Origin of the sequence: Pseudovibrio sp. Ad13 (genome assembly GCF_001623225.1) — a bacterium.
In the GTDB taxonomy this organism is placed as follows: Bacteria; Pseudomonadota; Alphaproteobacteria; order Rhizobiales; family Stappiaceae; genus Pseudovibrio.
In genome coordinates, this window is the sequence record NZ_LMCC01000018.1 from 230686 (window position 1) to 287257 (window position 56572).

The 56572-nt window shown below is 52.4% G+C and carries 61 protein-coding genes (1 of these 61 cut by a window edge); 30 read left to right on the top strand and 31 right to left on the bottom strand.

Annotated elements, in window-relative coordinates; translation table 11 throughout:
• The first annotated feature begins 60 nt into the window (after window positions 1–60).
• The 4 genes from pgsA (at window position 61) to PsAD13_RS22605 (ending at window position 2885) form a co-directional block, all read left to right on the top strand.
• On the top strand, window positions 61–633 hold the full coding sequence (gene pgsA / locus PsAD13_RS22590) for a CDP-diacylglycerol--glycerol-3-phosphate 3-phosphatidyltransferase (protein ID WP_057463579.1): 573 nt from the start codon (window positions 61–63) through the stop codon (window positions 631–633).
• A gap of 60 nt (window positions 634–693) precedes the next feature.
• On the top strand, window positions 694–945 hold the full coding sequence (moaD, locus tag PsAD13_RS22595) for a molybdopterin converting factor subunit 1 (RefSeq protein ID WP_063319533.1): 252 nt from the start codon (window positions 694–696) through the stop codon (window positions 943–945).
• A 42-nt stretch (window positions 946–987) separates the two neighbouring features.
• Window positions 988–1476 carry a molybdenum cofactor biosynthesis protein MoaE gene (locus PsAD13_RS22600; protein ID WP_063301225.1) on the top strand — a complete coding sequence of 163 codons (489 nt, stop codon included), beginning with the start codon at window positions 988–990 and terminating at the stop codon, window positions 1474–1476.
• Window positions 1477–1628: 152 nt separating this feature from the next.
• Window positions 1629–2885 (top strand): multidrug effflux MFS transporter, encoded by a 1257-nt coding sequence (locus tag PsAD13_RS22605; RefSeq protein WP_063319534.1) that lies wholly within the window; start codon window positions 1629–1631, stop codon window positions 2883–2885.
• A gap of 61 nt (window positions 2886–2946) precedes the next feature.
• Here the strand turns inward: PsAD13_RS22605 and PsAD13_RS22610 are convergent, their stop codons facing one another.
• On the bottom strand, window positions 2947–3846 hold the full coding sequence (locus PsAD13_RS22610; protein ID WP_063319535.1) for a branched-chain amino acid aminotransferase: 900 nt from the start codon (window positions 3844–3846) through the stop codon (window positions 2947–2949).
• A 319-nt stretch (window positions 3847–4165) separates the two neighbouring features.
• Between PsAD13_RS22610 and PsAD13_RS22615 the strand changes: the two genes are divergently transcribed.
• From PsAD13_RS22615 to PsAD13_RS22625, 3 genes are read left to right on the top strand one after another with little or no spacing between them, the layout of a single operon-like run.
• Window positions 4166–4642 (top strand): MarR family transcriptional regulator, encoded by a 477-nt coding sequence (locus PsAD13_RS22615; RefSeq protein WP_057463584.1) that lies wholly within the window; start codon window positions 4166–4168, stop codon window positions 4640–4642.
• A 9-nt stretch (window positions 4643–4651) separates the two neighbouring features.
• Entirely contained in the window at window positions 4652–5353 is a 702-nt protein-coding gene (locus tag PsAD13_RS22620; protein ID WP_057463585.1) for a response regulator transcription factor, read from the top strand.
• Between the two features lie 44 nt (window positions 5354–5397).
• Window positions 5398–6780: an ATP-binding protein gene (locus PsAD13_RS22625; RefSeq protein WP_063319536.1), complete on the top strand. Its 1383-nt coding sequence runs from the start codon at window positions 5398–5400 to the stop codon at window positions 6778–6780.
• A gap of 567 nt (window positions 6781–7347) precedes the next feature.
• On the opposite strand, the gene PsAD13_RS22630 is transcribed toward PsAD13_RS22625, so the two are convergent.
• From PsAD13_RS22630 to PsAD13_RS22650, 5 genes are all read right to left on the bottom strand, one after another.
• Window positions 7348–7704, bottom strand: coding sequence for a tRNA-binding protein (locus tag PsAD13_RS22630; protein ID WP_057463587.1), 357 nt, complete (start codon window positions 7702–7704; stop codon window positions 7348–7350).
• Between the two features lie 121 nt (window positions 7705–7825).
• On the bottom strand, window positions 7826–8518 hold the full coding sequence (locus PsAD13_RS22635; protein ID WP_063308052.1) for a hypothetical protein: 693 nt from the start codon (window positions 8516–8518) through the stop codon (window positions 7826–7828).
• 341 nt (window positions 8519–8859) lie between these two features.
• Window positions 8860–9681 (bottom strand): pyrroline-5-carboxylate reductase, encoded by an 822-nt coding sequence (proC, locus tag PsAD13_RS22640; protein WP_063319537.1) that lies wholly within the window; start codon window positions 9679–9681, stop codon window positions 8860–8862.
• On the bottom strand, window positions 9678–10178 hold the full coding sequence (locus PsAD13_RS22645; protein WP_014286739.1) for a YbjN domain-containing protein: 501 nt from the start codon (window positions 10176–10178) through the stop codon (window positions 9678–9680). Before PsAD13_RS22645 ends, proC begins: the two co-directional genes overlap by 4 nt.
• Window positions 10179–10459: 281 nt before the next feature.
• Window positions 10460–10744: an accessory factor UbiK family protein gene (locus PsAD13_RS22650; protein ID WP_057463662.1), complete on the bottom strand. Its 285-nt coding sequence runs from the start codon at window positions 10742–10744 to the stop codon at window positions 10460–10462.
• Between the two features lie 307 nt (window positions 10745–11051).
• On the opposite strand from PsAD13_RS22650, the gene lgt reads away from it, so the two are divergent.
• The 9 genes from lgt (at window position 11052) to ychF (ending at window position 19471) form a co-directional block, all read left to right on the top strand.
• On the top strand, window positions 11052–11885 hold the full coding sequence (lgt, locus tag PsAD13_RS22655) for a prolipoprotein diacylglyceryl transferase (protein WP_063319538.1): 834 nt from the start codon (window positions 11052–11054) through the stop codon (window positions 11883–11885).
• Complete coding sequence (locus PsAD13_RS22660) at window positions 11882–12973, top strand: class I SAM-dependent methyltransferase (RefSeq protein ID WP_063319539.1); 1092 nt, start codon at window positions 11882–11884, stop codon at window positions 12971–12973. The genes lgt and PsAD13_RS22660 overlap by 4 nt, the downstream gene beginning before the upstream one ends.
• 24 nt (window positions 12974–12997) lie before the next feature.
• A complete protein-coding gene (pgeF, locus tag PsAD13_RS22665) occupies window positions 12998–13765 on the top strand; it encodes a peptidoglycan editing factor PgeF (protein ID WP_063319540.1) in 768 nt (255 codons plus the stop codon).
• A 71-nt stretch (window positions 13766–13836) separates the two neighbouring features.
• Entirely contained in the window at window positions 13837–14997 is a 1161-nt protein-coding gene (locus tag PsAD13_RS22670) for a Xaa-Pro peptidase family protein (RefSeq protein ID WP_193777086.1), read from the top strand.
• 76 nt (window positions 14998–15073) lie between these two features.
• Window positions 15074–15577, top strand: a complete 504-nt coding sequence (locus PsAD13_RS22675) for a hypothetical protein (RefSeq protein ID WP_057463593.1) — start codon at window positions 15074–15076, stop codon at window positions 15575–15577.
• A 234-nt stretch (window positions 15578–15811) separates the two neighbouring features.
• Window positions 15812–16747, top strand: a complete 936-nt coding sequence (locus PsAD13_RS22680; protein WP_057463594.1) for a ribose-phosphate pyrophosphokinase — start codon at window positions 15812–15814, stop codon at window positions 16745–16747.
• 214 nt (window positions 16748–16961) lie between these two features.
• Entirely contained in the window at window positions 16962–17576 is a 615-nt protein-coding gene (locus PsAD13_RS22685) for a 50S ribosomal protein L25/general stress protein Ctc (protein ID WP_063290037.1), read from the top strand.
• 29 nt (window positions 17577–17605) lie between these two features.
• Entirely contained in the window at window positions 17606–18370 is a 765-nt protein-coding gene (pth, locus tag PsAD13_RS22690; protein ID WP_063293986.1) for an aminoacyl-tRNA hydrolase, read from the top strand.
• The gene (ychF, locus tag PsAD13_RS22695) at window positions 18371–19471 is read left to right on the top strand and encodes a redox-regulated ATPase YchF (RefSeq protein ID WP_063290039.1); all 1101 of its coding nucleotides are present in this window, start codon (window positions 18371–18373) and stop codon (window positions 19469–19471) included.
• A 77-nt stretch (window positions 19472–19548) separates the two neighbouring features.
• Here the strand turns inward: ychF and PsAD13_RS22700 are convergent, their stop codons facing one another.
• The 11 genes from PsAD13_RS22700 to PsAD13_RS22750 form a co-directional block, all read right to left on the bottom strand.
• A complete protein-coding gene (locus PsAD13_RS22700) occupies window positions 19549–20358 on the bottom strand; it encodes a DeoR/GlpR family DNA-binding transcription regulator (protein ID WP_208986880.1) in 810 nt (269 codons plus the stop codon).
• 75 nt (window positions 20359–20433) lie between these two features.
• Window positions 20434–21228 carry a DeoR/GlpR family DNA-binding transcription regulator gene (locus PsAD13_RS22705; protein WP_063319542.1) on the bottom strand — a complete coding sequence of 265 codons (795 nt, stop codon included), beginning with the start codon at window positions 21226–21228 and terminating at the stop codon, window positions 20434–20436.
• Between the two features lie 69 nt (window positions 21229–21297).
• Window positions 21298–21792: a GNAT family N-acetyltransferase gene (locus tag PsAD13_RS22710; protein ID WP_063319543.1), complete on the bottom strand. Its 495-nt coding sequence runs from the start codon at window positions 21790–21792 to the stop codon at window positions 21298–21300.
• Complete coding sequence (bluB, locus tag PsAD13_RS22715) at window positions 21777–22487, bottom strand: 5,6-dimethylbenzimidazole synthase (protein ID WP_057463599.1); 711 nt, start codon at window positions 22485–22487, stop codon at window positions 21777–21779. The genes PsAD13_RS22710 and bluB overlap by 16 nt, the downstream gene beginning before the upstream one ends.
• On the bottom strand, window positions 22484–23029 hold the full coding sequence (locus PsAD13_RS22720) for an adenine phosphoribosyltransferase (RefSeq protein WP_193757764.1): 546 nt from the start codon (window positions 23027–23029) through the stop codon (window positions 22484–22486). Before PsAD13_RS22720 ends, bluB begins: the two co-directional genes overlap by 4 nt.
• Window positions 23030–23115: 86 nt before the next feature.
• Window positions 23116–23988 carry an S-methyl-5'-thioadenosine phosphorylase gene (locus tag PsAD13_RS22725; protein WP_063319544.1) on the bottom strand — a complete coding sequence of 291 codons (873 nt, stop codon included), beginning with the start codon at window positions 23986–23988 and terminating at the stop codon, window positions 23116–23118.
• A 144-nt stretch (window positions 23989–24132) separates the two neighbouring features.
• A complete protein-coding gene (locus tag PsAD13_RS22730) occupies window positions 24133–24975 on the bottom strand; it encodes a cytochrome c1 (protein ID WP_057463602.1) in 843 nt (280 codons plus the stop codon).
• Between the two features lie 18 nt (window positions 24976–24993).
• Window positions 24994–26250: a cytochrome b/b6 gene (locus PsAD13_RS22735; protein ID WP_063312579.1), complete on the bottom strand. Its 1257-nt coding sequence runs from the start codon at window positions 26248–26250 to the stop codon at window positions 24994–24996.
• A gap of 23 nt (window positions 26251–26273) precedes the next feature.
• The gene (gene petA, locus PsAD13_RS22740) at window positions 26274–26834 is read right to left on the bottom strand and encodes a ubiquinol-cytochrome c reductase iron-sulfur subunit (RefSeq protein WP_057463604.1); all 561 of its coding nucleotides are present in this window, start codon (window positions 26832–26834) and stop codon (window positions 26274–26276) included.
• Window positions 26835–27200: 366 nt separating this feature from the next.
• Complete coding sequence (locus PsAD13_RS22745) at window positions 27201–29039, bottom strand: ABC transporter ATP-binding protein (RefSeq protein WP_063319545.1); 1839 nt, start codon at window positions 29037–29039, stop codon at window positions 27201–27203.
• 73 nt (window positions 29040–29112) lie between these two features.
• Window positions 29113–29502, bottom strand: a complete 390-nt coding sequence (locus PsAD13_RS22750; protein WP_057463607.1) for a hypothetical protein — start codon at window positions 29500–29502, stop codon at window positions 29113–29115.
• Between the two features lie 567 nt (window positions 29503–30069).
• Between PsAD13_RS22750 and PsAD13_RS22755 the strand changes: the two genes are divergently transcribed.
• From PsAD13_RS22755 to hemF, 4 genes are all read left to right on the top strand, one after another.
• Entirely contained in the window at window positions 30070–30525 is a 456-nt protein-coding gene (locus PsAD13_RS22755) for a tRNA (cytidine(34)-2'-O)-methyltransferase (protein WP_063298329.1), read from the top strand.
• Window positions 30526–30593: 68 nt separating this feature from the next.
• Window positions 30594–31172 (top strand): DUF1176 domain-containing protein, encoded by a 579-nt coding sequence (locus PsAD13_RS22760; protein ID WP_063319546.1) that lies wholly within the window; start codon window positions 30594–30596, stop codon window positions 31170–31172.
• A gap of 242 nt (window positions 31173–31414) precedes the next feature.
• On the top strand, window positions 31415–31990 hold the full coding sequence (locus PsAD13_RS22765) for a DUF1176 domain-containing protein (RefSeq protein ID WP_208986881.1): 576 nt from the start codon (window positions 31415–31417) through the stop codon (window positions 31988–31990).
• An 89-nt stretch (window positions 31991–32079) separates the two neighbouring features.
• The gene (gene hemF / locus PsAD13_RS22770) at window positions 32080–32991 is read left to right on the top strand and encodes an oxygen-dependent coproporphyrinogen oxidase (protein WP_063319547.1); all 912 of its coding nucleotides are present in this window, start codon (window positions 32080–32082) and stop codon (window positions 32989–32991) included.
• Between the two features lie 74 nt (window positions 32992–33065).
• On the opposite strand, the gene PsAD13_RS22775 is transcribed toward hemF, so the two are convergent.
• Window positions 33066–33656, bottom strand: a complete 591-nt coding sequence (locus tag PsAD13_RS22775) for a DUF2087 domain-containing protein (RefSeq protein WP_208986882.1) — start codon at window positions 33654–33656, stop codon at window positions 33066–33068.
• A 215-nt stretch (window positions 33657–33871) separates the two neighbouring features.
• Complete coding sequence (locus PsAD13_RS22780) at window positions 33872–34279, bottom strand: hypothetical protein (protein ID WP_063319548.1); 408 nt, start codon at window positions 34277–34279, stop codon at window positions 33872–33874.
• Window positions 34280–34365: 86 nt separating this feature from the next.
• Here PsAD13_RS22780 and PsAD13_RS22785 point away from each other — a divergent pair, with 86 nt between their 5' ends.
• Window positions 34366–34938 carry a TetR/AcrR family transcriptional regulator gene (locus PsAD13_RS22785; protein WP_063319549.1) on the top strand — a complete coding sequence of 191 codons (573 nt, stop codon included), beginning with the start codon at window positions 34366–34368 and terminating at the stop codon, window positions 34936–34938.
• Here the strand turns inward: PsAD13_RS22785 and fumC are convergent.
• Window positions 34925–36331, bottom strand: coding sequence for a class II fumarate hydratase (fumC, locus tag PsAD13_RS22790; protein ID WP_063319550.1), 1407 nt, complete (start codon window positions 36329–36331; stop codon window positions 34925–34927). The genes PsAD13_RS22785 and fumC overlap by 14 nt on opposite strands.
• A 242-nt stretch (window positions 36332–36573) precedes the next feature.
• Between fumC and PsAD13_RS22795 the strand changes: the two genes are divergently transcribed.
• The 3 genes from PsAD13_RS22795 (at window position 36574) to PsAD13_RS22805 (ending at window position 39238) form a co-directional block, all read left to right on the top strand.
• On the top strand, window positions 36574–37698 hold the full coding sequence (locus PsAD13_RS22795) for an AAA family ATPase (protein WP_057463613.1): 1125 nt from the start codon (window positions 36574–36576) through the stop codon (window positions 37696–37698).
• Window positions 37699–37700: 2 nt separating this feature from the next.
• Window positions 37701–38684, top strand: coding sequence for an EamA family transporter (locus PsAD13_RS22800; protein ID WP_063290050.1), 984 nt, complete (start codon window positions 37701–37703; stop codon window positions 38682–38684).
• A gap of 80 nt (window positions 38685–38764) precedes the next feature.
• On the top strand, window positions 38765–39238 hold the full coding sequence (locus PsAD13_RS22805; protein WP_063293997.1) for a PAS domain-containing protein: 474 nt from the start codon (window positions 38765–38767) through the stop codon (window positions 39236–39238).
• Window positions 39239–39241: 3 nt separating this feature from the next.
• Here the strand turns inward: PsAD13_RS22805 and PsAD13_RS22810 are convergent, their stop codons facing one another.
• Window positions 39242–39712 carry a MarR family transcriptional regulator gene (locus PsAD13_RS22810; RefSeq protein WP_208986883.1) on the bottom strand — a complete coding sequence of 157 codons (471 nt, stop codon included), beginning with the start codon at window positions 39710–39712 and terminating at the stop codon, window positions 39242–39244.
• 181 nt (window positions 39713–39893) lie between these two features.
• Between PsAD13_RS22810 and PsAD13_RS22815 the strand changes: the two genes are divergently transcribed.
• Window positions 39894–40325, top strand: a complete 432-nt coding sequence (locus tag PsAD13_RS22815; protein WP_057463616.1) for an organic hydroperoxide resistance protein — start codon at window positions 39894–39896, stop codon at window positions 40323–40325.
• A 178-nt stretch (window positions 40326–40503) separates the two neighbouring features.
• On the opposite strand, the gene PsAD13_RS22820 is transcribed toward PsAD13_RS22815, so the two are convergent.
• The 6 genes from PsAD13_RS22820 to PsAD13_RS22845 form a co-directional block, all read right to left on the bottom strand.
• The gene (locus PsAD13_RS22820; RefSeq protein WP_063319552.1) at window positions 40504–41556 is read right to left on the bottom strand and encodes a Tim44 domain-containing protein; all 1053 of its coding nucleotides are present in this window, start codon (window positions 41554–41556) and stop codon (window positions 40504–40506) included.
• Window positions 41557–41729: 173 nt separating this feature from the next.
• Window positions 41730–42167 (bottom strand): DUF1284 domain-containing protein, encoded by a 438-nt coding sequence (locus PsAD13_RS22825; protein WP_063319553.1) that lies wholly within the window; start codon window positions 42165–42167, stop codon window positions 41730–41732.
• Between the two features lie 2 nt (window positions 42168–42169).
• Entirely contained in the window at window positions 42170–43390 is a 1221-nt protein-coding gene (locus PsAD13_RS22830) for a CCA tRNA nucleotidyltransferase (RefSeq protein WP_063319554.1), read from the bottom strand.
• Window positions 43387–43659 (bottom strand): DUF6111 family protein, encoded by a 273-nt coding sequence (locus PsAD13_RS22835; protein ID WP_208860182.1) that lies wholly within the window; start codon window positions 43657–43659, stop codon window positions 43387–43389. The genes PsAD13_RS22830 and PsAD13_RS22835 overlap by 4 nt, the downstream gene beginning before the upstream one ends.
• Entirely contained in the window at window positions 43659–44279 is a 621-nt protein-coding gene (locus PsAD13_RS22840) for a CoA pyrophosphatase (protein WP_082596903.1), read from the bottom strand. The genes PsAD13_RS22835 and PsAD13_RS22840 overlap by 1 nt, the downstream gene beginning before the upstream one ends.
• Window positions 44280–44306: 27 nt before the next feature.
• Window positions 44307–44876: a DUF1285 domain-containing protein gene (locus PsAD13_RS22845; RefSeq protein WP_244271787.1), complete on the bottom strand. Its 570-nt coding sequence runs from the start codon at window positions 44874–44876 to the stop codon at window positions 44307–44309.
• 505 nt (window positions 44877–45381) lie between these two features.
• Here PsAD13_RS22845 and PsAD13_RS22850 point away from each other — a divergent pair.
• The 4 genes from PsAD13_RS22850 to PsAD13_RS22865 are packed head-to-tail and all read left to right on the top strand — an operon-like array spanning window position 45382 to window position 52273.
• A complete protein-coding gene (locus PsAD13_RS22850) occupies window positions 45382–46395 on the top strand; it encodes a MoxR family ATPase (protein WP_057463622.1) in 1014 nt (337 codons plus the stop codon).
• 22 nt (window positions 46396–46417) lie between these two features.
• Window positions 46418–47344 (top strand): DUF58 domain-containing protein, encoded by a 927-nt coding sequence (locus PsAD13_RS22855; RefSeq protein WP_063319555.1) that lies wholly within the window; start codon window positions 46418–46420, stop codon window positions 47342–47344.
• On the top strand, window positions 47341–50151 hold the full coding sequence (locus tag PsAD13_RS22860) for a DUF4159 domain-containing protein (protein WP_208986884.1): 2811 nt from the start codon (window positions 47341–47343) through the stop codon (window positions 50149–50151). Before PsAD13_RS22855 ends, PsAD13_RS22860 begins: the two co-directional genes overlap by 4 nt.
• A gap of 37 nt (window positions 50152–50188) precedes the next feature.
• Window positions 50189–52273, top strand: a complete 2085-nt coding sequence (locus PsAD13_RS22865) for a hypothetical protein (protein ID WP_063319556.1) — start codon at window positions 50189–50191, stop codon at window positions 52271–52273.
• A 59-nt stretch (window positions 52274–52332) separates the two neighbouring features.
• Here PsAD13_RS22865 and PsAD13_RS22870 read toward each other — a convergent pair whose 3' ends face one another.
• Together PsAD13_RS22870 and PsAD13_RS22875 are read right to left on the bottom strand one after the other, a co-directional pair.
• Entirely contained in the window at window positions 52333–52908 is a 576-nt protein-coding gene (locus PsAD13_RS22870) for an N-acetyltransferase (RefSeq protein WP_063319557.1), read from the bottom strand.
• A 323-nt stretch (window positions 52909–53231) separates the two neighbouring features.
• Complete coding sequence (locus PsAD13_RS22875; protein WP_063319628.1) at window positions 53232–53636, bottom strand: NUDIX domain-containing protein; 405 nt, start codon at window positions 53634–53636, stop codon at window positions 53232–53234.
• 526 nt (window positions 53637–54162) lie between these two features.
• Between PsAD13_RS22875 and PsAD13_RS22880 the strand changes: the two genes are divergently transcribed.
• Window positions 54163–55098, top strand: coding sequence for a metallophosphoesterase (locus PsAD13_RS22880; RefSeq protein ID WP_084404799.1), 936 nt, complete (start codon window positions 54163–54165; stop codon window positions 55096–55098).
• Window positions 55099–55177: 79 nt separating this feature from the next.
• Here the strand turns inward: PsAD13_RS22880 and PsAD13_RS22885 are convergent, their stop codons facing one another.
• On the bottom strand, window positions 55178–55807 hold the full coding sequence (locus PsAD13_RS22885) for a hypothetical protein (protein WP_063298348.1): 630 nt from the start codon (window positions 55805–55807) through the stop codon (window positions 55178–55180).
• A 312-nt stretch (window positions 55808–56119) separates the two neighbouring features.
• A protein-coding gene (locus tag PsAD13_RS22890; RefSeq protein WP_063319558.1) for a GNAT family N-acetyltransferase crosses the window boundary here: on the bottom strand, window positions 56120–56572 show its 3' portion. Its footprint extends 156 nt past the window's final position; the window shows 453 of its 609 coding nt (coding positions 157–609); the start codon falls outside the window, past its right edge; its stop codon occupies window positions 56120–56122.

The window sequence follows — 56572 nt, forward strand, 5'->3', positions numbered from 1 at the left end:
ACTTGGATGTGCACACCCTGCGTATGAGCGCTTGTTAGCCGCGTAAACTTGAAGGTTCATATGTCCCGTAAGCTTATATTTTCGCTTCCAAATATTCTTACTTACGGCCGTATTGCTGCTGTGCCAGCTCTGGCTGTGTGTTTCTATTTCCCAACCCACACCGCCCGTTGGATTGCATTGAGTATCTTCTTCATAGCTGCAATCACAGATTTCTTTGACGGCTACCTCGCCAGAATTTGGCAGCAACAGTCCGCTCTTGGTCGCATGCTGGACCCAATTGCCGACAAACTTCTTGTTTCTGTTTGTCTCCTAATATTGGCATGGGATCAGACAATCGGAAACTGGTCCATCTTTGCTGCCATCATCATTCTTTGCCGAGAAATTCTTGTTTCTGGCCTGCGTGAGTTCCTTGCTGAGCTTCGAGTTTCAGTCCCTGTTACCAAACTGGCTAAATGGAAAACCACTGTCCAGCTCGTTGCCTTGGGCTTTTTGCTCGCAGGTGATGCTGGAGATGTTGTTTTCCCCTACACCACATCAACTGGTATAGTGCTACTTTGGGTCGCAGCGATTTTAACCCTATATACGGGGTATGACTACTTCCGCGCCGGAATTGGCCATCTGATTGAAGACTAATTCCTGTAAAAGACAAGGCTTCCACAAAAAGGAAGCCATACAATACCGGGGCTCAATCTCATGAAAATTCGTTACTTCGCTTGGCTGCGTGAGCGCACTGGAACCTCTGAGGAAACCATTAAGCTTCCAGAAACTGTTAAAACCGCAGGCGAATTGATGAGTTGGCTCGCAGCTCGTGATGAAGGTTATGCATTTGCCTTCGAACAACCAGAAACCATTCGCATTGCAGTCAATCAGGAACACGTGGAAGAAGATCACGTTTTGTCTGGAACTGAAGAAGTTGCGTTCTTCCCGCCTATGACAGGCGGTTGAGGAACACCTTCCCTCCAGCATATCTCAAAGTCTGCGAGTACCATGTCAAACAGCACCACCACAGAATTTACAGTTCGCGTTCAGGCTGAAGATTTCGACGTTTTAGCGGAAACCGAAATCCTCACCAAAGGCCGCAAGGATGTCGGAGCTATCGTTACCTTCACCGGTCTTTGCCGCGATGAAGGCGGTACGCTTGAAGCTCTAGAGCTAGAACATTACCCAGGCATGGCCGAAGCTCAGATCTCAAAGTTTGCGCAGCAAGCCGTTGAACGTTGGCCTCTGACAGGCCTCACGATCATTCATCGTTTTGGCAAAATTCCTCCAGGCGACAACATTGTTTTGGTCATAGCAACCAGCTCTCATCGTCGAGCCGCCTTCGAAGCTTCTGACTTTCTAATGGACTTCCTAAAAACGCAGGCGCCATTTTGGAAGAAAGAGCATCTCAAAGAGGCATCCGAGGGAACTTGGGTCGAGGCTAAAGCAATTGATGATGCCGATGCAGCACGCTGGGACGAGCAGAAAACCAAATAGCTCCAGCATTCCATAAACATGCAGCACGCAACAATGAACTGGCACTTGCCTTGACATAGCCATGTTTGCCAGTTCAAATAGAAGCTAATTTGAGTTTATTAGGTCGCAATCGCGACCTCTTACCTTTTTTGCACCCAACAAACAGGTCTCTGATGTCTGCAGTTTCTGATCTGCAGCATGAGCGAGCACCTCATCCTGGGCTTTCCTTATGGGAAATTGTCAGCCTTGTTGCAGCGCTTATGGCGCTGAACGCGGTTGCGACGTCAATGATGCTCCCGGCTCTTCCAGCTATGAGCGCTGCATTATCTGTCGCCGACAATGATCGCCAATTGGTGATCACAGCCTACATGCTTGGTCTCGCTTTTGCTTCTCTCTTTTTCGGTCCGCTTTCGGATACGATTGGTCGTCGAACCACGTTGCTGATCGGCCTCAGCCTGTACATCATTGGCGGAGTGTATTCGACATTCGCTGTAAGCTATGAGCACATGCTCGCAGCTCGAGCCCTCCAGGGTATCGGAGCTGCAGCGCCGCGCGTCGCATCCATTTCAATGATCCGAGACTGGTACAGCGGTCGTCAAATGGGCAAGGTGATGTCCTTGGTCATGGTGGCTTTCCAGATTGCCCCCGTGATTGCTCCATTTCTCGGACAGATCGTCCTGTGGGTCGCTCCATGGCAAGGCGTGTTCGCTGCCCTAACTCTGTTTGGAGTGCTCTTATTTGTCTGGTGTTCGATGCGCCTTCCTGAAAGCCTCGACCCTATAAACCAGCGCCCACTGGAATTACGTTCTGTCCTCAGTGCATATCGGTTAGCCCTCACCACTCGTGTGACTGTTGGCTACATGATGGCCATGACATTCATCTTTGCCTGCCTGTTCGCATTCATCAATTCTGCGCAGCAAGTCTTCATGGAACGCTTTGCGCTCGCTGACCTGTTCCCAATCGTGTTTGCAGCAATCTCAATCGCGATGGCCCTTTCCTCCTACCTGAACTCTCAAATGGTGGAGAAATATGGCCTCAGAAGAATGTCGCATATGGCATTGCTTGGCTTTACCGCAACTTCTGTTTTGACAGCAGCAATTGCCTACAGTGGTAATCTGACCATCGTGTCATTCATAGCAATTCAATCACTGGCAATGTTCTTCTTCGGCTTCATCGGCCCGAACTTCAACACCATGGCAATGGAACCATTGGGGCGCGTTGCAGGCGCTGGCTCGGCAATGATAGGCTTCATCACCACATTGATCGGAGCCCTGCTTGGTGCTGGCATTGGCAAGCTGTACAATGGGACCGAACTGCCCCTCGTCTACGGTGTCGCCTTGTTCTCTATCCTTGGCTTGATCTGCGTGCTGATCACAGAGAACGGTAAGCTTTTCAAGCCGCAGCACGAACAACAGCTCGCAACCGAATAAAACGAGAAAGCCCGCCACTCAGTCAGAGCAGCGGGCTTTGAATTTTCATGCAACGAAGAGATCAGCTTGCAACAAGCAACTCTTCTTTCGCAGGCTGTACAGCATCCATGTAATCCTCGATCATCAGCTTCGTAATATCGCCCGGAACAAAACTGTGCGGCCCGATTTCAGAAACCGGTGTCACTTCAGCAGCAGATCCAGTCAGGAAGCACTGTTCAAAGCCTTCCATCTCTTCAGGCATGATACGACGCTCAATCACTTCGATACCACGAGCGCGTGCCAGATCAATCACAGTGCGACGCGTAATGCCATCAAGGAAACAGTCTGCAATCGGAGTGTGGATTGCCCCGTCTTTGATGAAGAAGACGTTGGCACCAGTTGCTTCAGCAACACGGCCCTGCCAGTCCAGCATCAAAGCATCGGAATAACCTTTTGCTTCAGCAGCATGCTTGGAGATTGTGCAGATCATGTACAGACCAGCTGCCTTCGACTTGAACGGTGCAGTCTTTGGATCAGGGCGACGGTATTCCGCCAGATCCAGACGAATACCCTTCAAACGCTCTTCTGGAGAGAAGTAGCTTGGCCACTCCCAGGCAGCAATCGCCAGATGGATGGTGTTGGACTGAGCGGAAATGCCCATCATCTCACTGCCGCGCCAGGCAACCGGACGCAGGTAAGCGTCTGTCAGGTTGTTCTCAATCAGCATCTGTTTACACGCACCGTTAATCTGCTCTTCACTCCACGGAATAGTGAAGCCCAGAACCTCTGCAGAAGCATGCAAACGCTGGGTGTGTTCTTCCAGCTTGAAGATCTCGCCGCCATAGGCGCGTTGACCTTCGAACACACTGCTTCCGTAGTGCAAACCGTGCGTGAGCACGTGCACCTTGGCCTCTGACCACGGAACAATTTTTCCATCCAACCAGATTGAGCCTTCTAGTTGATCAAAGGGTATACCCGCCATTTCTCTTCTCCATATGGCGAACAATTCACGGTGCAGGCAAGGCAAGGACTTGCCAGTCAAGGTGTGTTCTAGCTAAATCAATGAGTTTATAAAGGACAGGTATACAGAGCAGCCGTATTACAACTACAGATGATCAATACCTACCCACGACGTAAAACCGATGAAGAAACTAATTTTTCAACTATTGCGCACATGCGACATGTTGAGTTCTTTCCTTTCTTCAGCGATGAGTAACTTGTAACTATCATTCTGAAATAAGTCAACATGACTGACGTATTTTTTATGAGATTAAAAAATAGGCAGTTATCCGGGACAGGAAATGAATAAAAAAGACAGCGATTCACCACGGTTTGACCTTATTGAACTGTTTTTCTTCGCTTATCGCGATTTTACGGGTGATCCGGATGTGCTTCTCGATGAGCTGGGTTTTGGTCGTGCCCATCACCGTGTTCTTCATTTTGTGCACAGAAACCCCGGAATCAGAGTCTCTGACCTGCTCGACATTTTAAAAATCACGAAGCAAAGTTTAGGACGTGTTTTGAAACAGTTGGTGGATGATGACTTCATTTGTCAGGAACCAGGAGCGTTGGACCGCCGTCAGCGCCTGCTATATACCACTGAAAAAGGTACAGAATTTTGTGCCCGACTATCCAAACTCCAGTCCCAACGTATTAATAAGGCGATCTCCATGATGCCAGATGGCAGTGATGAGATTGTCCGCCAGTTTTTATATCTTATGATTGATGAGAATGATCGCAGCGAAGTTGCCCGTCTCATCACCAAACAAACAGATTGAGGAATTACCGTGGCCCGCTCTGCTCTTCTGGAAGATGATGCACCTCACATTCTCCTGATTGATGATGACAGCCGTATCCGCGACCTGCTCCAAAGGTTTCTCGGAGAAAGCGGCTTTCGGGTAACCGTCGCAAGAGACGCAGTAGAAGCCCGCCGCAGATTATCCGGCCTGGAGTTCGACCTACTCATTCTGGACGTCATGATGCCGGGCGAAAGCGGAATTGAGCTCGCAAAAGACCTGCGCCGTTCCAAAGCTGTCCCCATCCTCATGCTTACAGCCCGCTCCGATATTGAAGATCGGATTGAAGGACTGGAAGCTGGCGTCGACGATTATGTCTCAAAACCGTTTGAACCACGCGAATTACTCCTTAGAATTTCCGCCATCCTCCGCAGAGGTGGCCCAAAGCCAAAAATGAAACTCGAAGTGTTGGCGTTCGGCCCGTTTCAATACAATGCAGAACGCGGTGAACTAAAACGCAATGACGAACATGTCCGCCTGACTGATCGCGAAAAACAAATCCTCAACATCTTCGCGGAAAAGCCTGGTCAAACTGTAGCACGAACTGATCTGGTGGGAGCAGATGCTGCACTTGGCGAGCGCACAATCGACGTTCAGGTGAACCGCTTGAGAAGAAAGATTGAGGAAGACCCCGGCAATCCCCTATACCTGCAGACCGTGCGTGGGATAGGTTATCGGCTTATTACCAACTAGCTGCCATTATAGCAGCCAGCGCACAGGCGAGCAGCGAGAGGACAATGGGCTTATCAGACCGGTTCACACTTCCACAATGGATCAGAACGCTTTTAAAGCCCTACTTCGCGGTGACCAGCTGGCTGCATTATCGGCTTCCGAAGGGCCTTTATGTCCGTGCTCTGCTGATCATCGTTATCCCCTTCCTGATCCTGCAATCAGTCCTCGCTTTCGTTTTCATGGAACGCCACTACGATCTGGTAACACGCCGCCTGTCTGAGGCAGTGGTGCGGGAAATCGCTGCTGTCGTCGATATGACTGAAACCTATGCTCATGACGATAACTACGCCACGCTTAAAAGGATCAGTGCAGGTGCATTAGGTCTGTCCGTGTCAGTCCTTCCCAAAGAGCCACTTCCAGCAGCAAAGCCTAAACCACTCTTCGATTTAGTCGACCGATATATGACCAGAGAGATCGCGGCTCGTATTGGAAGGCCATTCTGGATTGATACAGTGGGTGCAGCCCGGTTCGTCGAAATCCGCATCCAGCTTGAGGACAAGACGCTCCGCATCATTGCCCGTCGCAGTCAGACATATGCGTCGAACTCCCATATCTTCATCGTCTGGATGGTCGCCACCTCGCTGGTTTTGATCATTATCGCGGTCTTGTTCCTCAGAAACCAAATCCGGCCAATCGAGCAACTGGCAGACGCTGCTGAGGAATTCGGCAAGGGCCGACAAGTCTCCAACTTCCGCCCACATGGGGCTCGTGAAGTCCGCCGTGCCGCTCTCGCCTTCGTTGACATGCGCCGCAGAATTGAGCGCCATGTTGATCAGCGCACGACCATGCTTGCAGGCGTCAGCCATGACCTGCGAACCATCCTCACGCGGTTCCGTCTTGAGCTTGCTCTTCTTCCTCAATCTCCTGAGGCAGATGCTCTGCGTAAAGACGTCGACGAAATGAACCGCATGCTGGAGGACTACCTTTCCTTCTCCAAAGGCTATGGTGACGAGCCGCCTGCCCCAGTCGATATCTCGCTCATGCTGGAGGATCTGGAGGTCGAGGCAGAGGTTGTTGGCGCTGATGTTGCATCCTCCTTCGATGGAGATCCACTCGTCATTGTCAAAGGCCGGGCCTTCCGGCGCTGCCTTTTGAACGTGATTTCCAATGCGGCACGCTATGGCAAGACGTTGCGCATCAAGGGCAATCGAACACCTGACTGGCTGATTATCACAGTTGATGATGACGGTCCGGGTATCCCTCGTGAAGAGCGGGAGAACGTCTTCCGTCCCTTCCACAGACTTGATACGGCCCGCAATCAGGACAGCGGTGGCTCAGGCCTCGGCCTGGCAATTGCAAGGGATATTGTGAGAAGTCATGGGGGGGAAATCTTCTTGCGCCAGTCTCCACTGGGCGGCCTGCGCGTTCGCATTCGCATTCCGATCTAGCTCACAGTGTGCACAAACACCAACAGCACCGCATGGCCTTCCATGCAGTGTTGAACCAGAGTTCCCGAAAGTCGGGATGAGCAAGGCGGCAGGCAATACCTGCGCTATTTGTTAGTAATGAGTCTTCGGCATCAGCTACACGCCTTGCCCGGGCTTTTTATAATGAACAACGTCGCCTCTTTTGCCTATAAGGCACGATAGCCGGTTTCCCGGAAAGAAAGTGGCTTATCCAGACACGTTTCCATGCCCAAACAGTTCCTCCGTCTTTGACTGACACCTTCGCAAAAGCAAGTCTACCTGCCGGTGCTCTTGTATCCGTCGCCGCGTGATACCCTATAGTCCTGGGCCCTTCCCCTCAAACCATGCGGTCACGTTTGAAGTTCGGTTCACCGGACCACTGAAAGGTGCGTTACGTCTTCCAGAAGCCCCGCCCAACCTACGACAAACTGACGGTCGCTCCGCCAGCAGCCCGTTACGTAGGCATAGGTTCAGAGTATGGGAGGAATTCAGGAGGGGAATAAGTTTTTCCCCTCACGTCATAAAGGTCCGGCAAACTTGGAGCGAACTCTAATGCATCCGTCCACCGTTAGGCACCTTGCTGTCGGGATGGAGCAAAACGATATCTCCATTCTCATCCGCTAGCCCAAGTGTCAAAACCTCAGACATAAATGGTCCGATCTGGCGCGGTGGGAAGTTCACGACAGCAATCACCTGACGGCCAACAAGTGCCTCAGGCGTATAGTGAGCAGTGATCTGAGCAGACGTTCTCTTCACGCCAATATCATCACCAAAATCAATCTTCAGTTTGTAGGCAGGTTTACGCGCCTCGGGAAAATCAACAGCTTCAACAACAGTGCCAACACGCACATCCACATTCAAAAAATCATCAATACCGATGGTTTTTGTATCTTCTTTTTGGTCCATATTCTTCTCAATAACTCAAATTACAGCGTATCTCCGAAAAGTGGAAACCGGTCTTCGGATAAAGATACGCAAAAACAAAGGCTAAAGCAGTTCTTGTGTTTCAACTTGAATGCAAACTGGTTTAGGGGCTGGCTTCAGCCCCACCATTCGCAGCTTCAGGTGGAGGTGTGCTTTTACCTGTTGGGCGTGAAGGTCTCTGGCACAAACGTCCCAGCCCTTCAATAAAGGGAGCTGCCACTTTCTCAACGCGGCAAGCGCGGCCCATCCATTTTTCACCGTTCGCCAGCATGTCGTCAACGGCAACCATAACCTTCGGGTGTCCCGGCGCGTCATCCTCAAGCCAAACCCGAACCAACCGCTCAAAACCCAAAGCCAAAGCATTGGACATACCGACACTGCGCAAACCAAATTCCTCAATGCCTGCTGCCACCAGCATCCACTTCATCGAGCGTGTCACGAGCTTGTGCATATGCATGGCCAAAGCCGGGTCCTTCACCACTGTCTTACGGAGGTTACGGATCGCCTCTCTATGCGGTTCCATGATATCAAGCCGACACATGAGGACGTCAAACAGCCGATCACGCCGTGTTTCATCCATAAGGTCAGGATCACGCTCTTTCAGAACTTTCTGGTCAATGTCCTGCATAAAGGCTGCCAGCAGATCCAGCTTTCCATTGCAACACGCCCGCACCACCTCAATCTTCACACCAGCATTATCTGCGATCGCTGTGTAAGTGATCTCTTCAATCCTGTGTGTTTCCAGCAACTCAATAAAACTTGCGATGACTTTCTGATGGGTCTTTTCGGTGGGCATGGCACGCTCCTGTATGGCCAACACTCCAGAGCGCGTTCCGTTTGATTGGCGCCAATCAAACACTTAGAACTCGCTCCACTAAAGAAGTTAGAGTACGGAGCGTGAATGTAAATGAACGCGACCTGCTCTAACTACGCATCAACACCTAATCATACACACAGGAGCAGCACAGATACAAAGAAAAAGCCTCAGTCTAGTAACCGAGGCTTTACTTCAATATCGAGCAATTTTGGAACCTGCTGAAAGCATATCTCCGAGAAGTGGAAACCGGTTTTACGCTAAAGAGACGCGACAACAAAATCTAAAGCAGCGCGGCAGAACCTGCACAAACAGGCGCAGCTTTAGTCAGCAAGTTCTGTGGCGCGATGAGCTGCCTTTGCAACAGCCTCACTCATCAGGTTTGTCAAAGCGTCATCCCCCATCAGCACGGAAAGTGCAGCTGCTGTCGTACCACCCGGAGAGGTCACATTCTTACGCAAAACATCGGCATTCTCGGGAGATTGATGAAGCAGCTCACCAGAGCCTGCAACTGTTCCGCGGGCTAAAGCCTCTGCAAGCTCGGCATTCAGCCCCAATCGCTGACCAGCCTCGCTCATAGCCTCAACCAGATGGAACACATAGGCAGGACCGGAACCGCTGACAGCTGTTGCCAGATCAATCTGCTCCTCAGCATCCACCCAGTAAAACACGCCGATTGTTTCAAGCAGGGAGCTCATCAGAGCCTTCTGCTCATCCTGAACTTCAACCGAAGCATAACCTGCAGTCACACCTCGCCCTACCTGAGAAGGCGTATTCGGTATCACGCGCACAACAGGCTGCGCAGCTCCAAACGTATCTTTAAAACGCTTGATCGTTGTACCAGCTGCCACAGAAAGGATGATGCTGCTCTCATCTGCCACATTGGTGAGTGTTGGCAGCACAGCTTCCATCATTTGCGGTTTGATAGCCATCAGCAACACACCGGCCACAACACCTTCTGGCACGCCCTTGTGCCAGGTGATGCTGTGTGCAGTGATGGTTTCAAGTGTGTCAGATGGTGGGTTGGGGTCAACAACCACAACATGTTCAGGTGCCATACTCTGCTTCATCCAGCCAGCAAGCATGGCACCACCCATTTTGCCTGCTCCAATCAAAACAAGCGGGCGTTCATTCGTTAGTTTCATGCATCACCGGCAGTTTCAAACATCACAGTTTCCATCGCTTCCTGTGCTGTCTTGCCAGCCCACACGACAAACTGGAACGATTGATAATACCGCTCACATGAATCAAGAGAATTAGAGAAAAGGACTTCTATCTGAGATGAATTGGCTTCTGCACCACCAGCCAGCAAAAGCGACTGACGGAAGATAACAACACCTTCACGACCCCAGATATCAAAATGCCCCATCCACTGCTGCTCGTTAATGAGCGCAAGCAGACGAACAATCTCATCTTTTCTGGGAGCAGGAACCTTGAGGTCGAACGCACTTGCCATATGCAGTGCTTCCAACTCTTCCATCCATGAAAAGGTTACGTGGTAATCACACCAAGTCCCTGTAACCGAAATGGAAATCTCGTCATCACCAAGGCGTTCAAAGGACCAGTCGTTACCGGTTGCAAGGTTTTCAATGGTATCAACCGGATTCAGGGGGCGTTCCGTGCCGAACTCAATAAGGCTCATTTCCGGTCCTCTTTCCGTTTGAGGAATGGTTTGTCTACCCACTCCGGACGGACGCGGGTCGAGTGATCATGGACCAGACACTTACGTGCTCTTGGATAGAAGCATGTACTACAAAGGAAGTTCCAGACCGGAACTGTTGATGCAGGACATCGAATCCCTTTTTTGCCAATATACCGATAGATTTGGTCTTTCCCCTATAGGGGGAATAGACAGATCATTGCGAAAATTGTGGACGACTCAAAGCCGCCCACAGCATATTCACATGTAATTTTCAGCCAAACCTACGCTTTGTCTTCTGGCGCAGCTTTTTCATCTAGATCGGCAAGGCGCTTTTCTACTGCTGCAAGGCGCTCTTCAAGCTTTTCAACTTCATCAAGCGCTTTGATCGCCATGTCTTTGACTGTGTCAAACTCATCACGCGAAACCAGATCCATATCCGACATGAAACGCTCGGCCTGCGCTCGGAATGCGGTTTCTACTTCCCGCTTGGCACCTTGCGCAACACCAGCGGCATCGGTCATCAGCTTTGCAAACTCGTCAAACATACGATTTGGAGACTGGCTCATGGCGTCCTCTTTAAATTTCTCTCTCACAAACAAGTATTGGTCCGGCCCGTCAGTTTCAAGCGCTGAGAGCTGATTTGCACCCAGAACCCTAAAGAACCTGTCAGTAAGATGTCGAAAGCTTGTGTTGAACACCTGCCACAAACCACTTGACCAAATCCTTCACTTGTCGGAATGCTCGCTGAACTGAAGCGCGTTCGGTTTGATTGCCTCCGATCAAACACTTGCAATGCGCTCAAACAAACCGAATTAGAGTAGAATGCGTGAGGGTCTCTGAGCGCAGGGCACTTTAATAACAGAAGGGTTTCATATGCCGCTCTTAGCAATACCTTTCCCGATGATTGATCCGGTTCTGATTGAATTCGGACCACTGGCCATCCGTTGGTATGCACTGGCATATATCGCCGGAATTCTTCTTGCATGGCGCTACATGATCGTAACCGTCCGCAACTCGCCTCTCTGGAACAAGACAGCTCATCCAACAGCAACAGACATCGACGACTTCGTTATGTGGGCAACGCTCGGCATTGTTCTGGGTGGTCGCCTCGGCTACGTCCTGTTCTACAATCTGCCCTACTACCTCGCCAATCCAGCAGACATTCTGGCTGTCTGGGAGGGAGGCATGGCCTTCCACGGTGGTCTGCTGGGCATGATTGTTGTGCTGATCATCTATTCCAGAGCACGTGGCCTGTCTGGCTTGACCATGTTTGATCTGGCCGCAATCGCCGCCCCAATCGGTCTCTTTTTCGGGCGTATCGCCAACTTCATCAACTCAGAGCTTTGGGGCCGCCCGACAGATGTTGCATGGGCCGTGGTCTTCCCAACCGGCGGACCAGAACCAAGACACCCAAGCCAGCTTTATGAAGCGGCACTGGAAGGAGCACTTCTGTTCCTCGTGCTGCGTCTGTTGTCTCACCGCTTCAAACTGCTGCAAAAACCCGGCGTACTCGCAGGCAGCTTCGCCATCGGTTATGGTCTGGCACGCACCTTTGTAGAATTTTACCGCGTACCGGATGCCCACATCGGCTACCTCGCAGGCTTCTTCACCATGGGAATGCTGCTGAGCCTGCCAATGGTTTTAATCGGCATAGCAGTCGTAATTTGGGCTCTCAAAAGAAACACGGAAATCAAAGAAGCAAAATGACCAGCTCTGCGTCCACGCCACTTCAGGAAAAAATCAAAAAGCGCATCGCGGACCATGGTCCAATGACCCTCGCTGAATATATGGGCATATGCCTTTCTGATCCCGAGCATGGCTACTACATGCGCCAGCAGCCATTCGGGACGAAAGGTGACTTCACCACTGCACCAGAAATCTCACAGCTGTTCGGCGAGCTGATCGGTGCCTGGCTTATGCATCAATGGCTGTCGCAGGATTTGAAAGGCCCGGTGAATCTGGTCGAAATGGGTCCGGGCCGCGGCACTTTGATGAAAGACATCCTGCGCGTTATCTCGTTACGCCCGCAGATGCTCGCCAACATTCAGATTCACCTGGTCGAAACCAGCCCATCCTTACGCAAAGCACAGCGCAAACTGCTCAAAGCCTACACAATCAAGTGGCACGACACGCTGGAGACCATCCCGGATGGACCAACCCTGCTCGTTGCAAATGAACTTTTCGATGCTCTCCCGATCCACCAGTACCAGCTCACCGAGCAAGGCTGGCGTGAGCGCTGTGTTGGGCTGGATGACGACGGCAATCTGACATTTGGCATCGGCTCAGGCACTCTGTCTCCGACAGACGTCGCCAAAGCCGGTCTACAGGCAAAACTGGGCGATACTCTGGAGCTGTCTCCAGCCTCCACCGCAATTGCCTCACAAATCGGTCAGCGCCTCAAGGCAGACGGCGGTGCTGCTCTGCTCATAGATTATGGCTATGCAAAGACGGCCACAGGCGACACGTTTCAGGCCCTCAAAAAGCACGAGTATGTCTCCACGCTGGAACATTGCGGCGAAGCGGACTTAACCGCTCACGTCAACTTTCAGGCACTCGCCAGCGCAGCCACTGCAGAAGGGGCAAACGTGCACGGCCCAATCGGTCAGGGCGAGTTTCTCCTCGGCCTTGGGCTGCTGGAGCGCGCAGGACAACTTGGGACTGGCAAATCCACGCTGGATCAGGACCAGATCCGCAAAGACGTGGAGCGCCTCGCAGCCGATGACCAGATGGGCACGCTCTTCAAAGTCCTTAGCATCACCAATACCTCAGAAAAACCAATTCCATTCCAGAATTGAACGCATCGAAACAGGGAGAAGCCAATGATTAAAGTGCCAGAGCTTGAAGCAATGCAATGCCTTTCACATGGCTTCTTCACCCGCGAAAGAGGTGTTTCCTCCGGCATCTACAAAGGCCTCAACGTCGGCCTGGGCTCAAGTGATGTCCGTGAAGATGTACTGGAAAACCGCCGCCGCGTTGCCGATCAACTCGGCACAACACCTGAACGGATGGTTACGCCCTACCAGATCCACTCGGCCAAGGCGCTGAGCGTATCTGCGCCCTTTGCTGAGGAAGATGACAGACGCGCAGACGCTCTCGTCACCAACACCCCCGGCCTCGCCATTGGCATCCTGACCGCAGACTGCGGCCCGATCCTGTTCGCTGATCCGGACAACAGAGTTATCGGCGCAGCCCACTCAGGCTGGAAAGGCGCCGTCGATGGCATCCTACCGAACACCGTTCAAGCCATGCAGCAGCTGGGTGCAAACCCATCGAACATCACAGCGGTGATGGGCCCGATGATCTCACAGCAGGCTTATGAGGTTGGCCCGGAGTTTGTGGTGCGCTTCCTCGAACAGTCTCAGGACAACAAGCGATTCTTCGTTCCCTCACAAAAGCCACTGCACAGTATGTTTGATCTACCGGCTTTCATCAAAGCCCAACTGGACAAACTTGGCCTCAAAGACGTCATCGACCTCAAACTATGCACCTATGCGGATGCGGACAGGTTCTTCTCCTACCGAAGAACCACCCATAACAAAGAACCAGATTACGGACGTCAGATATCAACTATCATGTTGACCGCCTGATTGTGCTGACGGACGAGCAAGAGTAAGTTCTGTTTCACATTGCTTTGCAAACTATGGATTGGGAGAAGACCATGGCCCTGCACTTTGCACCGGAAGAATTTGCTGAGCGCCGTGTTGCTCTGGACGCCAAACTCAAAGAGCGTCATCTCGATTGCCTGCTGATCTTCGCACAGGAGAGCATGTATTGGCTGACAGGTTTTGACACCTTCGGCTATTGCTTCTTCCAGTGCTTGATCTACCGCCCTGGTGAAGAACCTATCCTTCTCACCCGCTCCGCTGATCTGCGCCAAGCCCGCAACACCTCCAACCTCAAAGACATTCGCCTCTGGATGGACGTCGCAGGCAAATCTCCGGTTGGTCAGGTAAAAGAGCTTCTGTTTGATCTCGACCTGCTCGGCACCCGCATCGGCGTGGAATATGACACCCACGGCCTCACCGCTGCCAATGGCCGGTTGCTGGACGAATCTCTGCACTCCTTTGCAGACGTCGATGACGCTTCCGACATCATAAAGGAGCTCCGTCTGGTCAAATCGTCAACGGAGCTGGAATATGTCAGAACCGCAGGCAAACTCGCCGATGCTGCTTTCCTTGCCGGTATGGAGGAAATCAAACCCGGAGCCGACGAAGGCCGCATTCTGGCTAAGATGCAAAGCGCAGTGTTTGAAGGCGGCGGCGACTATCCGGCAAACGAATTCGTCATTGGCTCAGGCCCAGACGCCCTTCTCTGCCGCTACAAATCTGGTCGCAGAACCCTCTCAGAAAACGATCAACTCACCATCGAATGGGCGGGGGTTTACCGCCATTATCACGCTGCCTCCATCCGCACAGTTATTCTGGGAGAGCCAACGCCGCGCCATCTGGAACTCCACCGCGCCGCAAAAGATGCCCTTCTGGCCGTTGAACAAGCCATGCAGGTGGGCAACACGTTTGGCGATCTGTTTGCTGCACACGCCAACATTCTGGATGATCGCGGCCTGATGCCACACCGCCTGAATGCCTGCGGATATTCACTTGGTGCCCGCTTCACACCAAGCTGGATGGAGCCGCCCTACATGGCTTTCAAAGAAAATGCACATGAAATTCATGAAAACATGGTGTTGTTTATGCACATGATCATCATGGATTCAGACAGCGAAACCGCTATGACTTTGGGCCAAACCTACATCACACACGCAGATGGGCCTGAAAGCTTATCACAGCTTTCTCTCGACCTCCCTGTGAAGGCAGAGTAAAGACTGCCATAATTAACCTTTACGAATCTATTGGGGCACCCCACGCTGATTCTCTGAGTGGACTTTAAGGACTGACATGCTGAAGCTCGTACTTTTACCTCGGGTATTAATCATTGCCGCTATGGCAATTCTTGCAGGCTGTGCGGCAAACCCTCTTCCCCCTTCCAGCATCGGGGACATGATTGAAACCAAGTCAGCTCCTCCGACTGTCTCTCCGGCAAAAGCAACTTTTGCATTTGAGCAGCTGACCGGACTGCCTGGCAATATTGCCGACGATCTCTCTGAGCAACTGGGGAATCGCGCAGCAGCAGCGAATCTCAACCTCGTCAGACGCGTTGGTGCACCAGCAACGTACCGAGTCAAAGGATTCTTGACCGCGGCTGGCGATCAGTACACCACCACCGTCTTCTATGTATTTGATATTATTGACGCAAATGGAAACCGTGTTCACCGGATTGATGGCCAGGAGCAAACTGGCGGCAACTCTGGCGATCCATGGGCTGATGTTTCAAGCGATGCACTGCGAAGAATTGCGACCAGAACAATTGCTTCTTTAGAAGCATGGTTACACAGCAAGTGACCTAATAAAATCAAATAGATACACGATTACGCAGCTCAGCTTTTGCAAAAAAGCTGAGCTGCTGTGCGTTCTGGCTATTGTCGGCTTAAGACGAGGTTGCTAAAAGGCGCGCAAGGCGACCTGTCAGGACGCCTTACCAGAAGAAATCGGGTTCCACCAAGGGACGCAAATTTCCACCTCACCACCGACAAATGTCACAGGGTGAGATCAAAGCCCAAGAAGGACTTGCGGGTTATGAAAATCGTCGCGGGTAACTCCAATCGCGCGCTGGCCGAGCAAATTTCAAAGTATCTTGATGTACCATTGTCGAAGTGCCAGGTTCGCCGCTTTGCAGACCAAGAAATCTACGTTGAAATCCAGGAGAACGTGCGCGGTGAGGACGTCTTTGTCATTCAGCCTACAAGCTATCCGGCAAATGACCACCTCATGGAACTGCTGATCATCATTGATGCGCTCCGCCGTTCTTCAGCACGTCGCATTACCGCAGTGGTTCCATACTTTGGCTACGCCCGTCAGGACCGTAAGTCAGCGCCTCGTACGCCAATCTCTGCGAAACTTGTTTCCAACCTGATCACCAATGCTGGTGCAGACAGAGTGCTTACACTCGATCTGCATGCTGCGCAGATTCAGGGCTTCTTCGACATCCCAACCGACAACCTTTACGGTGCGCCGGTGATGACCCGTGACATCAAAGAGCACTATGACACAACCAACGTCATGGTTGTTTCTCCGGATGTTGGCGGTGTGGTTCGTGCGCGTGCACTAGCAAAGCGCATTGAAGCTCCTCTGTCCATCGTTGATAAGCGCCGCGACAAGCCTGGTGAATCCGAAGTCATGAACATCATCGGTGATGTGAGCGGCTACGATTGTATCCTTGTGGATGACATCGTCGATTCTGGCGGAACCCTTTGCAACGCAGCAGATGCACTTCTTGCTGCTGGTGCCAAGTCCGTCACGGCCTACATCACACATGGTGTCCTTTCAGGTGGCGCAGTGGCACGCGTTTCAGCATCCAAGCTCAAAGAACTGGTAATCACTGATTCTATCGAGCCAACGGCTGCTGTCCAGGCTGCTCCAAACATCCGCACTATTTCGATCGCCCCACTCATGGGCGAAGCGATCAACCGCACATCTCAGGAACGCTCTGTTTCCAGCTTGTTCGATTCATAACGAGCTCTAATCACAAGCTTTGAGAAACCGGGGTACGCCTCGGTTTTTCTTATTGTAGGCTCAGCAGTTGCCCTTGCTCTTTCTGGGAGTATCGGTTATACGAGCCGCGTACGTCGACACCCTTGGAGGAGGCGTGCGAAGTTGGCCGTAGTTGAGCGCAGAAATCTGTCGCTCCCGCGGCCTTACTTTTATAATCAAACTAGGAGATTCCACCATGGCAAACAGCTATGAGCTGAAAGCACAGGTGCGTGAACGGGCCGGCAAGGGGGCCGCTCGTGCAGCTCGTCGTGAAGGTCTTGTACCAGCAGTAATCTACGGCGACAAAAAAGAAGCAGTGTCTATCAGCCTGCCAATTAAAGAAGCAACCATGACCCTGCATAAGGGCGGTTTCCTGTCTCACGTCGGCACAATCGACCTGAACGGCGAAAAGACTTCTGTAATTGCAAAAGACTTCCAGCTGCATCCAGTAAAAGACACTCTGATGCACGTTGATTTCCTGCGTGTTTCTGCAAACGCTACTCTGACCGTTGAAATCCCAGTGAAGTTCCTCAACGAAGAAACTTCCCCAGGTCTTAAGCGCGGTGGTGTTATCAACGTTGTACGTCACACTGTTGAAATGACTGTTCCAGCGAACGCTATCCCAGAAGCTCTCGAAATCGATCTTGGTGAAGCTGACCTCGGTTCTTCTCAGCATATCTCTGCTGTTAAGCTCCCAGCTGGTTGTGCTCCGACCATTACAGACCGCGACTTCACAATCTCCACGATTGTTGCACCAGCAGGTCTGAAAGAAGACGACGACGCTTCTGAAGAAGGTGAAGGCGAAGAGTAATTCTCTAACTAGGGCTTGGGACAATACCTATGAAGCTGTTAGTCGGCCTCGGTAATCCAGGCCCTAAATACGAGAGTAATCGTCACAATATCGGGTTCATGGCGGCAGATGAAATTCATCGCCGCCATAGCTCATTCAGCCCGTGGCGGGCTCGCTTTCAGGCTCAGGTTTCTGAAGGTACTTTGGCAGGTGAAAAAGTCCTGCTGATGAAGCCAATGACCTACATGAACGAATCCGGTCGCTCCGTAGGTGAAGCACTCCGTTTCTACAAGCTCACCCCACAAGATGTTGTCGTGCTCTATGACGAGCTGGACCTGCCTCCTGCGAAATTCCGCATGAAGAATGGCGGCGGTCACGGAGGCCACAATGGCCTGCGCTCCATCACAGCACACATCACGGATGCCTATCGCCGTGTACGCCTTGGTATTGGCCATCCCGGCCATAAAGACCGCGTACATCAATGGGTCTTGGGTGATTTTGCAAAAGCGGATCAGGAGTGGCTTGAGCCTCTTCTGGAGGCAGTTGCAGACAACGCTCCTTTGCTTGCACAACATCACGACAACCAGTTCGCCAACAAGGTGACACTGGCAACACGCCCGGAAGGCTCTGGTAAACCTTACAAAAAGGACAGCTCTCGCGAGGCTGCTGTTAAAAAGAAGCAGGACCCCGCCAAGCCTGAACCAGAAAAAAAGCCAGCTCCAAAAGCAACGGGCTATCAGGACAAAGAAGCTAACAAAAAAGGGCCGCTCGCGTCAGCGCTTGAGCAGCTGTTTGGATCGAAAGGACAAGAATAAATGGGTTTTCAGTGCGGCATCGTCGGCTTGCCTAACGTTGGTAAGTCTACCCTCTTCAACGCTCTGACGAAGACAGCAGCGGCGCAGGCAGCAAACTATCCGTTCTGCACCATTGAGCCAAACACTGGTGATGTTGCTGTGCCAGATCCACGCCAGTCCAAGATTGCAGCAATCGCTGGCTCCAAAGAGATCATCCCGACCCGCCTGACTTTCGTAGACATTGCAGGCCTCGTGCGCGGCGCGTCCAAAGGGGAAGGCCTGGGCAACCAGTTCCTCGCTAACATCCGCGAAGTAGACGCGATCGCACACGTTCTGCGCTGCTTCGAAGACGACGACATCACGCACGTTGATGGCAAGATCGATCCAATCGCTGATGCAGAAACAGTCGAAACCGAACTGATGGTTTCTGACATGGAAAGCCTCGAAAAGCGTATTGCGCCGCTCGCTAAAAAAGCGAAGTCTGGCGACAAAGACGCCAAGATGGCTCTTCCGATTATGGAACAGGCACTCGCAATTCTTCAGGATGGTAAGCCAGTGCGCGCACTTGGCCTCACCGACCCGGAAGACGTCAAACAGCTCGAAATGCTGAACCTGCTGACATCCAAGCCAGTTCTCTACGTGTGTAACGTGGAAGAAGAATCAGCAGACAAAGGCAACAGCCTGTCCGCTAAGGTTCAGGCTATGGCAGAAGAGCAAGGCGCAGCCTCCGTTGTCATCTCAGCCGCGATTGAAGCAGAAATTGCACAACTGGAAGACGAAGAGCAGCGTGAATACATGGCTGACATGGGCTTGGAAGAGCCAGGCCTGGACCGTTTGATCCGCGCAGGCTACGACCTACTACACTTGATCACCTACTTCACAGCTGGCCCCAAAGAAACACGCGCCTGGACCGTTTCAAGAGGCACCAAAGCCCCTCAAGCTGCTGGCGTCATCCATACGGACTTTGAACGCGGCTTCATTCGCGCGCAAACCATCGCTTACAACGACTACGTTGAGCTTGGCGGCGAAAACCCAGCTAAAGAAGCAGGTAAAGCACGCGACGAAGGCAAGGAATACATCGTTCAAGATGGCGATGTGCTGCTCTTCAAGTTCAACACATAAGTCTTTGGCACAATCGCTATAAAACAAAAGGCGCTCAATCGAGCGCCTTTTTTATTGAAAAATCAATGAGATCAAAATCAAATATCCAACAAAACGATCTCACTGGAAGCTTCTGCCTCTACATCAGCCACATGGACTTCTTGCACGCCCTGCGCAATCAGCTTGTCAAGAATACTTGGCTCAACGCCGCTATCCACAATCAGCATATCTGCCTGAGCGCATGAGTTGGCAACGAACCGGCTCGGAACGCCAATCTTGCTGGAGTTACACAGCACCATAGTCCGCTTGCAAGACGCCATGACGGCCCGCGCAAACTTGGCTTCCTCTTCCACGTAGTACATGAGATCCCCCTCAGTGGACAAACCGACAGGACAAATAATCCCCCAGTCCGCCTCAAGGCTCTCAACGGTACCCAGAGCGATTGGCCCCAAAGCCCCCTGCCCGTCCGTGTAAAGATTGCCGCCAATCACATGGATGTCTGCAGCCGTCTCAGCCCCGATCATCATCGAAGCGACTGCATACGAGTTGGTCGAAACCTTTATCTGCTGCACTTGAGCAAGATGCTGCGCCAGGATTGTCATTGTGCTTCCGGACTCAACAACCACATGGTCACCAGTCTTAAAGAATGAAGTTGCCAGCCGGCCAATCGCATATTTCTCGATGTAATGACTGCGAAGCCTTACCCGATATGCATCTTGGTCTCGTGGCATGAGGAAGCAAATAGAATTGTCGAAGAGTTCAAATTCCTCACGATCCGACAGCACCTTCGCCAGACTGGAGAGCTCTTCAAAATCCATTCCTAAAATATCTGCCGCAGCAGTCAATGAAATACGCCTGTGGCGCTTAACCAGATTGGCAAGAACGTCCACCATTAAGTCATTAATCATCTAAATTGGCCTAGATCCAAGATACTATTCCGGCAGTAAACAGACACAATTTTCATCAAAAGGGTTTAAAATTTATCAACTATTCAGAAGAATGAAATCTTCGCTGTCAGCATCCTCGGAAATCGCATGAAAAACGCGCGCTTTTCTAAAATGATGATCGACTTCAGCAAAGCCCAATTCCCCATTATTATCAGTAATAAAGACGTCAACACCTTGCATTGTTTGCGCGGTATAGCGGCTGGGAACGCCCAACTTGGAACTGTCACTCAACATCATGGTCTTCTTCGCACTGCGCTGCATAAGCAAGCTGGTTTCAGCATCAACCTTGTGGAAGTAGCAGGCCCCTTTTTGGATGCACATGCTCGTAGGGCTCAGGATAGTCCAGTCCACCTTCAGGTCACGAATACGCGCCTGCGTCTCCTCACCATGAAGCGCAGTGGTATGCGCTTCCAGCCTGCCGCCAATCAACTCAACACTACACGTACGACTATGCCGGACAAGGCTCTCCGCAATCAGCGGACTCGTCGTTGCGATAGAGAGATTTTTCTTCTCTTTCAGATGATTGGCAAAAAGGGAAAGCGTACTGCCCGCCTCAATCAGCAAACTTTCACCATCCTTAATCAGGCTGGCAGCAAGTTTGCCAATGGCATTCTTCTCGGCAAACCGAGAGTGCATGCGCACGCTGATATCACTCTCTGCAATGGCTTCATTCGAAACCAGGGAACTGCCTCGCACGCGCATGATACTGTTGTTTTCCAGGCCATCAACGGCATACAGGATCTCATCGACAGAGCAATCCAGTACAGTGGCCAGTAAGGAGAGCCGTATCGTTCTATAGCGTCGCACCAATTCGATTATGCGGACGATCACAACACAACCCTCGTGTACAGTTTTATTTAATCTTTCATAAAATTAGTCAAATACCGTTTGAATGTAAAGCTAAGATCGATTGCTGGTGATGTCGCGACCAAAAATCACCTCGTCACGCAGCGGTATGCCGTGCAAGCCTGTGACTGGTATTTCTGGCTTTAACTTACGTTCCTCATCAATGACGCCCTGCACCACTTTTTCTAAGCGGAAGCCGCGTCTTTGATAAAACCGAAATGCATCCAGATTGTCGTTAGAGGTCCGCACCATAATCCGGCCAAGGCCTTCCTGCCGCGCAGCATCAACGGAAGCATCCAGCAGAAGCGTACCAATGCCGCCCCAGCGTTGTAGCGAATCCAGCGTAAGGATCTCCCACTCCTGCTCACGCTTGATCAGCGTAATCATCCCCACAAGACGCCCTTCATCCAGAGCGAGATATCCAGGCAGACGTGAGGCGTCCACCATTTCACCATCAAGCAATTGCTCAGGACTGGTCCACCGGTTAACGAGCAGTTCAACAACCTGCTCTCGATCTTCTGGTTCAATTGCTCTTACTTGGATTGACACGAAGAAGACTCCTGTTTGGCTTCTGGCCTGACTAGATCAATATCTTTTAACATTCGCAATTCAGTGGCAGTACGTGCCTGCCAGCCAGTGCGCTGCAGTTCGGGGACTTCGTTGTTCTCACAGGGGTAACCTATGCAAAGATAGGCAACAAATTTCCAGTTTTCAGGAACACCAAACAACTGCCCGATACTGTCAGGGTTGAGAATAGACACCCAACCGACACCAATGCCTTTTGCTCTAGCAGCAAGCCAGAGGCAATTAATTGCGCTAACACAAGAATAAGCCAGCGTCTCTGGCATAGTCTGCCGCCCGAGCCCACCTCCCTGCGTTGGATCGAGATCACAAAATACAGCAAATTGCAGCGGAGCATCGGTCAAGCCTTGCAGCTTGAGCTTGGTATAGCTTTCTGCCCGCTCCCCTTTATAGCCCTTGAGAGCTTCAGAATTTGCCTGTTGGAAATTGAGATAAACAGCCTCGCGGTTCGCAGGCTGGCTCATCTCGATAAAGCGCCACGGCTGACTGTTGCCGACGCTTGGGGAAAGATCAGTTAATCGCAAAAGCTCATCAACAGTTTCGCGATCAATAATGTCTTGCTTAAAATGGCGCACATCCCGGCGCCATTTCAAAAGCAATTCAAAATCGTGATTGAAGGCCGCAGAAAACTGCGGACCATTCTCTACAAAGGCGTCATTCAATGACCGGGAAACTCCACCAATGTCCTGACAGGAATATCGAGTGCTTCCAGTTTTGCACGTCCTTGCAGTTCTGGCAAATCGACAATGAAGCACGCAGCCACGATGTCGGCCCCAGCGCTTCTCAGAAGCTTCACAGCAGCTTCTGCGGTCCCACCAGTCGCAATCAGGTCATCAACCAGAATAACCTTCTCACCGGGCTTTACAGCATCGCAGTGGATCTCAATGGTGTCGGTACCATACTCCAGCTCATATTCCTGCTCGATGGTCTTAAACGGCAGCTTACCCTTCTTACGCACTGGCAAGAAACCGGCGGAGAGCTGGTGAGCCACAGCACCACCAAGAATAAAGCCGCGCGCCTCGATACCAGCAACCTGCTCAATCTTGGAGCCAGCCCAAGGCTGTACCAGTGCATCAACCGCACGGCGGAAGGCGCGAGGATCACTCAGTAGTGTTGTGATATCACGAAACAGAATACCTTCCTTTGGATAGTCTGGAATGGTCCGAATGGACGCAATCAGCTCCTCTGAGATACTGTTAGTTATGTCAGTCATGGTCATTTCCGCGTTTGAATTGCATAGTTTTTGTAAGAAGCCCTTCAACGAGAGCCCCATAAGCGATCTGTGCTCGATTATTTGCGCAGCACACGTCCAGCAACAGCATCAAGCTTTGCAAGCAGTGCCGGGTCTCTTTTGTCCTCAGCAGTCATAATCGCAAAATCAAGTGCCGTATTGGAACCAACCGGGCACTGCTGGTGCTCTCTCGGCAGTTTCCGGGCAACAGCTAGGACAAGCTTCTGAGCACTTTCCACGTTCTCGTGTAGAACCTTGATGATCGCGTTGATATCTACGTTTCCGTGGTCGGCATGCCAACTGTCGTAATCCGTTACCATCGCCACAGTTGAATAACTGATTTCCGCTTCCCGGGCTAGCTTGGCTTCCGGCATGTTTGTCATGCCAATAACGTCACAGCCCCAGGAGCGATAGAGGAGGCTTTCTGCCTTGGAAGAAAACTGAGGCCCTTCCATAGCCAGATAAGTACCGCCGCGGCTATACGTAAGGCCCTCTTCTTGACAGGCACTTTCAACAACATCCACCAGCAGTGGCGAAATTGGGTCAGCAACGGAGACGTGCGCCACGCAGCCTGTTCCAAAAAAGCTCTTTTCGCGCGCAAACGTACGATCGATGAACTGGTCAACAAGAACGAAAGTTCCCGGTGCATACTCCTCTTTCAAGGACCCGCAGGCGCTGACGGAAATCAGGTCTGTGACACCAGCCCGCTTAAGCACGTCAATATTTGCACGATAATTGATCTCGGTTGGAGAGTGCACATGTCCACGACCGTGACGAGGCAGGAAGACAACCTTCAGGCCATCAATCTCGCCGATACAAACATCATCACTTGGCTCACCCCACGGGCTTTCGATCCGTTCCCATCGGGCATTTTCAAAACCAGGGATATTGTAGAGGCCAGAACCTCCGATAATGCCCAGAACCGCCTGCATATCGCTCTCTCCGCTTTGCCTGTGTCGGCGCAACCTTACCTGATTCACTGATAGGAAGTTGGCGGTACATCAAATCCAGCCCGCAACCCCAAAAAAAAGGGCTACCCGATTAGGATAGCCCTTTTTGAACTTATAAATGCGACCTTAGTGGTCAACATCTCTCCAGATCTTGCGCTTTGTAAAGTACAGCAGCGATGCGAACAGGATCAGGAATGCCATCACACCAAAGCCGATACGCTTGCGTGATTCCAGATGAGGCTCAGCAGTCCACATCAGGAATGCAGAAACGTCACGAGCATACTGATCAACAGTCATTGGAGAACCGTCGGAGTACTCAACCAGCTCATCAGAAAGCGGAGGCGCCATTGCAAGCGTGGACCCTGAAATGAAGCCAGGATTGTAGTACTGACCTTCTGGAACCTCAACACCCTCAGGTGCCTCATGGTAGCCAGTTAGCAGACCGTACAGGTAATCCGGACCGTTTTCCTGATACTGCGTAGCAACATCAAGAACAAACCAAGGGAAACCACGAAGGGCAGCGCGTGCTTTTGCCATCAAAGAAAGGTCTGGTGGGTAAGCACCATTGTTAGAAGCACGTGCAGCTTGCTCGTTCGGGAATGGTGATGGGAATTTGTCGAACGGCTTGCCGTCACGCTCAAACATTTCACCTTCACTGTCCGGGCCATCTTCGATGGAGTATTCAGCTGCAAGAGCCTTCACTTCATCAACAGAGAAACCTGGTCCGCCTTCCTCAGCAAGGTTACGGAATGCGACGTAGCTCAGTCCATGACAGGCAGAACAAACTTCCTGGTACACCTGGAAGCCGCGCTGGAGCTGGGCTTTGTCAAACTGGCCGAAAGGACCAGCAAAAGACCAAGGCTGCTTTTCAACGTGAGGTCCTTCGCCAGCAGCAAGAGCCGGACCAGCTACAGCAAGACCTGCAACAACAGCCAGAGCACGAGCGCTTTTGAACATTAGATTTTTCATCTTTAAAATCCCCTGCCCTTAAGCCGCATCACTGGACTTACCCAGCACTGCATCGTTGATTGAGTCAGGAACTTTCCGAGGCGTTTCGATCAGTCCGAGAACTGGAAGAACGATCAGGAAGTGTGCGAAGTAGAGGACCGTAAAGAACTGGATCCAGGCAATGTATGGCTGCTCAGCAGGCTTAGATCCAAGCCACCCCAACATGATTGTGGTGAAGAAGAAGAGCCAGAAGAAGAACCGGTAAACAGGACGGTAATTCGCTGAACGAACTTTGGAAGTATCAAGCCAAGGCAATACGAACAAGATCGCAATCGCACCACCCATGGCAATCACACCACCGAGTTTGGAAGGAATTGGACCAATATCGAAAGTGATCGCACGCAGGATCGCATAAAATGGCAGAAGGAACCATTCTGGCACGATGTGCGCTGGTGTCACCATTGGGTTCGCTGGAATGTAGTTATCAGCATGACCCAGATAGTTTGGCAGGTAGAACACGAACCAGGAGAACAGGATCATAAAGACAACGATCGCGAACAGATCCTTCAACGTGTAGTACGGATGGAATGGAACTGTGTCTTTATCGGACTTAGGATCAACACCAACTGGGTTGTTGTTACCAGCAACGTGGAACGCCCAGATGTGCAGCATCACAACGCCAAGGATCACGAACGGCAGCAGATAATGCAGTGAGAAGAAGCGGTTCAGTGTTGGGTTACCAACTGCGAAACCACCCCAGAGCCATGTGGTGATTGCTTCACCAACAACTGGAACTGCAGAGAACAGGTTCGTAATAACCGTTGCACCCCAAAGAGACATCTGGCCCCAAGGAAGCACGTAGCCCATGAATGCGGTAAGCACCATGAGGAAGAACAGCAGCACGCCCAGGATCCATGCAAGTTCGCGCGGCTCTTTGTAAGAACCGTAGTACATACCGCGGAAGATGTGGATGTACACTGCGAAGAAGAACATGGATGCACCGTTTGAGTGCAGATAACGCATCAACCATCCGTAGTTTACATCGCGCATGATGTGCTCAACGGATGCAAATGCGAGCGCATCATTCGGCGTGTAGTGCATTACCAGAACGATACCGGTAATGAGCTGAACAACGAGCACGAAAAATGCGATACCGCCGAAGGTCCACCAGTAGTTCAGGTTCTTCGGGGTAGGAAACGCAACAAAACTCCCATGTACAAGGGAGAGTACCGGCAAACGACGCTCAAGCCATTTGGCGCCAGCGTTTTGCGGTTCATAAGTAGAATGACCAGCCATAGCTGCCTCCTGAAAGGGCCTCGTCAGCCGATTACAACAACGTCGTCGCTGGAAAACTTGTAAGGCGGCACGAGCATGTTTTCTGGAGCCGGGCCTTTACGAATACGACCAGCAGTGTCGTAGTGGGAGCCGTGACATGGGCAGAACCAGCCGCCGTATTCACCAGCTTCACCAAGAGGCACACAGCCCAGGTGCGTACAAACGCCAACCATAACCAGCCAGGCTTCTTTACCTGTCGTAGCGCGGTTTGCGTCAGATGCGTCCGCACCATCTTCTAGGTTAGCATTACGTGCAAACTGGTCTGGCAGATCAGCAATAGGCACTTCTGTCGCTTCAGCGATCTCTTTTTCCGTACGTTGACGGATAAAGACCGGCTTACCACGCCAGGTCACAGTGATGGATTGCCCGACTTCAACCGCAGAAACATCAACTTCGATAGAAGCCAAAGCCAGTGCAGATGCATCGGGGTTCATCTGATGGATAAAGGGCCAAGCCAGAGCTCCCGCACCGACCGCGCCCACGGCACCGGTCGCGATGTAAAGAAAATCGCGGCGTGACGGTTCAGCCGTGTCCGTGTGTTCCAAGGTCGCGTCCTCTCGAAACAAAATTGAAAGAGAACACCTACGATCTCTTCTGTGAGGACAGGCCCGCAACCAGTCAAAACCGGTCACTGTCTATACACCGCAAAGAAGACATAGGTGAAAATGCGCTAAATACGCACTTATATTGACGGATGCTATCTGCCACCAATGGTCGCACTTGTCTAGACTGGTTAAAAATTTGCGGACTTATTGTCGCAGACAACTTGGGCATAAGAGGAAAAAAACGGGATCAATTGAGATTTTGACACGCAAATATGAGTCAAAAGTCGAGTGGTTCGGGGACCCTAGGACGCAAACTCGCCCCGAACCACTTTTAGTTTAAACCGCTTGATTCCCTGTCAGGAATCCCTATTCGGCGGCAACTTGAGCAAGGAAACCGCCAGATTGGTGGTTCCAGAGGTTTCCATAGATACCTTCGGATTTCAGAAGTTCCTCATGGGTACCCATCTCTACGATCTTGCCTTGATCCATGACAATGAGGCGATCCATTGCCGCAATTGTGGAAAGTCGGTGGGCAATTGCAATAACCGTCTTACCTTCCATCAACTCAAACAGGCTTTCCTGGATCGCAGCCTCCACTTCTGAGTCCAAAGCAGACGTTGCTTCGTCCAAAACAAGGATCGGGGCATCCTTCAGCAAGACACGTGCGATAGCGACGCGCTGACGTTGACCGCCAGAAAGCTTCACACCGCGCTCACCCACCAGAGTATCAAAGCCAGTCCGTCCTTCCGGATCTTTCAGGCCGTCAATAAACTCCAGAGCATGAGCCCGTCTCGCCGCTTCGGTCGCCTCTTCCAGAGTTGCACCATCTTTGCCGTAGGTGATGTTCTCCAGAATCGTCCGATGCAGCAAAGACGTGTCCTGAGAAACCACGCCAACATTCTGGCGCAGGCTCTCTTGCGTCACGCCGCGAATATCCTGACCATCAATGGCAATGCGTCCACCTTCCAGATCATGGAAGCGCAGCAGCAAGTTCATCAGGGTCGATTTACCCGCACCCGAGCGACCAACAATCCCGATTTTCTCACCCGGTTTAATGTTGAGCGACAGGTTCTCCAGAACGCCACTGCCCTTGCCATAGTGGAACTTCACATCTTCAAAGCGAATTTCCGCGTCAGAAACAACAAGCGCTTTCGCATCTTGCTTATCAGTGACCTCCGTATGCCGGGACAACATGCCCAATCCGTCCTGAACAGTACCGATATTCTCGAAGAGGCTAGCAACTTCCCAAAGGATCCACTGAGACATGCCCTGCAAACGCAAGGCCAGACCAATCGCAATCGCGATATCACCAGTCGTCACCAAAGCCCTCTGCCAAAGCCAGATGGACAGAGCACCAAGAGACAACAAGAGCAGATTGTTGATCAGCGTCAGGCAGATATTCAGCTTGGTCACATTCCGCATCTGCTTATGCACGGTATCCATGAAAGTGCTCATGGAACCTTTGGCATAATCTTCTTCGCGCGATGCATGTGAAAACAGCTTTACGGTCGAGATATTCGTATAGGCATCAACGATATGACCAGTCATCACAGACCGGGCATCTGCTTGCTTTTTGGAAATACGCTTAAGCTTGGGAACAAAGACGTACATGACGAGGAAGTAGGAGAGCAACCAACCGATCATCGGCAATGCAAGACGCCAATCTGCGCTCACAAGCACAACAAGCGCAGCCAGGAAGTAAACAATTACATAGACAAATATATCGACAATACGCGTAATAACTTCCCGCACAGCAAGAGAAGTCTGCATCAACTTGTTAGCAATGCGACCTGCAAAGTCATTATGAAAGAAAGTCAAACTCTGTCGAAGTAACTGCCGGTGCCCCTTCCACCTGATCAGCATTGGATAGTTACCAACCAATCCTTGATGGAAGAACATCTCCCACACTGCTGACATGATCGGCGAAATCACAAGAAGAACAACACCCATCCAGATCAGGTGGCCCCAGTTGTCGGAAAAGAACGTTTCCGGGTCTTCGGTGCCTAACCAGTTCACCAAATCACCCATAAACGTAAAGATGACCACTTCAATTACAGCAATAGATGCAGCGAAAAAGGCGATTACAACAAGTAGTATTGAAACAGGCTTGGTATAATACCAGATAAACCCCCAAAACTTACTTGGAGGAGTCTCGATCTCTTCCATTTTGAATGGGTCAATAAGCTTCTCAAAATAAGAGAACATGACAAATCCCAATTAAGATATTTGGTTTGCGAGGTGCGCTACCACGTCAACATGGTAAGAGGATGACGGCTGCTTACTGCAGCCGCTCATCTCGATCGTAAGGATCCCGGTTATCTTTCGGAGAGCCGGAAAAAGTCCAGATAACACTGGCAATTCCAACCCCAACAGCAAAAGCTCCAACCAGGGTATCAATCAAACGCCCCTGAAACAGAGAGCCAGCCTCGTTGATTCCGTTTGCTCTTACAATTTCTACCGTAGCCAACTCTGCGTAGAGCGTTGGAATAATTGTAAAAAATGCGATTCCAGCACTAATCATCAAGAACCAGAATGCGTGCCCAAGGCTTTGAGAAAACGTTCCTTTTTCAGAACCAGCCGAGCGCACATACCGGCCACCATCGACCGGAATTTGAGATGCAGAATCGTCACGGGACGCGATCTGCGCCCAGATAAATGACGTAATCATTGGAGATACTCCGACAACATATGCATGCAACCGCAGACGTAATACGTCCGTGAAGAGGGCTGCATTAAGAAAATACGAGCTAGAAAGTGTTGGAAATCCGCCTTCTAAGCGGAAACGGCGTAACCTGCGTTTTTGGCGGGATGCATAGCGCATGCGCCAGTCGCTGGGAGAACATTTACGTTCACGAGCACAAATTCAGTAATCATGTATGTCTCCCTAGTTCCAACGTTAAAAAATAGCTGATCGGGCGATCAGCAACTCGGAGAGTCTCGTCAAGTAAGATGAGGGCTCTCGGCCGGTGCGAGATGCTTATACTCATAAAGGCGGAGACATGCCTAGCCCCAAAAAATACGGAAAACCACTTTAGGATGTGGTGTATCTTTTTCGCAACATATATCACGAAATCAGATAGAACCTCTTGATTTCCATTAGGTTTCACCTACCGGAACGCCCCACCTATCAACAAACTCTATGATTTTTCTGGAGATTTTCCCCGGGTTCCTCTAGATGCCCAAGAGATGCTTCCATAAGCCATTCTTTCAGGAAACAACGCGAGCACCCGACAACATGCCAGATATTGCCCTTTACCAGCCAGACATTCCGCAGAACACCGGGACCCTATTACGGCTGGCCGCTTGCATGGATGTGACGGTACACCTGATCGAACCGGCAGGCTTCCCCCTGTCTGATCATGCACTTAAACGGGCTGGCATGGATTACATCGAACGCGCCAAACTCCAACGTCATATGGATTGGGAGAGTTTTCGTGAATGGCAGTTAGCTGAAAAACGCCGACTTATCCTCATGACCACCAAAGGATCACGCCCTTATACGCAGTTCGCTTTCAAGAAAGACGACCTGATCCTGATGGGTCGCGAAAGTTCTGGCGTGCCAGAAGATATCCATCAAGTTGCAGATGCAAGGCTGCTGATTCCTATGAAGAACGGCATGCGCTCTCTCAACATGGCCGTTTCCACTGGCATGGTCCTGGGTGAAGCACTCCGTCAAACAGATTGTTTTTGAATAAAACACAACCTAAACTAATTGCGTTATTGAATGCGTTGCTTTGCGCGATTTAGGTTTTTATTGCGATGTTTGAGAGTCTTTCGAGAAAATTCGCTCATCTGTTTTGCTTTGCACTTTTGCTGTCAGTTCCACAGTCCACATTCGCAGGTGCACCGGTCGAACCCGTCCTCCATGCCAACCTGCATGACGAAGCCGTCCTGAATCGATATCTCCACCTGCTGGACGAGATATACCCCTGTGATTGGCATGATGCACACACACGAAGCGGGTATAACCTCTACGACTTCGGCGACGGCATCGAGGTGCTCGAGTTCTCCTGCACCGTTGGCATACACAATCTGGCAAACCTCTATATCCGTCGCACCAAAAACTCAAAACAGCCTGCAAAGCTCGTCTCCCTCGATCGTCCTGAGGACCAGCCAGTCACCAGCCGGTACATTCTGTTCAACAGCTTTTGGGATCACAATCGCAGCGCTCTCACCAGCTTCACAGTGGATCGCGGCCTCTCTGACTGTGGCTCTTTTGAAATCCACCGCTTCACACCCAAAGGGTATCTGGAACTCGTGGAGTATCGCGCCAAGCGGCAGTGTGACGGCAAATTCCGTGAGCCAACGGATTACCCGTTGATCTACCCGTCAAGATAAAAGCGACCAGCAAGTCCATTAAAGCCCGAAGCTTCTTGGTAAGCGCGATGAAACCAAGAGTTTTAGCGCAAGAGTAAGGCTGGCAAGGCATCTTCAAAGACACAGCAAGAAGACTACAGCGTATCTCCGAAAAGTGGAAATCGGTTTTCGGATAAAGATACGCAAAAACAAAGACTAAAGCAGTTCATATGTTTCAACTTAAATGCGAACTGCTTTAGGGTTGTCCAAAGAGGAAGATCGCCGTGTTCCAAACCTTGCCCCGAACATTCACAGCCTGTTTTGCAGCAACCGTTCTCTTCGAAACTCTACTGGCAAGCTCGTTACACGCCGAACCTGTCAAACCCGTCACACAGCACGATCCATCAATCCTGAACCGCTACATAAACATGCTGGATGCAGCCTATCCCTGTGATTGGAAAGACGCCTACGACCTGTCCGGCAACAATACACTGCAGTTCAGCAAGGACGTGAAGGTGCTGGAGTTCATGTGCGCCAACAACCTTTACAACATGGCCCACCTCTACATCCGTATAGACTCCCGTCAGCCCAACAACGCCAAGCTGCTGACCTTTGAACGCCCAAAACACGAAGGTAACGACAACCCCGACGTGGTCTTCAACGGTGTCTGGGACATCAAGACCGGAGATCTGACCAGCTTCACGGAAGGCCGCGGGCTTGGAGACTGTGGCACCTACGAGGTTCACAAGTTCACCTCCGATGGCTACCCCCAACTGATGGAGTTCCGTGCCAAGCCCGAATGTGACGGCAACTATGTCCAGCCTGAAAAGTATCCAGTCATCCTCGACAGATCCAAATAGCTCCATGCACCGTTCCGCCTCACCTGTACTTCTCAGTTGCGCTCCCTTACATAGAACAGCAAAGAACGCTTTGCGCTCAAGGAGGGACTATGAGCGAGACACAAAACACGCTTCCAGCAGATCTGGAAGACAAAAAACAAGAGGCATCCGCGTGGTTCAGCCAGCTGCGTGACAACATTTGCAATGCCTTTGAGCAGCTGGAAGTAGAAGTCGGGGAACTGGACGGCCCTCTCTCTGACCAGCCGGCGGGACGTTTCGAGCGGACCCCTTGGGAACGTACAGACCACAGCGGCGGCCACGGCGGCGGCGGTGTCATGTCCCTGATGCATGGACGTGTATTTGAAAAAGTCGGCGTACACGTCTCCAGCGTACACGGTGAGTTCTCGCCAGAGTTCCGCGACCAGATCCCCGGTGCCAGCGAAGACCCACGTTTCTGGGCTTCGGGCATCTCTCTGATCGCCCACATGCACAACCCAAATGTACCAGCAGTGCATATGAACACCCGCATGGTCGTCACCACCAAGCAGTGGTTTGGTGGCGGAGCAGACCTGACACCTGTGCTCAGTGCACGCCGCACGCAGGAAGATCCGGACACTGTCGAATTTCATGAGGCCATGAAAGCAGCCTGCGCAGACCATCCGGGGGCTGATTACGAGCACTTCAAGAAGTGGTGCGACGAGTACTTCTATCTGCCTCACCGCAACGAAGCACGCGGCATCGGTGGCATTTTCTACGACCGCCACAACACCGGCGACTGGAATGCAGACCTTGCCCTCACCAAATCCGTCGGCAACGCCTTCCTCGACATCTATCCAAAGCTGATCCGCAAAAACTTCCTGACCCCATGGACGGTCGAACAACGCGAAGAACAGCTGGTCCGTCGTGGCCGTTACGTGGAGTTCAACCTCCTTTACGACCGCGGCACAATCTTCGGCCTCAAGACAGGCGGAAACGTCTCCTCCATCCTGTCCTCCATGCCACCCGTGGTAAAGTGGCCATAAGCCACAACAGAATAAAGAAGCTCCCCAACCCACGTATTGGGGAGCTTCCTGTCTCTTGGGAAGTGAAAACCAGCTTAAGCGCTCGGCCTGACAATAAACGACATGGCAGAACTGTCAGTCTCACGTTCCAAACTTCTCCCCTTCAAACGCTTGATCAGATCACGCGCTTCCAGCGGTGGTTGTTTCTCCTGCCGTCTGTAATCAGAACAATCCCGATTACGATGTAAAAGCCCGAGACTAAACAGCTCACGCCTTAACAAAGCAGGGTCAGCAAAACAGTGCCCTTCCTTAAGCAGCATGTTGATCTCTTTCTCCCGAAGCGATGCACCAGCCGGAATAAGGGACCACAACTGCCAAAGACAAAGCACCTGAACCTGCCGCCGTGACGGCCAGCTCACCAATCGCCCCAAATCATCAAACTGATTGAGGGCGCGCTCAACAAGCCGATGGTCTACCGTCTCGACAACCGGCTCGGTATCGAGGCGACGACCCGCAGAATGCGAAGCTTTTAGATGCTGGAAGTTCTGGAAACCCGCCGCTTTGGCGAGCATGTTCATCAACTCCACATGCGAGGGAGCATCACCGCGAGTTTTCATCTGGCGGGCAACACTACGCGCAAACGTGGAGATATCAGGCGAACGAAGAGGGACTGGGACTCTCGACATTGAAAAATCCTCTCGAGCCGCATTACATTTTCGTGGTCGCTGGCTTGCGAAGCGGCATCGGACAAGAATGTCGATTGCTGTCGAAGTGAATGGCAGGTTTAGCTCCCCTTTCGGGGCAGCGACGCCTTGGGAACTGCCGACCATTGATGACAATAAAAGCGCAAACCGCGAAATGTCAACACGCAGCAGTTTTGGGCGTCACCCATTTCAACCACTCAGGCTACAGAACTCCGCAATGCATTTGCACGCCCGACCTTCCGCAATCCCATCACCACACAGCCGGCTATAATCACGAAGGAAATCCACTGCGGCATATCCATCAGGTTACCCAACTGGGTGAGGCCGTAGTAGATGAACAGCAGCGTGAACCCGCCATATTGCCCAATCACCACCCAGGCAACACCAGCGGCCAGTTCCTCTCTAAAGGCAGCTGCCAGCAACAACACACCATTGACCAGCATCACCACCGTAATCCCGTGCCAGACCACCGACAGCACCGCGATCACCACAGGATGAAGATCACTGCCCAATACAGGATCATGGATCTCTGGCCCACCCAGAAACACATGCACCAGCACCAACAGTAACGACAAGATGCCAGAAGCGAACAGCCACTTATTCATTGGAATTCCCTCATTTTTGATTCCATACGGTAGCGTATGGTAGCTTAATGCTGGACCCTGTCAATACGGCAACGTATGGTGAAAGAATGACAGAGAAAACCAAACTCACAGCATTGGACTGGATCAAAGGCGGCTTCCGCTCGCTAGCCGCGAATGGACCTCTGAGCCTGAAAGCCGAAGCGCTTGCCAGAACACTTAAGGTGAGCAAGGGCTCGTTCTATTGGCACTTCAAGGATGTCGCTGCTTTGAAAAAAGCAATGCTGGACCATTGGGAGCAATTAGCCACACAACAAATCATCGCGCAGGTCGATGCAGGCAGCCCCGCCCCCAAACAGCGCCTCTATGATCTGATCGAGATTGCAGCAAGTGAGGTCTCATTAGAGTATGGCGCAACCGGCGTTTCCTCCGCGATCCGCAACTGGGCCCAGTTTGATGATCTCGCCGGCGCCTATATGAGCAAAATTGATCAGCGGCGTCTGGAGTACGTCGAGCAATTATTTTCTCAAATCCCCCAAACCCAAAGAAATGCAAAGATCAACAGCCAGATCCTTTATGCAACGCTCATTGGGGCTCAGCAGTTAGAGGAGGCAGACCAAAAAGCCTGCCTGAAACACACTCTGGACATCATGATGAGTGGCAACCGTCCTACCCCGGCCTGACCATTTTTTCTGGCCGGACAACACGGTCAAACTCTTCCGCAGACACATAACCAAGACGAAGCGCTTCGTCCTTCAGTGTGGTCCCGTTCTTATGGGCAGACTTGGCAATCTCGGTTGCTTTGTCATAGCCGATGGTGGGCGCAAGTGCTGTCACCAGCATCAAGGACCGTTCCAGCAACTCTTCAATACGCTCAATGTTTGGCTCAATGCCAACAACACAGCGGTCCGCAAAGCTCACCATGCAATCGGCCAGAAGCTCAATGGATTGCAGCAGGCTGTTGGCAATCACAGGTTTGAACACGTTCAGCTCAAAGTGCCCTGTCGATCCACCCACACTCACCGCTGTCTGATTGCCCATCACCTGAGCGCAGACCATGGTCACCGCTTCACACTGGGTCGGGTTCACTTTACCCGGCATAATGGAAGAGCCTGGCTCGTTGGCTGGCAGGCTGATCTCACCAAGACCGGAACGTGGACCAGAGGCAAGGAATCGAATGTCATTGGCAATCTTCATCAGCGAACAAGCCAGCGTGTTCAGCGCACCATGTGCAAACACAGCCGCATCATGCGTGGCCAGTGCCTCAAATTTATTGACCGCTGTCACAAATGGCAGGCCTGTCACCTCACTCACGTGAGTAGCAAACGCACTGGCAAACTCTGGCGTTGAATTAAGTCCGGTTCCCACCGCTGTGCCACCCTGCGCAAGGCGATAAAGCCCCACAAGGCTCTGCTCAATACGCTCCTTGGAATACTCCAGCTGCGCCACATAGCCAGAAAATTCCTGCCCCAATGTCAAGGGCGTCGCATCCTGCGTGTGCGTCCGGCCAATCTTCACAATATCCGCAAAGGCCGCCACCTTGGCTTCCATCGTGTCGTGCAAATGCGTCAGGGCCGGCAGCAGCACTTTGTTGATCTCACAAGCTGCCGCGATATGCATGGCCGTCGGGAAGGTGTCGTTAGAGGACTGCCCCATATTCACGTGATCGTTGGGGTGCACAGGAGACTTGGTGCCGATCTGTCCGCCAAGCAACTCAATGGCGCGGTTGGCAATCACCTCGTTGGTGTTCATGTTGGACTGTGTGCCAGACCCCGTCTGCCAGATCACCAGCGGGAAATGCGCATCCAGCTTGCCGGAAATCACCTCGGTCGCTGCCTGACAAATGGCCTTGCCCAGATCTTCAGGCAAACGCCCCTCTTCCATGTTCACCCTGGCAGCAGCCAGCTTCACCGCGCCTAACGCATGGATCAGCGCAGGCGGCAGATGCTCCCGGCCAATGGGAAAGTTGATCAGAGACCGTGCGGTTTGCGCACCCCAATATTTGCCAATCGGAACATCCAGCACACCAAAACTATCGGATTCCTGCCGCATACCATCAGAATTTTGATCAGACATTGACACTTTCCTCTCAAGCACAGTCCCGAAAAAGGAACGATCCCTCTCAGGCGAGAACACACGACAACGAAACCATAAAGCAGTTTAGACAACCCTGCCACGAAGCACAGGGCTTCATCAACCACAAGCGAACAAAACGTGAATTTCCGGTGCATGAACGCCGCGGTTCAATTTACATTCGTGAGTCAACCTGCTTATTCTCAACCATACCTACCGAAGATATATCAAAAAAGTTTCACCAGATGTCTATGCCCCCTCTCTCGGCGATCGGTATTGAGAATTACCGATCCGTACATAAGCTGTTCATGCGAGTTGGTGCCGTCAACGTGTTTGTCGGCAACAATGGCGTCGGTAAAACCAACCTCTACAAGTCGCTTGAACTTCTGCAGCAAGCCGCACTGGGCCGTATCACCCGCGCTGTTTCAGAGGAAGGCGGCGTAGACAGCGTCATGTGGGCAGGAGACCTGAAAACCCACGAAAAGAAGCGCATCATCCTGCGTGCCGATCTGGGAGATCTCTCCTACCGCATCCAGCTGGGCCTGCCCAACCCGATCTCTGATCCCGCCCTGCCCTATGAGACCATGGTGAGAGAAGAAGAACTAAACCTTCTGACAGGCTCCAAGTCTGTCGTGCTGATGAACCGCAAAGGCCCAAGTGCCTTTCTGCGCGCCAGCAACGGCAGCAAAGTAACCTACGACAACGAGCTTTTGCCTTCCGAGACGGCCCTCGCCAGCATTCGCGATGGCAGCCAGTTTCCGGAGTTGGATCTGGTCCGCCGCGCAATTGCAGACTGGCGTTTCTACCACACCTTCCGCAGTGATCGGGACAGCCTGTTACGTCGCCCAAGCCCCAATGTCACCACCCCAACGCTCTCATCAGACGGCAACGATCTGGCAGCGGTTTTCGCTACACTGAAGGAAATCCGCAAGGACACCTTTTACCTCCAGGAAGCGGTCGATGATGCCTTCCCCAACAGCAAGCTGATCATCGAAGCCAATGGGCAGGATTGCCGCTTCGCATTACAGACACCGGAAATCCGCCGCCCGTTCCCCTCTCAGGAACTGTCGGACGGCACATTGCAATATCTCGCCCTGCTTGGCGCTATGTTGTCCTACCGCCTGCCCTCCTTCATTGCCCTCAACGAACCCGAAGCCAGCCTGCACCCTGACTTGCTGGAACCACTCGCCAAAGTCATTGCCAAAGCCTCAGAGCGCAGCCAGATCTGGCTCGTCACACATTCTGAGCAACTTGCTGATCATATTGCCAATCATGCAGGGGCATACCCAAGGCGCATTTATAAAGAAAACGGCCAGACCGGAATTGATGGCCTGAAAATCACCGGCGAATTCGTCGGAGAGGAGTACTAAGTTTGACCCCCAAGGGCTTGATTGTCTGCCTTGCCACCATGGTAAGCTGGGCGTTTCTGATTGTCATAAGCAAAGGCTTGCTACTTACTTACAATCTTGATCCATGGATCTTCACTATCATTCAGCTGATGTTTGGCGGCCTGTTCCTCATCGCCGTCAGCCGAAAGCTGGGCGCAACAATGGATGCGCTCAAGAGCCCTTACACCTGGGCCTACGGAGTTGCCCGTGTCCTCTCCGCAGCCTGTTTCACAGCCTCTCTGCTGTACATCAGTGCGGCAAACGCAGGCTTTTTTGGCCTTGTCTCCGTTCCGTTTTCAGCGCTCGCCTTTGCTCTCTTGTTTTTCCGGCTCCCCACCGCTCTGGAACTGCCCGGTCATCTGATCATTATTCTTGGCGTTGTTCTGTTGATCTCCTCACTGGAAGACACCTACTCCAACCCCGCCGTCTATCTGATGATCTTCTCAGAATTTGCAGTGGTTGCCTCCGTTATTATCGCTGAATTCCACCCGCAAAATCAGGGAGATGACCTGAAGGAACGTGCCTCGCTCAGCGGTGTCATGCTGGTGGCCAGCGCACTGATCATGCTCATCGCCCTCGCCGCCCTCTCTCTCATCACCGATGGCCCTGCAGCAACACAGCAAGCAACGGACTGGACCAGCAACCTGCCGCTCATCGACCTGACACAGGTCTGGAGCCCAACCATGTGGCTCGCGGCCATTTGTGTCGGCATAACCCTGCGTGGTGTGTCCATGTTCCTGTCCATGCAGGCGATTAATCTGGTTGGCAGTCAGAACTACGTTGCCACAATCGCCGCCCTGCCGTTCACCTCATTGCTGTTTGAGCTCATCGCTGACAAAGCTGGCTATCTGCCTCAGACCCTACTAGATCCAATCGCCATCCTGGCAGGCGTCATCATGACAGCGGGTTCATTGGGCATTCTCTGGGCACGCCAGCGCAAGTTCAAAACAGCCGCCGCATTCTCATAGCTTTAGAAAACCCGAGTATTTCTGAAAGCAATTGCTTACTCGCCTTCGCTAAGGTTTGGGCGAACAGCGAGTAAGCGAACATGACTGACAACAAGAGCGAACTGCCGGAAGTCACTGAACAACGCATTCTGGAAGCGTGGAGACTGTCAGGCTGGGCTGACCGCTTGCTGGAGGAAGCAGGCATCGGTGTCACCATCATCGATAAAGACGGCAAGCTGCTCTACTACAACAAATGGGCTTCAGAAAATCTGGATCGTCAGCCCCGCCACATCGGGCACAACGTAAAAGAAAACCACCGCCGCGCCATCACCAACCCGCGGTTTGATGCCATGCTGCAGCTGTTCAAAGATGGCCGCAAAGACCCGGTGCGTTATGTGGCCAATCCATACGGAACCACCACCATACTCGTCACCGTCTCCCCAATACATATTGACGGAGAGCTCGTCGGCTTTTCTCAGTTTGTCTTGTTAAAGGAGGAAGTGCAGGACCTGTGCTGCGTATATGATCAGCATGGCCGCGATCCCTTTGAAAAAGCGATGCTGCCCGACAGCTGATCTTTAGCTGGAAACCTTCTCTTTGGCTTCCGTCAACATCTCCTGAATGTCATTAAGCTGCTCAACCAGCTGGCCAATGGTTTCTACCGGCACATCCAGATTGGAAAAAGCGCAGTGCTGTACGTCAATCACGCCATCACTCAAATCACGCCCTTCTTTCGTCAGGCTAACAATAACCTGCCGCTCATCTTCTTTGGAGCGCACACGAGCAAGAAAGCCCAATTCTTCAAGGCGCTTAAGCAACGGTGTCAGAGTGTTCGACTCAAGGAACAGGCGCTCCCCCAACTCGGAGACGCGCTGATGGTCTTTTTCCAATAGAGCAAGCAAAGTGATGTACTGCGGATACGTGACCCTAAGCTTCTTCATCACCGGTTTATAAAACCGATTGAAGGCGTGGTTGGCCTTATAGATGGCAAAGCACAAATGCTGATCTAAACCAAAGCCTTGAAATTCTTCAGATTTCTTCTCGGCCATCACCGTATTCCAGTCCTGAGTAACATCCTCTTTCCTCGTTCTACCCATCAATATAAAAGCCGTCAAACTAAATCGCACACGATTAATTCACGTTTTGATTGACAGCACCCCACATTTCTTCTTAACTATATCGCATAGGATTTAATCGTGCACGATACATAACAACAACGAGGAATACCAAATGCCAGTTAACGTTCTTTATGAAACAAGCGCAGTTGCTACCGGTGGCCGGGACGGCACTGCGAAAACAAAGGACGGTGCTCTGGAACTGACACTTGCAACCCCAAAAGAACTGGGTGGCGCAGGTGGTGAAGGCAACAATCCGGAACAGCTCTTCGCTGCTGGATACGCCGCATGTTTCATCGGAGCTATGAAGTTTGTAGCGTCTCAGCAGTCTGACATCGCTCTGCCTGCTGACGTGAACGTAGAATCAACCGTTGGCATTGGCCCACGCTCCGAAGGTGGTTTCGGTCTGGAAATTGCTCTCGCTGTTACCGTACCGGGCATGGACAAAGCAAAAGCAGAAGAACTCGTCGCTGCAGCGCATGAGGTCTGCCCGTATTCCAACGCAACCCGTAACAACATCGATGTAAAGCTTTCTGTCGCAACCTAAAGCGTATCTCCAAAAAGTGCCTATCGGTTTTCGGAGATAGATACGCAAAAAGCAAAAGCTAAAGCAGATCAAGCATTTCAGCTAAAACGCGAATTGCTTTAGCAGCACAAGACCCATCGAACCATTAAAGAGAAAGGGGCCCATGAGGCCCCTTTCCAATTTCTATTATCTGCTCTGATTAATCAGCTTGTTGAATAGCTGAGAGCTTCCAGCTCTCACCGGCATCGCGAACAAACGACCAGATCTCGGTCCGCTCTTCCGGTACATCCGGATTGCCTTCAACCACTTTGTTGTTGGCCCGCTCACGCATCACATCAATGGCCTCATAGCGCATTGCGACAGACGCATAGTCCTTGTCGCCTTCACGCCAGGCTTCGCTCAGATCACCCTGAAGCAGCTTGATGCCGCGCACTTCATTGACAAGACCGTTGGACGCAGCCTTACCCAGTTCCTCAGCAAAGTAGCCCATGATTTCAGGCGTCGCGATTTCGCGGATCTTACCGTAATCTTCAGAGCCGTAAGCAGTCCAGACGGTTGTCAGCAGCGCTTCAAAGGCATCAAAGTCATCCGCAGTCAGGCCGATTTCATCATCCGCTTCGGTAGAAAAGACAGGCTTTTCCTCAAACTGAGGCGCCTGACCACCACCAAAACCGGTGTTCGGAATGCCAGAAGATCCTGAACGACGCGGCGCATCCTGCGCACCCGCATCATTAAAGCTGAACGACTGGTTCTGCTGTGGCTCCTGCTGGTATCCATGGGCAGCACCAGCGGCCTGTGGCTGTTGGCGTCCCCGCAAGAAGCGCATCAACAACATAATACCACCGCCGATCAGCAACACCTGCATGATCAGGCCGAAGAACCCGGCCATACCGCCGAACCCGGAACCGAACAGCATGCCTAGCAATCCACCAAGTGCCAGACCACCGAGCATAGAACCGAGGAAACCACCACCAAACAAACCACGGCGCTGGCCTGCAGCTGCCTTGGAGGCTGCCGCGGCATTCTGCTGCTGCGCACCTGTGTTAGTGCCGTTGTTAGGTGTCATGGTCCGCTGAACCGGAGCCGTCTTTGGTGCGGTCTTGGTCGCTTTTGGAGCTGAGTAACTGCGTGAACCGCGGCTACCGAAACTGAACCCACGCTTTGCCTCTGCAAAGTCAGCCGTCACAAAGATCAGACCGATCGAAAACACCAAGAGTGTGAGAAACTTTGGAAACTTATTCAATGCAAGCATGTAACCCCTAAACCTGCCCTTAAACTCATGTTGCCCTCCATATGGGGGCATTCTGTTAAAATTTGAAGACCAAAGTGCATTCCCGAAAAGTGGAAGCTGGTTTTCAGACAAGAATACGCACCAATGAAAACTTCAGAAGCAGCTTAAGTCCCTCAAAACAAAGGCAAACGACTTCAGGGCTTCATTGGATTGTGAAGATGGACTTTTTGAAAGCCAGATGAGGAGATTTCATCACAAAACTCCACCCACTCGCATTTTTGGCAGGCTGTCTTAAACACACCCTCAGCATATGCCTTCCGCATTTTGGTGACCAAATGCGAACTCAGCACAAGCTCATCACCAACACGCAGCTCAGTCCCAAACAAACGAGAGATCAACGTCACAGCCGCTTTATCACGCTCCACCACACTGCAATTAAAGCAATGCGGCTGCTCTTCTTCACTGATCAGAACCGCACAAATCTCATCCGGCCCCTCAACCAGTAGGGCAGCCTCTCCTGCATTCAGGCGCTTCACCACAGCCTCATAGTTCTTGGAAAACGCAGGAGAATAGCCGTGCCCAATAAATGTAAGCACGCATAGCAAGTGATGGCCACGCAGCTTCACACTCATGGTCACTTCACCTCATCAGCCAGCAGCACTTTCACCTGCTCCAGCAAACTCTCAGCAGATTGCTGATAATCCGCATCAGCCCAGATCTGCTGCGCCAGCCGCATCGCCTTACCCATATCAGGTCCAGCAGGAATACCGCCAGCAAGCATCATCTTACCAGTCAGCGGAAAATTCGGTATCACCCAGTTCTGCGCAAAGGCCAGCAGCTCTTTCAGCTCCGCCTCACTCTGCACGATATCACTCATCCAGGCAGTCAAAACCCCATCAACAACAGCATCTGTACCGTGAGCAACCAACAACGCTTTCAACTGCTGTTTGCTCTGCCCGTGTAAACGCAAAGCTTCTGCAATATCAGCTGCAACCTCAATCTGCTTCTTCTGTGCATTAGAAAGGCGCAGGCACTCAGCAACCTTCGGCCCCGCAACACCACCAAGCCGTAACACTGGCTGGAGAGCTGCCTCAGGCAAATCCTCAAGGTCCAAAAGGCGCGCCAAGCGAGAGCTCGCAGCCTCTCCACCTAAAATGAGCTGCAAGATTCCGCCCTGCTCCATCAACAGCAAAGAATCGAGAGCACGCGGTGCAGACAGCGTTCTCAGCACTTCCTTGGTGATACGCTCCTTGGAAAGGTGAGAAAGGCCATCTTTCAGCTCAAGACAGGCAGCATACCCATCCGCATTGATCTCCCCTTGCCCGTAAGTCGCAAAGAACCGAAAGAACCGTAGGACGCGCAGATAATCTTCACGAATACGCGCACGCGCATCTCCAATGAACCGCAGATGCCGGTTGAGGCAGTCATCCAGACCGCCCAGCGGATCAAACAGTTCACCATGACGATCCACATAGAGCGCATTCATTGTGAAATCGCGGCGCTGCGCGTCTTTCGTCCAGTCACGCCCAAACTTCACCGTCGCGTGGCGTCCGTGCGTTTCAATATCTTCGCGCAGACAGGTCACTTCAATTGGCTGGCGATCAATAACCAGCGTCACCGTTCCATGGTCAACACCAGTTGGGATGGCTTTGACACCAGCAGCTTCCGCTCTGGCAAGCACCACATCCGGCAAGGCAGTGCAGGCGATATCAACATCATCCACCACTTCACCAAGTAGGGAATTGCGCACAGTTCCACCAACTGCACGCGCAACATCACCATCTTGTTCCAGAACGTCAAAAGCCCGCTGAACAGCAGCACTGTCCAGCCAGCCGCTCTGTTGTAATCTGGTCATTTTTGAGGAGTCTCGTATCCACCTGGAACGAACTCACCATCCACCACTTGCGCTGGTCTGTATTGCGAGCCTAGAGGCGCGCGGCTTGTTTCTGCAAGCAGCATCAGGCTGGCGATGACAAGAGCTATTCCGCTGATGCTCAACCACAACATCGGGCCATCGCGAAATCGCTTGTCTTTCTTTGCCTTGCGCACAACCATCACCCACACCGCGTAGGCGATAAAAGGAACAAAGAACAACAACCCATGTGTCAGGAGCATTCGTATCATCAGGCATAAACCCTATTGTAAAGCACGCGCAGGATGCCAGCGGTGACACCCCATATGTAACGCTGCTCAAACGGCATGGCATAATAGTAGCGCGTTTTGCCTCTGAATTCTCCGCTTTTTTTCTGGTGGTTCTCAGGGTTCATCAGAAAAGACAAAGGCACTTCAAATACTTCATCCACCTCTGCCGGATTGGGAGAGAGGATCAACGGAGGTTTGACCGTCGCAAGAACCGGCACGACCCGATACCCGGAGCCCGTGTAGTAATCGCCAAGATCACCTAAAATCTCTACTAAGTCAGAGTCCAGGCCAACTTCTTCATGCGCCTCTCGCAAGGCTGCACCCACAGGCCCGTCATCATCCTCATCAATTTTGCCACCAGGAAACGCAATCTGCCCTGCATGAGAACGCAGGTGCGCGGTACGCTGGGTTAAAAGAATGGACGCCTCTGTCCCCCGGTCAACAATACCGATCAGAACAGCAGCATCCCGTACCTGCTCCAGATCCTCACCATAATCAGGAATATCCGGATTGAGGATGTGATCTCCTGCAGGCTCATGGGCTTGACCGGCCAACCGGTCCATCACCCGAGATCTGAAATTCTCTGCTGTAAACTCAGACAAGATAATACGCCGTCCTAATGTCTCTTCCTAAAATCCAAGGTTCTGGACCGTATCCACCACAAAGAATGCGCCATGGCTTTCAATGCCAACAACCCGTCCACCCTCGCCTTCACGCTCTTGCAAATGCGGCGCGAGCTCATGAACCAGTGTCCGCGCAAACAATGCTTCCAACCGATCACGCACAAGGATGTAAGGCTTCAGCCCGCCATCTTCTTCCTGCTGTACAAAACGGATAGGATTGTCAGGCCCAGCTTCAACCACGTCACCGCAATTGGTCCGGATGGTGATCACCTGCTCTCCGTCCTGCTGGTGAATGTCCATCTCCACGGCCACAAACGGTGCATCTTCAACGCTCAGGCCAATCTTCTCAACAGGCGTGACAAGATAATACTTCCCGTCGTCTTCCTGTTTTAAAACAGTCGCGAACAGGTGCACCAGAGCCTCACGCTGAATAGGCGTGCCCATGTAATACCAGGATCCGTCCCGCTTGATCTGCATATCCAGATCACCGCAGAACTCCGGGTTCCAAAGATGGATGGGAGGCAGGCTTTTGGACTTTCCCGCACGCGAAATCAAAGCCTGAAGACCTTTCGGCATCTCCTTGATTTCCGGAATGCTCTTTTCTGTTAATTCGCTCACCACGGTCATTCTACCAATACATCGGAACACACCACTATTGGGGTAATATGGTGTCACGCAAGCTCTAACGCTACCCTCCCTCAAAGCCCGCGCCAAGTTATACCTTTGCGATAAGCATCGACGCAGCAAAATAGAGACGTCATTGGTGGTCTCTATTACGTGCGCAATGCTCTCAATTCTCAGGGGCAAACAGAATCTCAGTCCTCAGACTCACTATCTGTTCACAGAAATGCCGTTAGGGTAGAGCCAACCAAACTATAACCCAGGGATGCTCTGACCCCGATCATATCAAAACATTTTGAAACTGGCTTTCGCGCCTTGCATTGCACTTCTGCCTGCATAGTCAGCCTATTGCTGAAAAGTACAGGCCTATAAATTTGCTAGGGATCGCCTTTTTTAAAACCGAGTATGATGCAAAGGTGAGCTAGGCAGGGTTGCAACGCGCGACGAAAAGAGAGCAGCGATGAACACCAATATGACAGGCATGCCCCCCAAACCAGAGGATATAGTCGCACGCACAGAGGCGGCTTGTGAGAAAATCCGACAGGCAAAAGAGGAAATCGCCCGTTCCATATTTGGTCAGGAAAGCGTCGTTGAACGCACACTGGTGACAATTCTCTCCGGCGGCCACGGTCTGCTTGTTGGTGTTCCCGGTCTTGCAAAAACCAAACTGGTGGAAACTCTGGGCACAGTGCTCGGCCTCGATTCCAGCCGTATCCAGTTCACACCAGACCTGATGCCCTCGGACATTTTGGGTTCTGAAGTGATGGAGGAAGCCCCGGATGGCAAACGCTCCTTCCGCTTCATTCCCGGCCCGGTCTTCGCCCAGTTGTTGATGGCAGACGAGATCAACCGCGCCAGCCCGCGAACCCAGTCCGCTCTCCTGCAATCCATGCAGGAATACCACGTCACAATCGCAGGCCATCACCACGACCTGCCTGCCCCCTTCCACGTACTGGCCACTCAGAACCCGCTTGAACAGGAAGGCACTTACCCACTTCCGGAAGCACAGCTCGACCGCTTCCTCATGCAGATTGATGTCCATTATCCGGACATAGATGCAGAGCGCCGTATTCTGCTGGAAACCACAGGGGCGACAGAAGCCAAATCCAAACAGGTCCTGCAACTTGAAGAGCTGCGGGAGATGCAACAACTGGTACGCCACATTCCGGTGGGCGAAACCGTCATGGACGCAATCCTGAAACTGGTCAGAGCAGCCCGCCCCGGCGAAGCAGATGGCTTTGATGATCTCGCCCAATACATCGCCTGGGGCCCAGGACCGCGCGCCAGTCAGGCACTCATGTTGACCGTTCGTGCCCGTGCTTTGGCAGATGGACGCCTGTCCCCAAGCGTTGACGATGTCATGTCTCTGGCCGAACCTGTGCTGCAACACCGCATGGCTCTCACCTTTGCCGCCAGAGCCGACGGAAAAACCATTCCGCAACTGCTCAAAGACATAAAAGAACGCATCGCCTAACAACAAGCCGACAGGATCGCATATGTTATCTTCGAGGACCGCTCCTCAAGACAGACAGGAAAACATCTTCGGCTTAACGGGCGAAGCGCAATCCATTGCTGATACCTTGCCAGAGCTGCTGGTTGAGGCAAGACGCATTGCAGCCAATGTCACCTCTGGCTGGCATGGTCGCCGCCGAGCAGGTCCCGGCGAAACCTTCTGGCAGTTCCGCCCTTTCCTCTCTGGTGAGGCAGCCCAGCAAGTTGACTGGCGCCGCTCCGCTCGCGACGACAATCTGTATGTACGTGAGCGCGAGTGGGAAGCCGCCCAAACCATCTGGATTTGGGCAGACCTCTCCGCTTCCATGCGCTTCCAAAGCAGACAAGCCACCGCCTCCAAACGTGACCGCGCTTTGCTGCTCATGCTGGCTCTGACTTATGCCCTGAATGAAGCTGGCGAACGTGTCGGTCTGACTGGCCTGACAAGGCCACTGGCCAGTAGAAATTCAATGCAGACCATCGCAGAAACTCTGGTGCACGAGAACCCTGAGGCAACGCTACCCAACCCTGAAGGAATCCGCCGTTTTTCTGAGATTGTACTCTTCTCAGACCTGCTCGACCCACCGGAAAAGCTGGAAGCGTGGATGGCCAACATCGCCGGCACAGGCGCTAAAGGCCACCTCATCCAACTTCTGGACCCGATTGAAGAGACATTCCCCTTCACAGGCCCAACCCAATTCGAAGACCCGGAAAACGGAGAGCAGCTCAAAGCAGGCCGCGCACAAACTTGGCAACAGGAGTACTTGCTTCGTCTGGCCGCGCATAAGGATCAGATCAGCTCTCTGGCCCGCAAATTCGGCTGGAGCTATACCCTGCACCACACAGACCGCCCAGCGGTCGAACCCTTGATGCTGCTCCATTCCCGTCTGGCTGACGCCCCACAGCACAAAATGAGGGGAGACCAGCGATGATCGGTTCACTTCTACCGATTGAGTTTGCAGCACCGTGGGTACTCACCGCACTCGCAGCTCTTCCCGTTCTATGGTGGCTGCTCCGCACCACACCACCTCAACCTGCCCACGTTAAGTTCCCGCCTCTGCGCCTCCTGCTGTCTCTTCGCAACAAAGAGGAAACCCCACAGCACACCCCATGGTGGTTGATCCTGCTACGTCTTATGCTGGCTGCAGTTCTGATCATCGCTATGGCTGGCCCCGTCTGGAAACCTCTGGATATTGCAGAGCCCAAAACAGGCCCACTCTGGATCATCGTCGACAATGGATGGGATGCCTCAGCAGATTGGGACCGCCAAATCCGTATGGCGGAACTCATGGTAGACGGCGCAGCTCAGAACAACAGAACCGTCATGCTGGTGACAACAGCAGATGGCCCTGCCCAGCCCTTGCGTTTGTCCAGTGCGCAGGAGGTTGCCGACCAGCTTCGCGCACTGACACCTCAAGGCTGGCAAGCTGCCCGGTCAGAACTCATCCCTGCCCTGCAAAAGCAAGCAGAGCAAAACGCGCCCGGTGCAATCCTCTGGTTTTCATCACCATTGGAAGAACCATCCACTACAAGCTTTGCAAGGGGATTGGCCAGCATTGCTAGAGCCTCAGACGTGCGCGAAAGCTCTTTCCTTATCTACCGCTCCGACACCCCGGTCTACGCACTCAAACAGTTGCAAAACACCGCCGGCGCCATGACGACCACAGTCCTCCGCCACCCAGCACCACTGGCAGAAACATTGACGGTCCGCGCCTTCGATCGCAAGCAACGCGCTATTGCAGAACAAACCATCGAGACGAAAGCAGGCCAAAGCGCCGCCGAAATTTCATTGGAACTGCCGTCAGAGCTGCGCAACGACATCACCAAACTCGCAATTCTTGGCAAGTCCAGCGCTGGCAGCACGGTGCTCGTGGATGAACAATGGCGTCGCCGAAAAGTCGGCCTGTTCGCTGGCGGTTTCGCCAACCGCTCTCAGCCTCTACTCTCGCCACTTTACTATCTGGAACGTGCGCTAGCCCCTTTTGCAGACCTTCCACCAGCAAAAAGCACAGACATCACCACAGCCATCTCCGACTACTTTGACAAAGGCATCTCCGTTCTCGTCCTCGCGGAAGTCGGCACACTGCCCAAGACCACAGAGGCAGACATTGCCAGCTGGGTCTCCAAAGGTGGCACACTGATACGCTTCGCAGGCCCGCAACTCCCGGAAAAACAAGACTCACTCATCCCTGTTGCTCTCCGTTTGGGTGACCGTAAATTGGGCGGCTCTCTCTCCTGGAAGGAGCCACAGGCACTCAAGTCGTTTTCAGAGAATAGCCCGTTCCGTTCTATCGTTCTTCCTAAGGACGTCACCGTAAACCGTCAGGTGCTCGCAGAACCAACCGCAGACCTGCCTGATAGAACATGGGCCTCACTGGAAGACGGTACACCTCTCGTCACGGCCAAGAAACATGGCAACGGAACCATTGTCCTGTTCCATGTCACCCCTGATACTAAGTGGTCCAACCTGCCTCTTTCTGGTGGGTTTGTGGATATGCTGCGGGCCATCACAAGCATCTCCTCAACGGCAGTCTTCAATCCGGATGATGAAGCTGACGGCACAACATCAGCCTCCGCCCTGCCTCTGCTCAAAATGCTGGATGGCTATGGCAAACTCACGCCGCCTTCTGCCAGTCACAAACCTATTCTGGAGCGCGATTTTGCAACCACCCATCCGGGCCGAGATACCCCCCCAGGTCTGTACGGGACCGACGATGCAGCACGCGCACTCAACCTCATGGAAGATGAGGACAATCTGATCCCGTTAGATCTCAAACCACTGTCTATGGCAAAGATACTCGACTACCCCTCAGAAAAACCGCTGGACCTTCGTGGCTGGTTCTTCTCCATCGCAATCCTGCTGGCTTTGCTGGATACGCTCGCCCTGCTCTGGCTCTCTGGTAAACTACGCCGCAGCCAATTCACACAGGCCGCTATTCTCTTGCTCATCGCCTCCAGCCTGAGCCTGTCAGGTGCTGATAAAACGCAGGCACAAGACAATGCAGAACAGTTCGCCCTCGACGCTTCATTAGACACCCGCCTCGCCTATGTAATGACAGGCGTGCCAGAGGTGGACAAAATCAGCCGAGCCGGACTGTTCGGCCTCACCAGATTACTAACCGACAGAACAGCATTGGAGCCTGAAGCTCCGGTGGGTCTGGATCTGCAAAGCCACGAACTGGCATTTTTCCCAATCATCTACTGGCCCATAGATGCAGGCATGCAGATGCCAAACCCTGAGGCCATGTCGCGGATCAGTGCCTACATGCGCAACGGCGGCACAATCCTGTTCGACACCAGAGATGCGTTTGGAACAGGCTCAAACTCACCAAACAAACTGAAGCTTCAGCAACTCTTGCGCGGATTGGACATTCCTAGTCTGGAACCTGTTCCGCAAGACCACGTGCTGACCAAAACCTTCTACATTCTGGATAATTTCCCCGGCCGCTACAATCAAAGCCCCATGTGGGTACAAGCCAGCGCGACCACCTCAGATGGCAGCCGCCCAGTCCGTGCAGGCGATGGCGTGTCCCCCATCATGATTAGCGGCAACGATTTCGCTGCAGCATGGGCCATTGATACGCAAGGAAACTACCTTTACCCAACCATTCCTGCTGATGGCAACCAGCGCGAGATGGCGGCGCGGGTGGGCATCAACATCCTCATGTACACCATGACAGGCAACTACAAGGCAGATCAGGTTCACATCCCTGCGCTACTGGAACGTATCGGCCAATAGTAAGCCAGCAAACAAGACGCGGAGCACAGCTACACACATGACATGGTCTCTTTCCATCGACCCGCTTTTGCCCCTTCCGGCAATAATCGCGCTTGGAGTGATCATAGCTCTGGTCTGTGCCTACCTCCTCTTCGTCGGTATGCGCGGCGCCCTGATCCGTTCCGCCGCCTTGGCTCTGCTGGTTCTGACCCTGCTCAATCCGGCGGTCTTACGAGAGGATCGGGAGTACCTCCCAAGTACCGTTGTTGTCGTCTCAGACAACAGCCAAAGCCAGCAACTGGAAAACCGTGTAGAGCTGACTGAGGCGGCGCGAGAGGGTATCGTCAATCAACTTAAAGCTCTTGACGGCATTGATCTGCGGCAGGTCTCTCTCAATGATACTTCCATGGAAAGCGGCGATGGCACCCGCGCCTTCACCGCAATCTCCAATGAACTGGCTGATGTCCCGCCAGAGAGAATAGCCGGAGCCATCGTGATCACCGATGGTCAGATACACGATGTACCAGCCACAGCAGAAAAGCTCGGCTTCTCAGCCCCGGTCCATGCGCTCATCACAGGCCGTGAAGGTGAGTTTGATCGCCGTTTGAAAGTCGCCAAAGCCCCGCGCTTTGGCCTGGTTGGCTCAACACAGGTCGTCCAACTGGAATTGATTGAGGAAGGCACTCCGCAGCCCTTCGGCAATCGCGCTGAAATCATAGTCCGCCGCAACGGCGATATCCTGTCCAAGCAGTTTATCTCTTCAGGCTATCCGGCAGAAGTCGCAGTTGAGATCGAACATGGCGGCCAGAACATCTACGAGTTTGAGGTGGAAGCGCTCAATGGCGAGCTGACACCACTGAACAACCGCGCCCTCGTTACCATTGATGGCGTTCGCGAAAATCTCCGCGTCCTGCTGGTGTCCGGCTCTCCCCATGCAGGCGAGCGCACATGGCGCAACCTGCTCAAATCAGATGCCTCAGTCGATCTCGTCCACTTCACCATTCTGAGGCCACCGGAAAAACAGGACGGAACGCCAATCAACCAGCTGTCTCTGATAGCCTTCCCAACCCGTGAGCTGTTCTCCGTCAAGATCGACGAGTTCGACCTCATCATCTTCGACCGCTACGAACGCCGCGGCGTCCTCCCCCTGCTCTACTTCGACAACATCGCCCGATACGTCAGTGACGGCGGCGCAGTCCTCATCGCAGGTGGTCCTGACTACGCAGAAGCCAACAGCATCTTCCGAACCCCGCTGGGCCGCGTGCTTCCAGCCGCACCAACTGGTGAAGTCTTTGAAGAACCCTTCTTTGCCAACGTCTCAGAACTCGGGCTGCGCCATCCAGTAACACGCGATCTGCCCGGTGCTGGTGAAAGCCCGCCCCAATGGAGCAAATGGTTCCGTCTCGTCGGTGCAAATGTGCAAGAAGGCCAACCCATCATGACTGCGCTGGGCGATAAGCCGCTGCTGGTCCTCAGCCGCGTCGGCAAAGGCCGCGTTGCGGCCCTACTCTCTGATCATGTCTGGCTCTGGGCAAGAGGCTATGAAGGTGGCGGCCCACACGTCCCGCTTTTGCGCAGGCTAGCGCATTGGCTCATGAAAGAACCGGATCTTGAAGAGGAAGCCCTGCGCTTGTCTTTACGCGGTTCCAATCTGCTGACAGAGCGACAAACCCTCGCCAATCTGGTTGATCCGGTCACACTTACAACGCCCTCCGGCAAAACTGAGCAGCTGGAGCTGATAAAGGACACCTCAGGACATTGGACCGCCTCCGCCAAAGTGGAAGAACTCGGTCTTTATTCAGCAACCGATGGCGCACATACAGCACTGATCAACGTCGGCCCGCCAAATCCGAGAGAGTTTTTGGAAGTGGTTTCAACGGCAGACAAACTCTCTGGCATCACAGAACAGACAGGTGGTACAGCTTTGCGGATCGGCGGTGACGACGGCACATCCTTGTCCCCGCCCAACGTCATCGCACAGCGTTCATCCGCTCAATATCATGGAAACGGTTGGATCGGCATCAAACGAACAGACGCCAGCATCTTGAATGGCATAGACCGCTATCCGCTTCTCATCGGCTTCCTCGGCCTTGCCTTACTATTAGGGCTGCTGTCCTTCACCTGGTATCGCGAAGGACGATAGAAAAACATCTTAGATGGAAAAGGGATCTGCAGGATGAATTAATTCTCCTGCTCAGTCTTTCAAGTCGCCATTGCCAACGAGCCTTGCATCACATCTACCAGCTGGCTCTCACTTTGCTTTGTGGCTACCAACGCAGGCTTCACGTATCCACCAACCACAGCACCAGTCGGCATTTGCCCGCCCTGCAGTTTCAAAACAAGCAACCGATCCAGATCAACAGGCCCCGGCAATGTGATCTGGCCATGAGGCACCTGCTCATAACCGTGCGGCCCATAGTAAGGATGATCCCCAACCAGCAAAATGGACTGAACGCCCTGCGCTTTGGCCTCATTTGCAACAGTCGTCAGCAAAAGACGACCCAGTCCCTGCCCTTTATTGGCGGCCTTTACGGTCAGTGGTCCCAGCAACATGCTCTGGCTATTGCCAATCATGATGGGAGTGAGTTTCACAGACCCGGCAATCTGACTGTTGAGTTCTCCAACAAAACATAACTGAGAAGCTTGTTGAACGCCTTCACGGATTTTGAACGCAGTCCGTTCAAACCGTGCAGGGCCAAACGCCTCTGCTTGCATCTGCTCAATCTCGGAGAAATCTGCTGGGGTTTCCTGCCGCACCAGCCATTTTGAAACTATCATGTCACATACCACAAATCGAAGGAGGAAGACCGTCGATCCGTGTGGCTCGGGCAGTTAGACCGATGTTGGGAGCACACTGAGAGAAGGACGGCACGATGCACCACGCGAGAGCAAATCCCGCGCGTTCATTCGTCGTCGCTGTTCCCAGCAAATAGCCATAAGGCTCACACCCCAGTTTCTCGGTCTATCGCATGCCAGAGCACACGAAATATAATTTCAACTGACTAACTAACACGCAAATTTTCTGTCGTAAAGCACAAAACTAAGTGCAGATGCGTATTCGTTAGTTGTAGGTCACCTGCACGTAGGCCCTTGAAAAACAACTACCAATAGGGATCAGGCTCAGCTTCGCCCGCAATTTCCTGCAGACGACGCAGCGTCGCTGGGCTCACATCATCAGGCAGGGCATCCAACGCAAACAGCTGTAAATCTGAGATTTCCAGAGCCGGTCTTTTCCAGTCCGGATCTTGCTCAGTCAAGCTCACCTTAAAGAGGCCGACATGGTCCCGGCCTGTTCCTCTGCGGTTAAGATGCATGGAAAGCAACGCCACATCCGGTCCGCATCCATACCCCGTTTCTTCTGCCAACTCCCTGCGAGCGGCCTCCGCCATCGTCTCCCCGGAATCAACACCGCCACCAGGAAAATACCAGCCCGGCAGATATTGGTGACGTACGAGAAGGACTCGGTTTTCAGCATCAAATGCCGCAACGCGCGCGCCCATCGTCATTCCACGACTCAAAAGAGCCGCCGATTGCACCAGAATATTGATAATTCGCGTCTTAAAGCTTGCCACGTCTGGCCTCACAATCAATATAAATATTTGATATAACAGTACTATATTCTGAAATATCATTTATGCAAAAAGTGCATACCACCCTTGCAAAACTAACACTACACAACCCACAGGATAGGCGTAGAAAGAGATCAAAGAATAAGCATACGCCTAAAAATTAATCAGGGCGGCCCCATCACCTACTTATAATAGACACCCAATCCGCGTTTCCCAAATCGCAGGAGTAACACGTCATGCTTACTAAAGTTCTCGCTCGTTTCCGTCGCACAAAACGCTTCCATTGGGCACCAGCAGTCAATTCTGCAAACACCCACGACACTGCTGTTTTGCGTCCGTCTTCTTGCCTTTAAGGCAAATTGGAAGTCAGCATTGCCGATCTGTTAAAGGCGCTTGAGGGTAATTCTCAGAATTAAGGAAAACTCCTTGACCTCAGGCGCAATGCAGCGATGATGCGCAGGCTATGTTTAAGCTTGTACACATATCTGACCCACATCTGGGTCCATTGCCGGACGTTCAGCCAGTCCAGTTGGTCTCGAAGCGTATTCTTGGCTACATAAATTGGCGGCGCAACCGCGCCCATGTAATGACCAACTCTTATCTTGATGCACTGATACGCGATATTCACGCGCAGCAGCCGGATCATATCGCGCTTTGCGGAGACCTGGTCAACATTGCACTACCCAAAGAGGTTGCTGGAGCCAAAGACTGGCTCGCAACTGTGGGCTCTCCCGAGACTTTATCCCTGACACCAGGCAATCACGATGCCTATGTCCCAGGCGCTTTAAAGCAAGCCTACGGCGCTTGGCGGCCATACATGCAAAGCGATCCGGGCTTGGGGCTGACACCGCCTCTGGGAACTGATCCGCACTTCCCATTTGCCCGCAGACGAGGCCACGTCACGATTGTTGGCCTCTCCACTGCCAAAGCAACGGGCCCTTTCATGGCCACAGGCCACATCAGCAGCAACCAGCTGCGCGAGCTGGCAGACCAGTTGCGACGCGCAAAAGAGCGCGGTGATTTCCGCGTTGTCATGCTGCATCACCCACCTGTGCGCAACGCCACAGCCTGGTACAAGCGCCTGGTAGGCTCCAGCCGTTTCCGCAACATCATTGCAGAACATGGCGCAGAGTTGGTTCTGCATGGCCACACCCATCGGGCGACCCGTATGGAAATCAACGGGCCGGAAGGTCCGGTGCCTGTGATTTGCGTTCCATCCGCATCAAATGGCCTGAGTGGCCATAAGCCACCTGCTCGCTACAATCTCTTCACCATTGAAAAAGATGGCGACGGCTGGTCATGCATTATGGAAGAACGCGGTTTTACAACGGCAGGAGAAGGCGTGCACCACATAGCACAGCATGATCTGTCCATACCCAGCTTAAGGCAAGCAGCGTAGAGCCTGAACCTAAAACGTGGGGCTCGTTTTCAGATTAAAAGACAGAGAGGCATGCTGATGCCTCTCACAAAGACAACGCTTAACCCGCAAAAGGGTTCGCATATAAAGCCAGCGCCACAAGCCCCGCCGCCCCGATAACAGTTCCCAGCAAAAGCCCGCAGATCAGAATAAAGAAGTCACGCGCCTTATTGCGTTTGACCGCAACAGCTCTGCCTGCATTTTCCTGTTTAAGCTGGTCCAGCCTCTTGCCTGTTGGAACATCCTGCTGGCGAATGCGATTGAGCATCCAGTCTGCTTCCAGCGCACGTTCCTTTTCAATAATCCGCTCGGCAATATATTCGGTAATGCAGTCCGCCATATCATCAATATCGGCAGTCTCAAGTAAAACCATCCGTCCCAGACGGGTCTCCTTTACAAAACGATAGGAGTGGCGGTCACGGCCCATCAACACATGACTGGTCATGTCGATCCATAGGCGTGGCTGGGTACCGGGGACAATCTGGAAGGCAAACTGGTCATCGTCTTCAGGGACTTCCTTGAACACGTCAATCAGCTCTTCGCTGAGCAGTTCAAGGCGTGCCTTCTCGCTCTCCTGAAGGCTCACAACAACGTCTGTCCGTTCCATCTCCGCAACGCGCACTTTGCGAATACTATCTCTCAGCGACCGCACCTTCTCATGAGGCACAACGTTGTCATGTAGCTCTGACATGGCAGCTCCCGAATATTCGGTTGAACACACCCCGTCTCAACCGCCCCTCAACCTACGTACAACCAATCGATTTGCGTGCAGCCCTCACACATCGTCCACGATTAATCAAAGGTACATGGTAAAAGGAAACTAACACATCCTAGATAAAACTCTAATGAAACCTCATTAACTGTCCCGTTTTGGGCCACTTTTCCAACACCAACCCTGAAAGATTTCTGCCGCACAACTTCAAGGTTGCGCAAGAAACCCACTGCATGCAAGCGCGATTGCATCAGGCCAACCGGATGCTCCTAGCACTCAACCTGCTCTAGCCTATGGCAAAAAGGGGATGTGAGGGGCGCTGGATCTGTCAAGAATCTCATTCAGGCGCGGGTCATCGGCAACTTCAATGGACCGTTTGAAGGGCTTAAAGCCACTGCGGAGGTAAAACTGCAGTGCCTGTGGGCTATCCCCTGTGCATGTGTGTAACCAGAAGCGCTTTACCTCAGGACGAGAGAAAGCCTTGTTGATCGCGTGGTTCATCAGCCAGCGGCCAGCACCACCACCAACAGCTTCTGGCACTAGCCCGAAATAGCTCAGTGTGACTTCATCTTCCTTGGCAACATTCAACTCAAGCATTCCCACAGGCTCACCGTTCTTCATAGCCCAGTAAAACTCATTGGTCGGCTTGCTCAGTGTCGCCTCCAGTTCAGCGTCATTCATCACCAAACGACCAAACCAAAGCCACGGCTCACCCACACGTTTAAAGAGGGCTCTATACTCGGT

Coding starts and splice junctions, on each gene's coding strand:
- PsAD13_RS22650 (WP_057463662.1), bottom strand. CDS start 10,744: ATGAGCCAGTCTCCAAATCGTATGTTTGACGAGTTTGCAAAGCTGATG.
- pgeF (WP_063319540.1), top strand. CDS start 12,998: ATGATTAAAGTGCCAGAGCTTGAAGCAATGCAATGCCTTTCACATGGC.
- PsAD13_RS22635 (WP_063308052.1), bottom strand. CDS start 8,518: ATGCCCACCGAAAAGACCCATCAGAAAGTCATCGCAAGTTTTATTGAG.
- PsAD13_RS22600 (WP_063301225.1), top strand. CDS start 988: ATGTCAAACAGCACCACCACAGAATTTACAGTTCGCGTTCAGGCTGAA.
- PsAD13_RS22775 (WP_208986882.1), bottom strand. CDS start 33,656: ATGTCGAGAGTCCCAGTCCCTCTTCGTTCGCCTGATATCTCCACGTTT.
- hemF (WP_063319547.1), top strand. CDS start 32,080: ATGAGCGAGACACAAAACACGCTTCCAGCAGATCTGGAAGACAAAAAA.
- proC (WP_063319537.1), bottom strand. CDS start 9,681: ATGAAACTAACGAATGAACGCCCGCTTGTTTTGATTGGAGCAGGCAAA.
- PsAD13_RS22795 (WP_057463613.1), top strand. CDS start 36,574: ATGTCTATGCCCCCTCTCTCGGCGATCGGTATTGAGAATTACCGATCC.
- PsAD13_RS22810 (WP_208986883.1), bottom strand. CDS start 39,712: ATGGCCGAGAAGAAATCTGAAGAATTTCAAGGCTTTGGTTTAGATCAG.
- PsAD13_RS22670 (WP_193777086.1), top strand. CDS start 13,837: ATGGCCCTGCACTTTGCACCGGAAGAATTTGCTGAGCGCCGTGTTGCT.
- PsAD13_RS22685 (WP_063290037.1), top strand. CDS start 16,962: ATGGCAAACAGCTATGAGCTGAAAGCACAGGTGCGTGAACGGGCCGGC.
- PsAD13_RS22725 (WP_063319544.1), bottom strand. CDS start 23,988: ATGCAGGCGGTTCTGGGCATTATCGGAGGTTCTGGCCTCTACAATATC.
- PsAD13_RS22675 (WP_057463593.1), top strand. CDS start 15,074: ATGCTGAAGCTCGTACTTTTACCTCGGGTATTAATCATTGCCGCTATG.
- PsAD13_RS22850 (WP_057463622.1), top strand. CDS start 45,382: ATGAACACCAATATGACAGGCATGCCCCCCAAACCAGAGGATATAGTC.
- PsAD13_RS22780 (WP_063319548.1), bottom strand. CDS start 34,279: ATGAATAAGTGGCTGTTCGCTTCTGGCATCTTGTCGTTACTGTTGGTG.
- PsAD13_RS22745 (WP_063319545.1), bottom strand. CDS start 29,039: ATGTTCTCTTATTTTGAGAAGCTTATTGACCCATTCAAAATGGAAGAG.
- PsAD13_RS22610 (WP_063319535.1), bottom strand. CDS start 3,846: ATGGCGGGTATACCCTTTGATCAACTAGAAGGCTCAATCTGGTTGGAT.
- ychF (WP_063290039.1), top strand. CDS start 18,371: ATGGGTTTTCAGTGCGGCATCGTCGGCTTGCCTAACGTTGGTAAGTCT.
- PsAD13_RS22875 (WP_063319628.1), bottom strand. CDS start 53,636: ATGACGATGGGCGCGCGCGTTGCGGCATTTGATGCTGAAAACCGAGTC.
- PsAD13_RS22785 (WP_063319549.1), top strand. CDS start 34,366: ATGACAGAGAAAACCAAACTCACAGCATTGGACTGGATCAAAGGCGGC.
- PsAD13_RS22615 (WP_057463584.1), top strand. CDS start 4,166: ATGAATAAAAAAGACAGCGATTCACCACGGTTTGACCTTATTGAACTG.
- PsAD13_RS22660 (WP_063319539.1), top strand. CDS start 11,882: ATGACCAGCTCTGCGTCCACGCCACTTCAGGAAAAAATCAAAAAGCGC.
- PsAD13_RS22885 (WP_063298348.1), bottom strand. CDS start 55,807: ATGTCAGAGCTACATGACAACGTTGTGCCTCATGAGAAGGTGCGGTCG.
- PsAD13_RS22825 (WP_063319553.1), bottom strand. CDS start 42,167: ATGAGTGTGAAGCTGCGTGGCCATCACTTGCTATGCGTGCTTACATTT.
- PsAD13_RS22735 (WP_063312579.1), bottom strand. CDS start 26,250: ATGGCTGGTCATTCTACTTATGAACCGCAAAACGCTGGCGCCAAATGG.
- PsAD13_RS22815 (WP_057463616.1), top strand. CDS start 39,894: ATGCCAGTTAACGTTCTTTATGAAACAAGCGCAGTTGCTACCGGTGGC.
- PsAD13_RS22750 (WP_057463607.1), bottom strand. CDS start 29,502: ATGATTACGTCATTTATCTGGGCGCAGATCGCGTCCCGTGACGATTCT.
- PsAD13_RS22645 (WP_014286739.1), bottom strand. CDS start 10,178: ATGAGCCTTATTGAGTTCGGCACGGAACGCCCCCTGAATCCGGTTGAT.
- PsAD13_RS22830 (WP_063319554.1), bottom strand. CDS start 43,390: ATGACCAGATTACAACAGAGCGGCTGGCTGGACAGTGCTGCTGTTCAG.
- fumC (WP_063319550.1), bottom strand. CDS start 36,331: ATGTCTGATCAAAATTCTGATGGTATGCGGCAGGAATCCGATAGTTTT.
- PsAD13_RS22845 (WP_244271787.1), bottom strand. CDS start 44,876: ATGCCGAAAGGTCTTCAGGCTTTGATTTCGCGTGCGGGAAAGTCCAAA.
- PsAD13_RS22625 (WP_063319536.1), top strand. CDS start 5,398: ATGGGCTTATCAGACCGGTTCACACTTCCACAATGGATCAGAACGCTT.
- PsAD13_RS22835 (WP_208860182.1), bottom strand. CDS start 43,659: ATGATACGAATGCTCCTGACACATGGGTTGTTGTTCTTTGTTCCTTTT.
- PsAD13_RS22760 (WP_063319546.1), top strand. CDS start 30,594: ATGTTTGAGAGTCTTTCGAGAAAATTCGCTCATCTGTTTTGCTTTGCA.
- PsAD13_RS22755 (WP_063298329.1), top strand. CDS start 30,070: ATGCCAGATATTGCCCTTTACCAGCCAGACATTCCGCAGAACACCGGG.
- PsAD13_RS22860 (WP_208986884.1), top strand. CDS start 47,341: ATGATCGGTTCACTTCTACCGATTGAGTTTGCAGCACCGTGGGTACTC.
- PsAD13_RS22730 (WP_057463602.1), bottom strand. CDS start 24,975: ATGAAAAATCTAATGTTCAAAAGCGCTCGTGCTCTGGCTGTTGTTGCA.
- PsAD13_RS22700 (WP_208986880.1), bottom strand. CDS start 20,358: ATGATTAATGACTTAATGGTGGACGTTCTTGCCAATCTGGTTAAGCGC.
- moaD (WP_063319533.1), top strand. CDS start 694: ATGAAAATTCGTTACTTCGCTTGGCTGCGTGAGCGCACTGGAACCTCT.
- PsAD13_RS22865 (WP_063319556.1), top strand. CDS start 50,189: ATGACATGGTCTCTTTCCATCGACCCGCTTTTGCCCCTTCCGGCAATA.
- PsAD13_RS22820 (WP_063319552.1), bottom strand. CDS start 41,556: ATGCTTGCATTGAATAAGTTTCCAAAGTTTCTCACACTCTTGGTGTTT.
- PsAD13_RS22870 (WP_063319557.1), bottom strand. CDS start 52,908: ATGATAGTTTCAAAATGGCTGGTGCGGCAGGAAACCCCAGCAGATTTC.
- pgsA (WP_057463579.1), top strand. CDS start 61: ATGTCCCGTAAGCTTATATTTTCGCTTCCAAATATTCTTACTTACGGC.
- pth (WP_063293986.1), top strand. CDS start 17,606: ATGAAGCTGTTAGTCGGCCTCGGTAATCCAGGCCCTAAATACGAGAGT.
- PsAD13_RS22630 (WP_057463587.1), bottom strand. CDS start 7,704: ATGGACCAAAAAGAAGATACAAAAACCATCGGTATTGATGATTTTTTG.
- PsAD13_RS22605 (WP_063319534.1), top strand. CDS start 1,629: ATGTCTGCAGTTTCTGATCTGCAGCATGAGCGAGCACCTCATCCTGGG.
- lgt (WP_063319538.1), top strand. CDS start 11,052: ATGCCGCTCTTAGCAATACCTTTCCCGATGATTGATCCGGTTCTGATT.
- PsAD13_RS22880 (WP_084404799.1), top strand. CDS start 54,163: ATGTTTAAGCTTGTACACATATCTGACCCACATCTGGGTCCATTGCCG.
- PsAD13_RS22680 (WP_057463594.1), top strand. CDS start 15,812: ATGAAAATCGTCGCGGGTAACTCCAATCGCGCGCTGGCCGAGCAAATT.
- PsAD13_RS22805 (WP_063293997.1), top strand. CDS start 38,765: ATGACTGACAACAAGAGCGAACTGCCGGAAGTCACTGAACAACGCATT.
- PsAD13_RS22855 (WP_063319555.1), top strand. CDS start 46,418: ATGTTATCTTCGAGGACCGCTCCTCAAGACAGACAGGAAAACATCTTC.